The organism is Agaribacterium sp. ZY112 (assembly GCF_041346925.1).
Lineage (GTDB): Bacteria > Pseudomonadota > Gammaproteobacteria > Pseudomonadales > Cellvibrionaceae > Agaribacterium.
In genome coordinates this window covers 57,672-114,256 of record NZ_CP166840.1, presented here as the reverse complement: position 1 = coordinate 114,256, position 56,585 = coordinate 57,672, and the positions used below count along the sequence as shown (strand labels likewise).

Sequence of the window (56,585 nt, the reverse complement as noted above, 5' to 3'; positions counted from 1 at the left end):
GCCTTAGTGTATGGTGTGAGTGCTAGGTCTTTGCTGTTTATATCTGGCTGGTAAACCAAGTCTTTGCGTTTGTCGGCCTTATTTTTACTTTCATCATCGGAAAACAAATCAAACAAGCCAGCATGAGCTGGAGTACTTATGGTTCCTACTACGGCGGCCCCCGCACTGGCTCCGGCAAAGCCTAAGCTTTTTAGCAGCTCTCGGCGCTTAAGGTAAGTCGCTTCAGGCGTTACCTCACTTTCTTTTAGGTTCTTTGTCGTTTTCTTTTTGAATAACATAGCTATCTTCTACGCACACCGTTGACCTTTAGTTCAAGTGTATTGCAAATCCTTGTCTTTAGGGGGCGTTTTAAAGAATGCGGACGCTTTTGTGATAAATGAACGGTTTTTTGTTAGTACTTGTTCACAATGTTGCTTTAGTACGCTTAGTACTAAAGAAAGGCATTAAGTCTTCTTTTGGAGAAAATAGCCTCGTTGGAAGCTTAAGTCCTGCTTATAACAACTAGCACTCATCTTTTGGCTTAAGTTGGGGATTAGAAAAAGCCTAGAGAATATGAATTATTCTATTTATCTATAGAAGAGCGTTATCAAATATTTACCTTTCAGAGTCCTCAATTTACGCAGTGGCTTTAATCCGTATAAAAAGCGTTTGAAGCTTGGCAGATACAGGTGTTAAACAGCTCTAATCTGATAAGCATAAAGTATTAAAATAGTAAGTTGCTAGCTATACTGCCTCTCTTTTTCCTGTTTTATCGGAGTTTGTTACGTGAAAAGTCTTCTTAAGGCACTTGTATTGCCTTGTGCCGCATTATTGTGTGCTTATAGTAGTGCTCAGAGTTCAGAGCCGCACACGGATAAGGTGGCTCAAATCGATGTCGATTTAAATGTTGTGCATAGTGTAGAGGGGCATTCTCAGTTTGATCGTAGCAAGTACGTTGTAATGCACTCTGCCATTGCCACGCCCGACTGGGTTGGGGAGGAGGATAAATTATCCTATTTATTTGACGAGCTTGATGTCTATTTTGGTCGTGATAATGGCACCATGGTTTATCACGCAACTCAAATTACCGAAGACCCAAAGCGTCCAGGCTATGCTGATCCCAGAAGTATTGAGATGCTTGGAAGGCGTTACCGTGAATCTTTTTATGGGCGTGCGCTTAGAAAGTTGCACAAGTATGAAGACCATCTGGAGATGATGATTGGCGGCCAGTTAAATCAGCTTTGGTTGGGTAATCATACTGGTCGTGGTGGCTGGAGCTTTGCAAGCAACGATGCTATTGGTGAGTACATGGGGCTTTTTGTTAATGAGTTCTATCGCGATGCAAAACAGCCGTCTTCTAAAGGCCAAAAGCGGCCGCCTTATCTCGAGGTTGTGAATGAACCTTTATATGAGCTGGTAGATGTTCACGGTGCTGAACCTATTGATACATTTATTTTTCATAATGAGGTCGCTAAAGGCATTAGAAGGGTTAACGATACGGTTCAAATAGGTGGTTATACCACGGCCTTTCCTTGGTTTGACCTTGATAACTTTGAGCGCTGGAATGAGCGTATGAAGTTGTTTTTAGATACCAGTGGCGAGCAGATGGATTTTTTCTCTATTCATCTGTATGACTTTGGTTATTTAAAGCGTGATGGCGGTGTTGCTAACTTTAAAGGTGGTCGTATTGAAGCCACCATGGATATGATGGAGCAATACGAGTTATTAAAGTTAGGTGAAATTAAGCCTTTTATTATTTCTGAGTACGGCGGTCGGGACCATAAAACCGAAGAGCAGGCGTGGTCATCGCTTAATGATTGGCAAACAATGAAGTCCTTTAGCCCAATGATGCTGCAGTTTATGGCTAAGCCCGACCTAATCATTAAAGCGATCCCTTTTAGCTTGCCTAAGGCAGAGTGGAGCGGCAATGGTGGTCGTGATTATGCTTGGCGTTTATTAAGGCACAAGGATGAAAAAGAGGGTGAAAAAGGCAGTGATTATGTATTTACTGATATTGTTAAGTTCTACGAACTTTGGTCCGATGTAAACGGCACTCGTGCCGCATCATCTTCTGATGAAGCAGATCTCCTAGTTGATAGTTATATTGACGGGAAAAAAGTCTATGTAATTATTGCCAATGTTGAAAGGCATTCGCAAAGCATTGAACTAAATCTTAAGCATCTAGAGAAATACAGGTTTGCAAATGTGAAGATTAAGCATTTATATTTTGCGAATGGTGAGCCGACTTTAACGGAGTCTGTAGAGAAAAAAATACCTGAGTCACTCACTATTGGAGCTGAAGCCAGCTTAATACTTGAATATAAGTTTCAGCGTACTATTAAAGCCAGTGAGGTTATGTCAGAGCGTAAATATTACGCTTCTAGCTATAAGCAGCCGATTAAAGCCGGACAAGATATTGAATTTACCATTGCCGATGTTAATAAGGGGCTTCATGGCGAAGCACTTCTTCGTTTAAGTTTTGGCCGCGCTCATGATTTGTCGAAAAAGCCCAAAGTTATTATCAATGGCAGTGCCTTAGTCGTACCAGATGATTTTTCTGGCGATGATCAAGAGTTTCGACCACAGTTTTTTAATATGCTCGAAATAAAAGTACCTAACGAACTACTTAAAAAAGAAAACACGGTTGTTTTGAACTTCCCTGATGAGGGTGGTTTTGTAACTACGGCAACTATGCAGGTATTTACATTTAGCTCGGATCTAGCCAAGCCTTAGCTATAAGGATTTTACTATTGAGGTCGAGCGGTTTAGCTTGGCCGTTGTCGTTTTAATTGACGCGTTTATATCTGACTTATCTTTATGGGCACCTTATTTATATGAGGTGCCCCCTTGCTGTATTTCTTTTGGTTTCACAAAACAGAAATATATCAGACATCTATTCGTCACAATTCTTAGCCAAGATGCGGCCCATTAAAAAGAAGCAGTCTTTAGGGGGCAGTATGAATTTCAAACTTAAAAAAATCGCTTTGAGCGCGGCTATTTTGGCTGTACTGACAGCGTGCGGCGGTGATGATGGTGTAGAGGGCGCTGCAGGACTTCAGGGCTTGGCGGGTGAACAGGGTAGTAATGGCCAGAATGGCCAAGATGGCGCTAATGGTGTTGATGGAAAAAATGCCGAAAACAGCAGCATACATTTAAGTCTACTGGGGCGTTATCAGACGGGCGAATTTGATGAGTCTGCCGCTGAAATCGTTAGTTACGATGCTGCGACACAACAAGCTTTTGTTGTAAATGCCAATTCAGGCATGATTGATGTTCTTAGTCTTAGCAACCCGGCTGCACCTGGTCTTGTTGATTCCTTAGATGTCGCGGCCGATATTGCTGGTTTTATCTCCGATTTAGAGCCCGGTGACTTGGGCGCTGCCAATAGTGTCAGTGTTGCGAGTGATTTAGTTGCTGTAGCGGTAGAGGCAAATATCAAACAAGACAACGGGTATATTGCTTTATATGCTACAGATGGCAGCTTTATGAGCGCCGTTGAAGCTGGTGCATTACCAGATATGGTGACTTTTACTCCGGATGGCAACAAGATTCTAGTTGCTAACGAAGGTGAGCCAAACGGCGATTACAGTGTTGATCCTGAAGGCAGTATTACTATCATTGATGTGAGTGGTGATGTCTTATCACTGAGTGAGGCCCAGGTTACACATCTTTCTTTTTCAGATTTTAATATCGGTGCTAGCCGCGCTGCTGAGCTCGATAACGATGTTCGTATTTCTGCCAAAGCAGCTTCAGTCGCTCAGGATTTAGAGCCCGAATACATCACCGTTAATGCCGATAGCACAATTGCTTGGGTTGCTATGCAAGAAAATAACGCATTAGCTCTATTGGATCTGAGCGATAACAGCATCGATACCATAAGAGGCTTGGGTTATGTGGCCCATGAAGTTCTTGGTAATGAACTTGATGCTAGCAATAAAGACGGTGGTGTGAATATTCAGAACTGGCCTGTTCGTGGGCTATTTATGCCTGATTCAATCGATAGTTATGAATTTAATGGCATGACTTACCTTGTTACTGCTAACGAAGGTGATGCGCGTGAGTATATGACCGATGCAGAAGATGAAACGGCATGTACCGATGCTGGTGGTTTTGATTTTGATGATGGTGATTGCTTGCATTATTTAGATGAAATTCGCTTTGCCGATATTGTTGAGCAGGGGGCAAGTGTTGAGCTCGATAATTTAGAGCTATTTGCATCAGACCTAGAAACCTTAGCTGACAATAGCCTATTGGGGCGTCTTAAGATTGTTGCTGATATGGGGGTAAGTTGTGAAAACAATGTATTTTCTACAACGGGCCAGCCAGATGACAGTTGTACTTATGAAGCGCTTTATAGCTACGGTACTCGTTCATTCTCTATTTGGAATGGAGAGACAGGCGCCTTAGTGTTTAATAGCGGCAGCGACTTTGAGCGTATTAGCGCTCAGCGCCTAGGTCTTGATGGCTTTAATGCAAGTAATGATGAAAATGGCGCTGATGATCGTTCAGACGATAAAGGTCCAGAACCTGAGGCAATAGAGGTTGCTGAGTTGAACGGTAAAACCTATGCCTTTATCGGCCTTGAGCGAGTCAGTGCGCTTATGGTGTATGACATAAGTAATCCTGAAGCGGCTAAATTCGTTCAGTTTGTTTCAACTCGTCGTCATGATGTGGATATTGAAGCCCTCGTTGATGAAGGCGATTTCAGTGAAGCGGGTGACTTGGGGCCCGAGAGTATTCATTTTGTTGCTGCAAGTGAAAGCCCTAATGCAGAGCCCTTACTGTTGGTTGGCAATGAAGTGAGTGGGACAACTGCGATTTTTCAAGTGGATGAAATTGTTAGTACCTCTAATTAAATAATAAGCATATGATAACTAGGGCTGCATGACTCTTTCCGGCCTTAGTTATCAGTCAATAAGCTTAATCTGAGGCCTATAATAATTATATACGCGGTTGCTTTCTGTATTGAAAACAGACTTCGAATTCAGCGCCGGGATGTCGGTTTCTATGATCGACTTTAGCGCCCATTGCGCGCACGAGCTCTCCAACTAATGCGAGGCCGATACCCGTGCCTTGCGTTTTTCTGGTGAGTTCATTGCCTGATCGATAGAACAGATCAAAGATGTGTTTACAGTCTTCACTTGCAACACCTGGCCCGTAGTCGCGTACCCAGAAACATAAGCGAGGGCTGTCTTTTCCCTCGCTTGAAAAGCCTAGTTCAACCAGCCTTTTTCTTTGGTTTTTATCGCAGTGATCTGTGGAAAATTTAATGGCATTATCAATGAGGTTGATAGCAATTTGCGCAAATGCATCTACATCAATCAATAACTCTAGGTTTTCTAGCTCTTCTTTATCAATAAGTAATTTGAGTTCAAATTGGCTTTTTTCTATAAGTGTTCTGGTTTTAGATTTAACTAGATCTACTGCAGAAAGTACGGGAGTGTATTCTAATCTTAAGCTTGCGTCTTTTTTCCTTAGGCTGGATAAACACAGAATGTTGGATATAAGTCGTGAGAGTCTTTCCCCTTCGAAAAAAATAAAGTCGTAATAGGTCTCACGCTGCTGGTTGCTGTTGATCATGTTTGAGCGAAGCATGTCGGCGTACATGATAATGGAGGTTAAAGGCGTTTTTAATTCATGGCTCACCGAAGAAACAAAGTTGAGCCTATCTTCATTTAAGCGTATTTGGCGAATACCAAGCTGATAAATAATGAAGGCGCCTAACAATATTAAAAATACAATAACCAAGACTAAATAAATACCGGTGCTAGCACTGGCTCCAAGGGGCATAGCCTCTGTGGATATAAGGATCTTTATTGGTTTAAGTGCAGGGTGAAGCTCATCCCAAAAGATAGTGATGGGAAGTTTGTTTTGTTTGTAAGAGTTGAATTCAATGCTTGGCCCCTCACTTATTTTGGGGGTGTAACTAAGGGCCCCTAATATTTGATCCTTGTAGTAAATTTGTACAAGAGCTTTGCTTTGAAAACCTGAGTTGTTTAGGTACCGCTGAAGCGGATCATATAAAAAGTCCTGAGGATTTAAAATAAATCCTTGACTTAACTGTGCTTCACCTTTCCAAACTTGGCGAGAGAATATTAGCTCACCACTTTTTGCGATAATTAACGTTAGTGGCTGTATTTGAATAAGATATTCTTTAGGCTCTGAAGCTGGTGATGACGATGCTCCGAGCTCCGATGGCAGTTCCGGAAAAGCACCTAGATCAAAAGGTTTAGGGCCGCTTATTAAGCCGTTGTCAACAAGCAAGGCGCGAAGTTTCTTTCTAAGTTTTAGACTCTGTTTAATCTGCTCTTCATCAAAATCGGGGGTGAGCTTATGGGTGAAGTCGAGCAAGCTTTGATTATCTTCAAAGGGTAGAGCGGGGCAGCTAAATATTCCCTGATCATCGATTTGAAAGTAGCCAATAATACCTGGTGTTTTATTAGAATCGGGAACGCCAGATAAAGGCGACATGGTTAGGTATTCTTGCCTGTGTCTGGGATCATCAGATATGTTATAGAAATAATAATCGTTGTAAGCACGGTTTTCTTCGCGCTCTAAGATTGGATTAATATCATCACGTACTTGTTTGATTAGATGCTGAGCGTGCCATACATATTTATGAAACTCTTCCTTTTGGAATTGCTTGTAGCCCCGCTGAATTAAAAATATCATTGGTATCGCAATTGCGATTAAAAAGATAATTATATATAGGCGTAAGCGCCTAATAAGATGCTGGGCGCCAATCTGATTTTCTAATGTCTTTGTTGCGAACATAGTACCTTGAATTAATTGCTTTCTTTACTGCAGAGGCGATAGCCTTCACCACGTACTGTAATAATGTGTATTGGTTGTTTACAGTCGGGCTCAATTTTTCTACGCAGCTTTGCCATGTGAATATCGACAGTACGAGTATCTATATCTGCAGATTTTTTATAGCCCCATACCTCACTTAGCAGTGTTGATCGGCTTACCGCTTGGCCGCATGCCTCTTTTAAATAGAGGAGTATGGCCATTTCTCTACGGGTGAAACTGATATTTTTGCCTTCTAAGCAGCCGCTTAACGTCTTGGGTTTGAGTTTGAGCAAGGGGGATATGTCTAGCTCTTCATCGAGGTCTTTTTTAAGGGTTCGCCTTAGAATACATTCCACTCGCAATACTAATTCACGCACGGAAAATGGCTTGGCGATATAGTCATCGGCTCCTAAAGACAAGCCATTAATGATATCTTGCTCTGAGCTTTTGGCTGTCAGCATGATGATAGGTTGTTCTCGTGAGTGTTTACGTAGTTCATTGCAAACACTAAAACCATCTAAGCTAGGCAGCATGACATCAAGTAGAATGCAGTCATAGTTTCCTGCCAATGCGCGCTCAAGGCCTTGAGCACCATCCATGCATGAATCAACCTTGTAACCATGGAAAACAAAGAGATCAACGAGGCCTTGCAAGATGGCTAGTTCATCTTCTATGACTAAAACTGATGCCTTGTCGCTCATTTGAGTCCTATATTCTAGTATTTCCGTAGGTTTGTAACTGACTATCTTATTGTGTGGAGCTTAACGTTAAGCTCTAGCGCTAAAAGCGATGCTTCAATCTTACCCTTTAAATCGCCATTTTTTGTAAATTTTATGTAAAAAAACGGTAAGTAGATTTTACAGACTATGGCTATTTCACTCACTTAAGTACTCGTATGCTTGTAGTTATTAGGCTTGTTTAGATCAGGGCTATTTAGATTGGAGCGGGTAGGCTTACAGGGAATAACGTGGCGCTATGGACTATCTTGAGCAACTAGAAAAGCATAACTGGATTTTAACCGATAGAGCTGTAAGGGTAATAAGCTCCTTGAGTTTGACTTTGCTTCCAGCGATTTTGACCCTGTTATTATTAGATTGTTTTGATAGTTATCTTATATCTCGTTTTTATCCTGAGTTGTTGCTTGCACAAGGTTTTACTGTACCTGTTAGTCATTTTCTTTTTTCCTTAAATGTATGTTTGAGTATTGCTGTTGTTGCATGTGTAAGTAAGGCTGTGGGAGAGAAAGACTTTGATAAAAGCAGGTATTTGATTAGCCATTCTCTGTTGATCTCTGCTTTCTTTGCATTGTTTGTGTCTTTGTTTTTGTTTAGTGTGAATGACAGACTGTTCGATGGTTTGGGGTTGAGCTCTCTAGAGCTGAGTGCTTTAAAGCGCACTGATACACGAGAGCAAATCACAAGTTATATGTTTCTACGCTATCTTGCGTTTATCCCTTCGCTTTTAAGCTTAACTGCGATATCAGTATTTAGAGCTGTTGCTCAGGTTAAGTTAGCTTCAGTACTGTTGTGTGTATGGGCTCTGTTAAGCATGTCGCTGGACTATTTGCTTGTTTTGGGTTTTGAGCTGGGGCCTTTTAAGCAAGAAGCTATGGCTCTGGTGGGTGTTGGCTGGGGGCACCTGATAAGTAATACCTTTATATGTGTTGTGTGTTTTTACTTATTGCTAAGAAAGAAATATCTGGTTTTTTCTGTGCGAAACTTTGGTTCGAACATAAGGGCTGTTTCTTATGTCGCCCTACCATCGTTTCTAACTAATGTAAGCCTCCCCCTTGTATTATCCGTGTTGACCGCTTTAGCTGCACGTTCTGGTGCAAGCTCGGTCGCTAGCTTTGGTTTGGTTTCTCGGTTAGAGCCATTTCTTTTAATAGTACCGATGGTGTTTTCTGTAGCACTGCCTGTATTTGTTGGTCAGAACTGGGCTGCTGGTTTAAAGGCGCGCACTATCAATGTGGTACTAAGCTGCTTGCATTTTGTTTTGTGGTTGCAGCTGGGGCTTGCTTTTGTTCTATATCTTTTTTCTTATCAGCTTAGTGAGCAGTTTGGTACAGAGCTTGATGTTCAAGTTTTAGTACGTTGTTACCTTATTAGTGTGCCCGTCAGCTTGTGTGGTTTGGGGGTTGCCATCGTCTCTAGCTCTGTACTGAATGCGATGGGCCATTCATTTTCAGCTTTCTTGCTTTCTATTGTTAGAGTATTTTTCTGTGTTTTGCCTTCTTCCTTAGCCGGTTATTACTTGGCCGATATGCCGGGTTTATATGCCGGAATAGCCTTTGGTTATATGCTTTCTGGGCTTGTTTCTTATTGTTTTATGAAAAAAATAATGATCGTAACTAGGGAAGATAAAGAACTGTCGTTTTATAAGTTTGCGCTTTAGTTATTGATCGTTTCTTTGAATAAATTTTCATGAAAATCAACTCCCATATAAAAAGGAAATAACCATGAAAAAAGAGTATGTTGCTTTGGTCGGATTAAGTGCTTTGCTATCTTTTGGTAACCCTGTAGTCGCTCAAGATTGGTCTCTAAATGAGTTTCAAAAAGAAGTTCAGATGGTTATGGATATGCCTCATCGAACGGATGAGGATAGGGCGCGAGATAATAATAGAAATCCCGTTTCTGCGCTTGACTTTATAGGTTTGAAACCCGATATGAAGGTGCTTGAATTTGGCCCGGGTGATGGCTGGTATACAAAAATACTAGGTCCTCTTTTGAAGGATAAAGGAGAACTTTATATTGCGTATAGGAAAGAATGGTTGGATTTTTTAGATCCGTTACTCAAAGAAAAGCCATTGGCATCGGTAAAAAAACTTCCTGTTGATATTAATTGGAGTAATGAGTCCATGAGTTTTATCTTTGGGCGTTTTGAGTTACCGGTTAGAGATGTTGATATGCTCTTATGTATTCGGGAATACCATAACTTTTCGGGTGGGGACCGTATGGTTTTTAATAAGCAGGCTTTTAAGGCCTTAAAGCCAGGTGGTCGCTATGTTGTTATTGATCATACCCGTCGACATATGCAAAAAGATACATATGAAAACTATCGCCGTGAAGACCCAGTGGATGTCATTCTGGAAGCCCAAGCCGCAGGTTTTGTTTTAGATAAGAGCTCAGACATGTTTTACCGAGCGGATGATGAGCTTCGTTATGAAGTCGGTAGGAAAACGGTGGCAGGTAATACGGATCGTTTTACCTTGGTGTTTAAGAAACCTATCTGATCTCTGTGTTTAATTAGGTTTTTTTAAGAGCTGAAGCGTGAAGAAGTCAAGCTTTAGCTCTTATTTTTACGCTTGTTAAAAAACAGAAACGCCTATTATTTAATAGGGCTTTATTATTTTTTTAGTGATTTTTCTAAGTATTAAGGTTAAGTGTTTAAGGGCTTCCTTAAGAAAAAAGCATATGATTTTTTAGTCTTTTGATTTCATTTCTTCTTCGGTTATATTGCCCTTCGGCTAATTATGCTATCTAAGTGATCTTTTAGGCACTTTTCGTTGGCTTCCCTGCTTCACGCTTGTTTTTGTCCGAAGGTTGTCCGGCTGCGTGTCCGCCTTCCTGGTTGTTTAGCTTGTCAATTTTATATTGGCTATTTAGGCATTTTTAATGTTCAAACTAAGGCAGGGTGCACAGAAATTAATATGCTTTGGAATTAAAATTTAAATAGTAAATTATGCGTTTATCGCGCTGCTCTTCAAACTCTCATATTGTGACTTTATAAGACTGGGCTTTAAGGCTTTGATCTTTGTTGCTGATCGAAATACCAGTAATAAACTGTATTTTAGTATTACGGAAACAGAAGTATGAAACACTTATCGTTGTTAGGAATTTTAGCATTAACTATCAGTGCTTGTGGGGGGGGCAGTGGTGGTTCGTTGGCTCCTGAAGCACCTTCTTCTACTCCTAGCCCCAATCAGACTCCTGTTGTAAATCCATCGGTTATACCATCTGTAGCTCCATCAGTATTGCCGTCTGTTGCTCCAACAGTGATGCCATCATCGAGTCCCTCGCAGCTTCCGATAGCATCACCGAGTCCGTCTCCGATTATGTCGTCAACTCCGAGCCCGCTGCCATCTCCAAGTATGTCTTTAGCGCCAAGTCCGTTGCCTTTACCGAGCTTGTTGCCGTCGCCTTCGCCAAGTCCGTCGCCTTCGCCAAGTCCGTCGCCTTCGCCAAGCTTGTTGCCTTCGCCAAGCCCGTCGCCTTCGCCAAGTCCGTCACCTTCGCCAAGTCCGTCGCCTTCACCAAGTCCGTCGCCTTCACCGAGTCCGTCACCAGATAATGATGAGCCAACTACGGCTATGACAAGTGGTCCTTGGGGGCAGGCTTCAACTTGGAGTAATGGTGTTCCAAACGCGAATAAGCGCGCGATTATTCCACAGGGGAAAACGGTCACTCTCTGGGGGGGAAGCTCGGCAGCACATGGTGTTGTGGTTCAGGGTGTACTTAAAGTGGGGGAGCAAGCGAATGCTAATTTTTCACTTGATACAGATTGGATTCACGTGAACTCTAATGGCCGCTTTGAAATTGGCAGTGAAGCTAATCCGTATGATGAAGCTAACTTCACTTTAACTCTTACTGGTGCTGATCCACTGCTTGATTGGCAGATTGAAACAGCCAGCGGTAGCATGCAGGTAAATGATAATAACGGTTTTATTATGGCTGCAGGAGGTGGCCGCTTACAGTTTTATGGTAAGGACAAGCTTAGCTTTACTCGTTTGGCTGCAACCGCAGAGGCTGGTTCAAGTACGATATATGTCCGAAATATTATCGAGCGTAACTACGATGGTAATTACTCCGCGTCGTCAGACGGTAGCTTAAATTGGGAGGTCGGTGATCAAATTGTTATTGCGAGTAGTTCTACTGACTATGCAGATGAAGAGGTTCGTACGATAAGTGCGTTGAGGGATCTAGGTAATAGCAATACGGAAATAACCTTGAATGAAGCCCTAGATCATAGGCATTATGGTGAGAAAGAAACATATGGCTCAGGAGACAATAGTCGCACGATCGATATGCGTGCGGAAGTTGCTTTGCTGAGTCGTAATGTGGTTATTCAGGGGCTAGCATCACAAGATACTGATAACCGTTTTGGTGACCGCGCTCGATTTAATGCGGGCCAAAGCGAAGGTGTTGGTGGGAACATTATGGTTATGGGCTCTGCTGGCCAAGTTACGATAGACAGTGTTCGGCTTCATGGTATGGGGCAAACAGGTCGTTTGGGGCGCTACCCAATGCATTGGCATTTGGCCGGCGATCGCTTAGGTGATGTGTTGCGTGGTGTCTCTATCACTAATTCAAATAACCGTGGTGTTACTGTACACGGTACTCACAACCTGTTAATTCAAGATGTGGTTTTGCATGATATTCATGGTCATGGCTTTTTTATGGAAGACGCTGTTGAAACGGGTAACAGCTTCCTTTCAAATATTAGTTTTGGTATTCATAAAGTAGGCGGAGATACTGCAGCAGAAATTGCGGATCCTTTTTTGGTGGATACCCACGATCACGTAGGTCAGAACCCTACTCGCTTTCTTAACTCGGCAGGCTATTGGATGACTAATCCAGATAATACCTGGATTGGTAATGTTTCAGCAGGTTCAGAAGGCACAGGTTTCTGGTTTCTATTCCCTCAGCGAGCAGTGGGTGCTTCGGCAAATGACCCTCAATATAATGGCGTGCAACCCGATCGAGTTAATCTGGGGGAGTTTTCTTATAACTCTTCCCACTCTTCGCCTATCGGCCTGAACTTTGATCGCGGTAGTGATATTGCTGTGGACGTTGGTGCTACCTTAAAAGCTCGATTTGATGGTGATGCTTATCGTCCAAGTGTCGAACCGCAGGTAGATAATTACACAGCCTACAAACACACCACCGGTATTTACCATCGCGCGCGCACAGGTAATTTCAGTAATATTTTCTTTGCTGATAATTTTATTAGTACCTTTATTACCTTTACACAGCGCATTACCGATACACTTTATGTGGGGCATAGCCGAGGTAATAGTGATCCAAGCCAAATCGTTACCGGTCATAGCTTTTACGATGGTGCGAATACATTAGATGGTTCTCACTTTGCGGGTTTCTCTGCAGCTAACGCGCATATGTTCCGTACAGAATCAATTGCTATTCGGCATACTCATTTTGTGATGCGTAATACCTCCTTTGAAAATGATGGCTCGGCATCTAGTCTTAGCTTTGCTGGCCCGCAAGGTACCTTCTCGAATTACACTGCGATTGGTAAAACAATGCCTTCGGTTATTTTGGATGCAGATGGCAGCTTAACTGCGGCGGCGGGTGGTCGCGCGGGTAGTACGGTTATCGCTGATCACCCTTTCTTTTATGACAGTGATGATTTTATACCCGCTGGTTGGACTAACGCCCGTATTTCCGATGATCGCTATGCGGTGTTCCGCTTGCGTGCAGGCCAGAATCCTAATTTCCGTATTGTCACGCCTGATGGAGATCAAGCGAGTGGGAAGCCTGGTAGTGGTCAATTTGCAGGTGCGAATACCTTATTGAAATTAAACGACGGTGATTATCAGCTGAGTTTTCCCGGTGGGGTGAACACAGTATCAAATGGTTTTGATATCTTATTCTTTATTGTTAACGGTGATAGAAATGGCTCTACGGTTGTTCGATTTGATAATATGGCCGCTGCTTTCTCAATTAATAACAGACCCTATGTTAACAATTTGAGTACTTTACGTAATGCAACTCAAACCTCGTGGACACGCTCAGGTGGCCACATTTACGCTAAGTTTTTTAGTGTTAATCAGGAATGGGAGCGAGTTAATTTTGTGCCACGTTAGGCGATTGAATATTATTGGCCTCGAGACAGTCTAGTGTTTAATTAAAGATTAAAAGCGGGTGAGTCTTTCTCCCGCTTTTTTATTTTTGTTTTACAAAAATCAGTTCATTCGCGTTGTAACCCGCATCAGTTACTTTTTTAATGAATGTTTGTTTAATATCATCGCTTACTTGTGGTGTTCTGGCGAGTAACCAGAGAGTGTTTTTACTACCGGTTATAAATGAGTATTGGTAGTGTTCTTTATCTAAATCAAAGATTATATAAGAGCCATAAAAAGGCCCAAAGAACGATACTTTTAAGTGCCCGGTCTGTTTGTCTTTTGCAAATTTTGCTTTCCCTATGGCGTCTTTCCACTCTTTTTTTGCGGATGAATAACCTCTGTTTTCCACACGAACAGTGCCATCATCATTTATGGAATAGTTTGCCGAAACCTGTTCTAAGCCGCGCTCAAAGCGATGGTCTAATCGAGCTATTTCATACCATGTTCCTAGATATTTATCCAATTCAAAACCGGTAACGGGGGTGATTGTCTTAGGTACCGTAGAGCATGAGCTTAAGAGTAGGGTGCTAAGTAGTAGGTAGAAAATCTTCATTGCTTATGCCTGTTTTTACTTCCTAAAGATAATTCTACGTTATTGATTTGAATTTAGATCTTCTGCTGTCATCAGCCTCTTTTCTTTGTCGTTTAAGTCTTTAGTGTTAACTCGTTTGTATACACACTGCCACCTATGTCACATATTATTCATGCAAACGTATACATCAGTTGCTGTGCTCGTAAAGCTAGACTAGCCTAGTTTTTAGCCAAAAATATTGCCCATTAAATAAGCAGTTTTGTCGATTCTCATTGAGTTACTTACTTGCTGTTTTTAGCCCTTTTGTATATGGGCGAGAACGTGAAGCTCTGGTTTGTAGTTAGTCGAAATCTCAAGTCTTTACAAAGTGGCGTTTTCATTGGGGGTAATCCCAAGTATTGGTGCTTGCAATGCCCGTATTCCCACTCTCTTCAGTGTGGCTTCGAGGCATAAAAATAATAAATAGAATAATTGAGATAAATATGAATATTAAACATAGCTTGTGTGCGGCCGCGCTTCTATTTGTTGGTGGCTCAGTAAATGCACAAATGTATTACAGTGATGATTTCAGCTCCGCGAGCTGGAAAGATAATTACGACATGACGGCCAGCCAAAATTTCAAGCATGTAAATTCTGGCTGCTACTCAGGCAGCTGTATTCAAGTGACGGTACTAAAAGATTCTCACTACGGTGGCTCAGCCAAGTACAAACTTAAAGAAAACTTAGGTTTTGAGCCGGAAGAAATGTATGCCGAATATCGTGTTAAATACAATGACAGCATGAAGCTCTATGGTGGCAAGGCTCCAGGTTTCGATGGCACTTATGGAGAAGCTGGTTGGGGAAATCGCCCAGGCTACGGCACTAAGGGCTGGTCGGCTCGTGGAACACTAAAGGCTGAAGGCCGCTCAGATGTTCGCAACAGCTTTTATATCTATCACACAGATACGGGTAACAATGGTAAAACATGGGGTGATGCTCGTTGGTGGAATGACGATGGCAATATGGATTTTAATCGTTGGTACCATGTTAAGCAGTACGTAAAACTGAATACACCAGGACAAAGTAATGGCATATTGAGGGCGTGGGTTGATGGCGTTAAGGTTTTTGAAAAAACAAACTTTAATTTTCGCACTACTTCCGATTTAAAAATCTACGCTTATTGGATCAATTATTATAATGGTGGTTCTGATGAGGCTAAAGCAACTGGCACCTTATTGATTGATGATTTACGTCTTTATGGTGCTAATGGCCCTGGCAATAGCACGCCTAGTCCCTCACCGACACCTACCCTGCCTGTGACACCGAATCAAAGTGCTTACGTTAATCATTTTATACCTGGGCGTATTCAAGCCGAAGATTATGACATTGGCGGTCAGGGTATCGCTTACTCAGACGCTAATAATGGTAATTCGGGTGGTGCTTATCGCCCGGAAGAGTCTGTTGATGTTCAATCTAGCTCAGATGGTTCGGACGCTTACAATGTTGGCTGGACTTCTGCGGGCGAATGGTTGGAGTATAGTGTTGCTGATATCGCAGCAGGAAACTACGATGTAAAACTTCGTGTCGCGGCCAGTGGTAGTTCTTCAGGTAAGAAATTGATTGCTAAATTAGATGGGCAAACAATTGCTGAGTTTAATTTTAGTGGCACTAATGGTTGGCAAAACTGGAAAACAATTACTTTAAAGAATATCCGCCTAAATTCTGCTAGTAACAAAATATTGCGTTTAGAATTTGAAACGGGTGCATTTAATGTTAACTGGATCGAATTTGTTGCTGCTGCATCTGCACCAATCGAGACAAGCTTTACCGTGCAGGCTGAAAACTTTAGTGCCAGTGGTGGCAGTTATGGTGGTTTTGAGACTTATACAACCTCTTCGGGTGTTGGTGGTATTAATTTTAATCAGCGTGGCGATTGGGCTGATTATGAAATTAATGTGCCAGTGGCTGGTGAGTATCGTCTCGATGCTTGGCTTGCAACAACACAAACAGGTGGCGCCATTGAGCTGTTTGTCAATGGTCAATCGTTGTTAAAAGAAAGTGTTGTTAACAACGGTAACTGGGATCAATTTGTTAAGACCAGCTCATCAGGCTCCGTTTATCTACAGGCTGGAGTTCAGACTATTCGAGTACAAAGCTCAGGTAATTCCAGTACTACGTGGGAGTGGAATGCCGATAAGTTTGTATTTGAAAAGCTTAACTAGATACGCTCTTTGTTAGTGCATTATTAGTTAGAAAAAGAATAGCTAAAAGCTTGGGGGCGCATTTATTGGCCCCTTTTTTTGTTGGTGTTTATTGCGCCTTTAAATTCATAGACTTAAGTATGCGTATTGCCTCGTTTATTCTTTGCTTGGTAATTGGCCCATAGTGACTGTATATCGATACTTGAACGATATGTTTTCCTGAAAAAAGCATCCATGTATGTTGCTGTTTATCGTTAATCCACGCCCTGTTGTTTAGAGTGTCATTACCCTGAGCGACAAATCCCCAAAAACCTGCAATATTTGTTTGCTGTGAAGTACTGATAGAGGCTAGCAGCTGCTCTTTAGCGAGTGCTTCATTTACCTGGTAGACACTGAGTTCCATGCGGTCACTTGAGTTGGGAAAGTAAACAATGGCACCTTGTTGCGTGGTTCGACTCTGCATGGTTACAGGAATACTGATTTCTATGCCCTGTATGCTGATCTTACTATCGAGATTTGATGGCCATAAGAACATATGCAATATCAAGGTAATGCTTATGGTTAGGAAGGAGGCTAATAAGGTGGTTTTAGGGCTTACGCTCTTTTTTAATAATGTGTCTAGGTCTTCGTATTTATGACTTAGAGCTTTCGTTAATGCTAGTTCCATCCTGCGTTGCCTCGCCTGTGTTCATCATGCTCGGCTTTTGAGGTTCGGCCGAGTTAACGAATTAAGTCTAGAAGGCTCATAGGATCTGCGCTACTAATTCCAAGTTAGAGTGTTGGGGGCGAGCTAGGGCTAAGATGAACCGGATCGGCTAGGGCTCTAGCAGCATTCAATATGCGATCTGATGGATCAACACTGCTTGAACAGTGTGCAAGTATGGCGCTGCTTGCCAAGGCAGAGTCTAATGCGAGAGTACCATCAGTACTTTTTTCTGGCATCGCAGTACTTATTCCCTCTACAAGTTTATCAAGGTGGCTGCTATAGCTGATTTTTGTTTCTGCGCTTGATTGCATTACATCAGGGGAGAGTGCCGGTACTAAACAGCTTTGAGATAGATCATCAACATATTCTCTACCTAGGTGAAACTTGAGGGAGTGTTGTGGCCAATCGGTTTGATGCTCCTTTGTAATGCTTGTATCGAGTCGAGATAAGCCTGCATGTCTTTTTCGATCGCTTCTTTAAAAGGCTTTGTTCTTGGAGGCAAAGTGGTCGTAGAAAGCACCTGAAGTCATACTTGCTCGTTTAGCTAGACCATTGATGCCCAGGTCATTGATACCCAAGCCACTAAGGCCTTCTTCATGAAAACCCAGCTCATATGACTGCAAGATATATTTACGTGAGGCTCACATTGCCTACTTTTTTTTAAAATAGATAGTGATCACTATTTATAAATTATAGCTACTTGGTTGGTGAAGGTTTACTCTCGAGGGAGGGCTTGAAAATATGAAGTTAGGACATTGGGAAGCGGTGTTTAGATGCTCATGAACTAGGTGAAAATGACTTTATGATTCCAAGTGTTATTGGCGAAGTTCTTTTTATCAATAAAGAGCTCACATTTACGGGCTTAAAGGTTTCAGCTTTGGCGATTATAGGGCTAAGAGCTCCCTCTTTTATTTTTGGACTTGTAGCAAAAATAACGCAGATCGTACTCAAATATACTAAGGAGAGCTTACCTAAAGGGTGCATTTGGGTTAATGCAGGGCACGCAGTTGATGCGTATTTGGGAGATTACTGGTAGGCAAAACAGCTTGGTGAATTATTAATGCGAGCAAGTGAAGTATGGAGCCTCTCTCGTGTTTTTTGCGCAAGGGGGCTATAGGGTCGGGACTGCATATAAGAGAATTAATACGTTTTTTTACACGTGATACTTCGTAGAAAGAGCTTGCAGAAGTCCGTCGATTTTTACAGTAAATTCCTTGGTTTAAAGGCACTTTGCTAGGAGGATTAAATAGAGAGGAGACTGAAGGTTCGTCGATTTTGTTTGCATTTAAGAGCACCTTCTAGAGTGTCTTCTTTACATACTAGGCATGATTTTGTTTTCCATGTTAACTCCTAATTGGCTCTTACTTATTAGTGGTGTCAGTTAGTCTAACTCTACTTTCTAGTCGCAATTCAATCTTGCTACATACAAATGACCATAATTATATGTAGTACTGGGTTAATAACACTCTGTGAGACTGACATATCTAGTTGACATGAATGGGATTCTTTTGTGATTCCTGTGTGATATTTGGTGTTTACGCTATTACTACCAAACTTAATAAAGGTTTCACGGAATGAAAAATTTAAAGAGTATTTTATCGATATCGCTTGTATGTAGTGTTTTTGCCGTATCTACATGGGCCGAAGTTGTGTCCAAAGTAGAGTTGGGAATTCCTAAATCTGGAGTGGTGGTAGAGGGTATTGGTGTGCCGGGAGTTGACCTAGGTGACACGCGAGAGGAGGTGTTGACGAGTTATGGTGAGCCGACACAGTGTACGAGTGTTGCTTCAATAGGGGATATGGCTTCTTGTGTTTATCGCTTAGATATTGGAGAGCAAGTGTCTATCCGTTATCGAGGGGCTGATGGTCGTGATGCCCAAAATTCACAAAATGATATTGTGCAGTCTATTCGATGGATTGGCATGGATGAATGGATTACTAGCGCCGGAGTTAATTATAACTTAGCTCATAATCATTCCGAGGCTCTTTTAGATGCCTACCCCGATCCTACACTTCTTAGTCGAAGTCATTTTACAGGTGAGATTTCACGCTTAATCGATGTGGCTCAAGGTTTTACTGTTAGTCGCTCGTACAATCCATACTCTAATCGAACCAGTACAAGGCTTTCGATATTCCCTGCAAGGCCTGTTCAATAATAATCGTTCGTTTTTTTAAGCATAGAGTTTCAGGAACACCTGAAACTCTATTTTATTATTTTCTTAGTAAAAAACTATTTTAGTGATGGGGATATAAAGTGGGGTTGAATTATTATAAGGCCTAAATGTCTCCTCTAACTAAAGGCCTTACTTTATTTTTATAAAATTCATGTAATCTTTCATGTAGCTCCTCGCTTAAGTGAGGCAGTGAACTGGCTTTTGCGTTACGCCCAAGTTGCCCCGCTTTTGATACTCCGGCAATGACGCTGGTAACGGCATCATGGTCTAATAACCAACGCAGACAGTTTGTGGCAAGTTCTTGCTCTGTTGGCATTAGACTTTTGAGTTCATTTACTAGCTCTATACCTGTTCTAAAGGGGAGGCCGGAGAAGGTTTCACCTACGTTAAACATTTGTCCGTCGCAGTTGTAGTTGCGGTGATCCTGTTCTGTAAAGCGTGTATCTTTTGTGTATTTTCCGGCTAATAAACCGCTGGCAAGTGGAAGGCGGGCAATAATGCCTACTTGGCTGTTCTGAGCTTGCTCAAAGATCTTGCTAACAGCGTCTTGGCGGAATACGTTAATAATCATTTGTAGGCTGCTTAGCCCTTCATGCTGTAAACACAGTTGGGCTTCTTCTATGGTTTCGACACTGGCGCCGTAGGCGTGGATAAGGCCTTCTTGTTTTAATTCGTCGAGATCTTTAAATACCGTTTTATCTTTTAAATAACCTGGTGGTATGCAGTGCAGCTGAATTAAGTCTAGGCAATCTACTTGAAGACGCTTAAGGCTTTTTTCTATGCTTTGGCGCATGTCGGCCTTGCTATAGTTGTTTGGGTAGAGTTCAGCACTTCGGCCAAGCTTGGTGGCAACGACGACCTTGTTCTCCCCTTGCTTTAATTCAGGGTGAGCTTGTAGGTAGTTACCGATATAAGTCTCGCTTTGCCCGGCACCGTAGACATCGGCGGTATCCCAAAAATTAACACCGCAATTTATAGCGTCATCTAGAATGGCGCTTACTTCGCTTTCAGTGATTGGGCCAAAATCGCCACCAAATTGCCAGCAACCTAGCCCAACTTCAGAGCTGTTTAAGCCACTTTTACCTAGGACTCGTTTATGTACTTTATTATCTTTTCTGCTTGTTTCTGAGCTGGTTTGTGTCATGGCTATTCTCTCTTAGCTGCTCGTAATTTAATGCGGCGCTGCCGGTATTTAGTATGGGGCTTAAAACTTAAAACCGAAGTACATATAATCTGTTTTGTAGTTGTCAAAGTCGTAGCGGTCAAAACCTATCCGTAGAAATTTGTACTCTATGCCTAGGCCCCAATATGGATCTATGCCGCTATTAGAGAAGCTTGCTTGATTGCTTTCTTGTTCTATATTCGTACTTAGCCTGCTGGATGTTTCCCAAGCTCCTGCACCTATGCGTGTAAAGGCTCTAAAATCGCCCTTGATTTTTTTAAGTGCCACAAGCGATAGTGTTAAGGCGTCGGTATCGGCGCTCACTCGTACGTTTTCTTTGTCGCCGTTTTGGCTTGTTACGTTTTTTGATTCACTTATTGTGCTGCTTTTTCCTAAGATCATATAGCCGCTTTCAGCGCTTAGGGTATAGCTAGAGAAGTCAAAGCTGTAGCCAGCATATAAAGAATAAGCAAGGTCCTGAGTGTCGGATGACTCAAGTGTTGGCTGGCTAGGGGATGAATAACCTAGGTCTGATACGGATACGGTTTCTCGTACTTGGTTTTTTCCAAATGATCCACCAAAATAAAATGGACTACAAGAGGCGGAAAAAGGATATATTAATACAGTTGAGAGGATGAATTTGAGGCTTAAGCTTAATGAAAATCTCATGTTAATCACTTTCATTTTATTCTGCTTATTCGCTTTGACTGCTAAGGGGGGTATCAAGATGTTAAGAGCTTAACTTACCAGCCAATAATCTCTCACCCAGTGCCACATATCTTCGCAGACTTCTTCTGCCTCTTCGTTGCCTTCTTGCCAGAGATAGACTTTGTCTTCTTGGTCAATGCAATACACTTGGTGGCCATCTCGGCACATAGGGATTAAGTCGCGGGGCATGCCTTGGGCCCAAGCTTCAGCGGCTACTTCAGGCAGGTAGGTGTGGCTGTTAGCATCGTTAACTGTCACAGGCTCGAGTGTGCCGTAAATCACATCTGAGCAGTAAAGTAGGTAGTCGCGGAAGATGGGTGGGATATGAATAAGAATTTCTTCCTGCACCTCGACCACATCTTCCAGCTCGGGCAGCTCTAAACCAAAAGCGGTATCGAGCGCTTGTTCGCGTAGTTGTTCGGCGATTTCATTCACAGAGTAAGCTGCCCTATTGGTTTGTCGTATTAGTACGTTGCGTTGTGGAATACGTTTTGAACGTCGTCAAGATCGGTCAACATGTCGACCATTTTTTCTAGGGTCTCGATGTCGTCACCAGCGATATCGATGGTGGTTTGAGGTACAAATTGAATTTCGTCTACTTCAAGATCCGCACCTTCGCCAAGGAAATCGAGTAGGGCTTTACGCGCTTTACCGTATTCGGTATTAGGGCAGAATACGGTGATTTTGCCGCCTTCACATTCGATATCACCAACATCCACGTCGGCTTCCATCAATGCTTCTAGAGGACCCTCGTCATCTTCACCGGCGAAGACAAAGATCGCGCAGTGGTCAAACATGTGCATCACGGTGCCCTGCGAGCCCATTTTGGCTTTGGCTTTGTTAAAGCAGGTACGTACATCACCAATTGTACGGTTAGCGTTATCGGTTAGGCAGTCAACAATCATCATGCAGTTGCCAGGTCCATAACCTTCATAGCGTGCTGTGGCGAAGTCTTCACCGCCGCCGCCCTGAGCTTTATCAAGGGCTTTTTTGATCACGTGAGCCGGGACCTGAGACTTCTTGGCTTTGTCTAGTAGGGTGCGTAGAGCAAGGTTGCTTTCAGGTTCTACGCCGCCACTTTTGGCGCATACATAGATCTCACGGCTGAATTTGCTGTAGAGCTTGGAGTTGGCATCCGAGGTCTTGGCCATGGATTCTTTACGGTTTTGGAAGGCGCGGCCCATCGTATCTCTCTCTTATCTGGCTTGTATCTTAGTGGTACGGTTCTCTTAATGCGGGCATTTTACACTAAGTAGGTGCTTGGAATGAACAGGCGTCGATGTGTAGGCTTTGACGTGAGATAATGCCATGCATGAAACCCCATATGAGAACCCTATGAAAACCCACGAATTGGTCAAAGCCTCGGAAGCTGAGTTAACCCAAGCTTTGCAAGTTATGAAAATTAAAGAGATTGAACGTCACGCGGCTAAGCTATTTGAACGTCTGGGCCAGCCTGATTTTGCCAGTGTGCTCTCGGTCTTTATTAAGGCCATTCCTAAAATTAACCAGCAAGATGGTGATCGTTTTGCCCAGACCAAGGGTTTGATTCGTGGTTTATTACCCAGTGCGAGTAATGAGAGTGCTGAAGATGATGACCTTGTCTCACGTCTTGCTGTGATGCTGATGGTCTTGGTGAGTAAGAAATACGAAAAGGTGTTAAGAGAGCAGGGCTAGTAAGTATGATTGCCTACAAATGCTTACTTTTTAATATGATGCACTTCTACTTTGAATAGCTAATTAAGAACTGTCACTAAACGCGTTAAGTATAGATTCAGTTATGCCTTAAGGTTTTTCTTGCCATAACTATGATTGCTGCGCCAATAAGGAGTTTTATTGAAAAAGTAGGGTAGTATCGTCACGTCACGTAGTTTTTGACATATTCAAAATAAGATTACGATCAAGGAGATAGGCGGCATGTCTGGCGGTGCAAATAAATCATTTATATCTAACCCTCTTAATTTTTTGAGAAATAACGTACTCATTGTTGAGTTGCAATCTCAAGTTGTTACCCCATCTTTAGAGCAAGGCAAGCTGGACGTCTTATCTGTTAAGCATGACCAAGGCTCGATCATTACAGTCAATATTGCAAAAGACCTGCGCCACGGCGGTCAAAAAAGTAATGGTAAAGATACGGTGGTCTACAAAATAGGGGAGGCAACAGGTCAGGCATCAAAGCATTCACATCGTTTTAGCGCCTATTATTTACCTTTTATGAATAACGACTTTAGAACCATGACCTTAGGTGATAAAGCCGATTACTTCTTTACAGATACCATGAATGGTTGCTCCTTTGCTTGTGGGCCAGGTAAGTCTCCTAAAATTGGCCATTTTAATCGCGTGTCTGGTCAGAATGATGTAATTGATCAAAATGCGATTGATCGTGATATTCAGGGGCAGTTTCCTGGTGGTGTTTTGAAGTCTTTAACTAAAACCGATTATAAAGCGGGTATTGGTGACGCTGCCTCATTATTTGGTATACGAAAAAATGGCATCTGGCATTTTTATTATCAAGTCTATTCTATTGCTGGTGTCACCAAGTTAGGGCGAATCTACAAAATTGGTGATGGCATGCCCTCGGCAGTATAAGATTAATTATTTTTCTCTTAGTAAACGATGGAGCTAGTAGATGCATGATTTATTAGTTGTAATGCGCTTAGTTTGCTTGGCGTTGTCTTTTTCTATTTTTACGGCACTGTCGAGTACGAGTGTTTATGCGGATAATACGATTCAGTCCGATCATCAAGGCTTTCAATATACGGGGCGTATTGATTTTTCTAAGCCTAAAAAGCCTATCTTGAGCTGGCCAGGAAGCTCGGTTAAAGCTCTTTTTAGCGGTGATAAACTGTCTATAACGCTCGATGATAGCTCGGGTAATAATTACTTTAATGTCATTGTCGATGGTAACAGTGCTTACCCTTATGTCATCGCTACTAAAAAAGGTCAGCACAGCTATGTAATTGACGGGCTGGCTGAAGGTGAGCACAGCCTTGAGATTTACAAGCGCACAGAAGGTCATGAAGGCGCTAGTAAATTTCTTGGCATCGCTATTGCCGATAAGGGGCGCATGCTTAAAGCGCCTTCTGCTCTAAAAAGAAAAATCGCTTTTTTTGGCGATTCCATTACCAGTGGCATGGGTAATGAGGCGGCGGATAATAGTGAAGACAATAAACCTGAAGATAAAAATAACTACCTATCCTACAGCTCGATAACAGCCAGAAAGCTCAATGCGGAACACCACACTGTTTCTTTAAGTGGTATTGGTGTGATGGTCAGTTGGTTTGATTTCTCTATGCCGGATTACTTCGATCAGTTAAGTGCGGTTGGCAATAACAATAGTCAGTGGGATTTTTCTAGGTGGACACCTGACATTGTTGTGGTGAATCTTTTACAAAATGACAGCTGGTTAGTGGGCGATACTAAGCGCCTATCACCAACACCAAGCGAACAAGAGATTGTTCAAAGTTACGCGGATTTTATTCAGAGCATACGCGCTAAGTACAAAGGCAAACCGCTTATTTGTGTGCTGGGAAGTATGGATGTTACTCAAGCCAATTCCCCTTGGCCGAGCTATGTTGAAAAGGCGATTAAGCTTATTAAACAGAAAGATGGCTCTGCGGATATAGATATGCTGGAGTTTGATTTTACAGGCTATAAGGCCCATCCGCGAGTGCATCAACATCAGCGCAATGCCGATATATTAACGGATTTTATTGCGCGGAAAATGCAGTGGTAGAAAGAGAGTGGTAGGTGGGGTAAGACAGGTGGAGTCAGAGTAAATTTACTCTGACTCCAAATTCAAACCTCACAAGCTTTAGCCTCTCCGCCTTGCTCTTCAATTAACATAGATCCCGCCTGCATCAGAATATCAGTTTTTAAATAGCCCCTGCGTTTGCTTACCAATGTGCCGTCGGCGGTGAAAAACAATAAGCTCGGTGTGCCCTTTATACCACGCACTTGTTTATTGAGTTTTGAATTACTGAGTAAGGCTCTAAGCTCTGGGGAAAAGTGCTGAAGCTCTTGCTTGAGTTCTTTTTTGCTGCCGCGAGCGCCAAGTATGACAAGATTTAGTTGGTCACCGCAGCGATCCTTTAAGAGTTTTAAATCTTTACCTTGCTTCGTGCACCAAGGGCAATCAGGTTGAATGGCCAGTACAACGCTGGCTTGATTTTTTTGGGCAATATGTTGTTTGCCGTTACTGCGTAGGTCGGGTAGCTTGAGCTTAGTGGGGCTGGCAAAGGCGGAGTTGGAGATGAAAAGCAGTGAGGCCAGAGCGCTTGCTCTGACCCCCTTTTTAAAGAATTTAAAGTTTAAGTTCAAAACCGGCATAAAACTCACGACCGTGAAGTGGTCCAAAAATATAACCAACATCATAGGACTCAGAGCTGTCCCACATCAAGGGGGTGTCCTCGTCGTGAGTCTGAGTGTAGTCAAATAGGTTAGATACACCTGCGTAAATACCTAGGTTTGAAGAGAGCTGGCGTCTTAGCTTTAAGTCACTAACAAAGAAGGCTGGCGCATCGGTTTGTTTTTTACTGCTCAAGTCGCCCTTAATGTTATAACCCTCGTAGCCATAATCATTAAGATCACGATCACCAAACCATACGGTGGAGAAATACACGTCAACTACGCTATTTTTCCAGTTAATATCGATGGTGGCTCGTTCTTCGATGGGGGCAATGGCGTAAGATGAGCGGAAAATCTCATCGTAAATAAATTGCTCAACACTGGCGCTGATATGTACGTTATCGGTTAGGTTGTAACCAGCAACCAGGTCGATGGTGGATACAGAGGCGTCGTCCGTTAATTGGGTGAGTATGGGTACACCCTCATCGTTTTCTTCAAGGCTGGCAAGATTACTCACTACTGAATGAGCTGCTGAGAAGGTTGAGCTAAATTTATCGCTTTCAAAGCTCAGGGCATAGTTGGCAGAGAGGCTTTCTTCTAAGCTATCTACATCAATTAAAAAGCCTTTTTCTGCATCTAAGATACCGTGATCGGTTTCAAAAAAGCTAAGTGGCGCACGATAACCTTTACCCATCGATAGGCGGGATGTCCATGCGCTGTTGTGCATTAAACGTGCGTCGATGCGTGGAGCGACAACGGTCTCATCAATTTCAGTGCCGGGTTTTTTCGGGTCTACAAAGTCGGCTTTAACATGGTCTACTCGTAGAGCAAGCGCCATTTCAAAGTTATCTGTTGGGGTCCAAGTATCCTGAGCAAATAAACCCTGAACACTGTAGTCAAAGGAGTCACTTACGTAGCTGTCGACGTGTTTAAGTGCCTCGGTATCGGAGCGCATTTTTTCGTCGCGTGCGTCGGCGCCAAAGCTCACTACGTGTTTATCCGTTGCGACCCAGTCGAATTTTGCACGCAGGTAATTCATGGTGTCGTCGGCGACGTAGTCTATGCCTTCATAAAAACTATCTTGTTCGTGCTTGGCGTAGCTATAGGCAAATTCGGCGCTGAGTGAGTCGCTAAATTCACTAAGCCATTTTATATAAGCTTCGTCGCGTGAGGTTTTAATCCATTCAGCGGTTTCCCATGGTTTACCGATGTAGTTGTTTCTTACATCGTCGCCTTCAAATAATTGTTCGGAAGCTTCGCCGTCGTAACCGGCAATGGTTTGACCTATCGAATTTGTGTTTTTACCAATAACAGGGCCACCAAAGACTTCGGCTTGAACAAGTGAAAGTCGAATGTTGACGCTGTTGCTGTTATTCACTTCATGCGTGATCAGTGAGGTTAATGAGCGGTTTTCATGAAAAGGCGCTTCACTGACTAAGTTGTCATCGTGATCTTCTTGATCTTGAGTATCGTATTGGGCTGAAAGGGCTAGGCCTGTGCGATTGTCATCACTAACGGCACTGGCAAAGGCTTTGATTGCTCGATAATTATGTGAACCGGCGGCGACATCAAGGACCGCTTCGTTGTCTGCTGCTTCTTTACTAACAATGTTAACCGTACCGCCAATGGCTTCCGGGGCAATTAACGAAGCCCCTGCGCCGCGAGCGACTTCGATACGTTCTATACCCGTTGTAGCAATTGCATCGACAGCGTAAAAGCCTGAGATCATTGTATAAGTTGGTAAACCATCAACTAAAATGGTGGTGTGCTCGCCTTTCATGCCGTTTAGCATCACACGCTTAACCCCACACATTGAACACTCATTGCTTACATTTACGCCAGGCTCGTTATTAATGGCATCGGTTAGGCTTAATGCGTTTTTCTGTTCAATCTGAATTTGGTCAAGCACTTCGGTTTTTTGAATAACGTCTTTTAAGCGGCCAGCTTCACTTAAGCGTTGGCGCAAGCCCATGACCATGACTTCTTCAAGGGCCTGAGCTTCTTCAGGTTCAGTGTAAGTCTCTTGAGCTAAGCTAAGGCAACTAAAGCTTGAGCCAGAAATAAAAGCGCTAATATAAAAAGCTAAACGAGAGCGGCGTGCTAGGTTCATAACATATCTACTGCTGGTGAAAATAAAGGTCGTAGTGAGAATTACTACTATTGGCGCATCATAAGCTTGTCACCTTAAAGCTCCTTGCGCAGGATCAAATAAAGCAAATGAGATGGATTTGTATTTGCGTTGGTGACGCAGTCAGAAGGGCTATGCAAAGAGGCGTTACCTAAGGAGTGGTAACTAGAGAGGATCAAGAGCCTTCGAAAAGAAGGCTGGGGCAAGTAGGTATAGGAACTACAAATAGATAGAGTGCAGGTCGGTGGAGTGGGGCAAATATCTATGAGCAAAGTGCAGAAAGCGCAGTGAACCCGTATTCTCTTTATACCTTTTCTCGACGTAGAATTTCGCTATTTCGCTATTTCGCTATTTCGCTATTTCGCTATTTCGCTATTTCGCTATTTCGCTATTTCGCGCTAATCAGTTTTTAAATCTTCAAGTGCTTGGTTGTACTTTTCGGCAGCTAATCGATTGGCTTCATTAAGAGCTTGCTTGGCTTGATCAACTGCATTGCTAGTACTCTTTTTGGCGCTGGCAAAGTCTTCGGCTGCTTCTTCTAGAGCCTCTTGGTATTCATCTTTAGCTATTTCTTTGAGCTCACTGGCGCTTTGCTTAAGCGCGGCGGCACTCTCATTGATAGCATCTTGGGCTTTTTCGCTGTTACTTTTTTCTTCACAGGCTGTGAGAGCAAGGCTACTGATTAGTAGAGTTAAGCTTATTAAAGGCTTTACGCGTTTGAGCATGGTCTTACGTTTCATGTATGAGTCTCTGCTTAGCTGGTGTTTAACAAAGGCTTATGGTACTTGGGCTTTGTTGTTAAGGCCATCATAGCGTCCGTGTATTTGCTTTGTAACACATAGGGTTTAGGCTTGCATCAGCACCATGAGCCTCTTAGCATAAGCGCCAACAAGGTATGACCCTTTATAGTTACATCTATATTTGATCTTTACCTCATTCCTACCTTACTTATAGCGCGTGGAACAAGAGATGGCTCTAACCGAAAGTACGATGATGGATCTGCACAGCGCAGCCCCGAATTTTTCCCTTCCTTCAACCGATGGCTCAGTTGTCTGTCTTGACGATTTTAATGGCGCTAAGGCATTGGTTGTATTGTTTATCTGCAATCATTGCCCCTATGTGATCCATATTGCTCCAGCGCTGAAAACTCTCAGTGACGAGTATCTAGATAAAGGTGTCGCGTTTGTAGCGATTAGCAGTAATGATGCTGAGAGTTATCCTGCTGATAGTTTTGAGTTGATGAAAAAAGAAAAAGCAGATCGTGCTTATAGATTTCCCTATTTATACGATGCGGATCAAAGTGTGGCTAAAGCCTATAGTGCAGCTTGCACACCTGATTTATATGTGTTTAATCAAGACAAAAAGCTTGCTTATCGCGGTGAATTTGATGCGACTAGACCAACCCGTATTAGTTCAGGAAATTACAGTAGTGATACCAAAGCAACTGGGGCGAGCTTGGCTTCAGCGTTGGATTCGATTTTGAAAGGGAAAGAAATAGAAGGAACTCAGTACCCGTCTATGGGATGTAATATAAAGTGGCGGTGATTTCTTGTTGTTAGTGCATGCGCAAAGGCGGGCTGATGCTCGCCTTTTTTGTGCCTGTCATTAATGCTTTTTGTTCGCTGTTGTCATTTTTATTTAAGTTGTTGTTTTTCTATCCGAAATAATTGTAGTTATGTCTTGTTGGGTCTTGTCCCTAGTCAAAAAGCATGGTTAAAAATGTTTTTGGTTTTTTTATTTGAAATTGATCGTGTATTTGTTTTTATTATGCTTTTGCTTGCTTAATAGCCATATGGGATGAAAATGAATCGACTAATTATTATCGTGCCACTAATTTGTGTTTATTGTTTTCCTTGTATTTTATATTGAATAAATTGCCTCTAATATTGTCGCTGCAAGTTGTCTGATGGCTTGTATATAATAATTAATCGTCAATACGTTCTGGTTGGCGACATAATAATTCCAATTTAAAAGCGTAAGTTGCTCATTAATGAGCAGCCGTACTTGTGCGCGCTTCACGGACAGATGTCAAAGATCTATGGTCTTTGGAAAGTAAAGCAGGAAGCTTTGTTCATAACCCTCCCCATAGAGCGGGCAAAGCTTCCATTACAGGAGTTAACTATGAACACCTTTTTTAAAAAAGGACTTAGTGTTGTTTCGTTAGGGCTATTCTCTACGTTGGCATTCGCCAACAATTATCAAACTATTGAAGCTGAAAATTTTATTAATACAGGTGGCGGCTATGGAGGTTTTCATAGCTACACGACCCCATCTGGTATTGGTGCGGTTAATCATGTGCAAACCAGTGACTGGGGGGAATACCAAGTTACGATTAATGAAGCTGGACTTTATAGTATTTCGGCCTTTGTAGGCACCCCTATGCAAGGCGCTGCGATTCAATTCTCGGTACCAGGTGATGATACCGTTATTCCAGTACCAACAAATGGTAGTTGGGATACTTTTTCTGAGCTGGAAATATGGGATGAAGTTTATTTACCTTCTGGAATAAACATTATTCGTATTACAGCAGCGGGGGCATCGAGTTGGGAATGGAACATGGACCGCTTTGTCATCAGTCCAGTAAGTCAAGCTTTAGACGCTGTGGATGACAATGCCAGCGTTGAATCAGGCCAAAGTGTAATCATTGATGTGTTGGAAAATGATATTCAGCCAAACGAAGCTGCTGTTATTTCTCAATATAATAATCTGATCAGAGCCAAACATGGTTCAGTCAGTCAGGTTTCTGACAGTGAGCTTAGCTATCGGGCCGATGAAGGCTTTGTTGGGGTAGATAGATTTACTTATACCATTGAGGCTGACTACACCTTAAAAACAGCGTGGGTGTCGGTAACTGTTACTGCTCAAGCTAAAGCTTATAACGATGCTGCAACAACTATTTCTGGGCATGAGGTTCTTATTGATGTATTGGCTAATGATCATAGTAGAAATGACAACGAACTCGAATTGGTCGACGTAGCTAATACTGTAAGAGCGAAACATGGCAAGGTCAGTATTGAGGAGGATAAGGTTCTTTATCGTCCTGACTATGGTTTTAGTGGCGAAGACATATTTAGTTATACAACAGATAACGGCAGTAATTTAGATGGTGCTTTGGTCACGGTTACTGTTAATCCATCTTCTATTGCAAGCCCTAATGTTCCTGTTGCAGATGAAGACGGCAGCTTTGTTATAAGCTGGAATAATAATAATGAGAGTATGTTTTTGCAGCGCCGTCGTGTAGGCGGTAATTGGCTGGATGTTGACGATAGCGCTCCAAACGAGATTGCGCACACAAGTCAAATGAGTGGGTTGAGTGACGGTAATTATGAGTTTCGCTTGTATAACCCTGCGCCTATCGACGCTAAAGATAATTACAGTGCCGTGGTTGGGGTAAGCGTGAGCGGGTTGCCTGCTGTTAAGGTTAAATCAAAAACTGCAAGTGGTTTCTTTAATCTTACTTGGGAAACATCATATGCGAATACTGTTCTTCAGCGTCGAAGTAACGGTGAGAATTGGCAGATGGTCAGCCATGTCAGTATCGGTAGCAATGAATATAAACGCTCTGAATACGGTTTAGGTAATGGTCTATATGAATATCGCCTGCTTAGTATGGTGAATGGAGAAGCATTAACAAGTAGCACTCGTAGTATTAGTGTGGGCGCAAATAAATTACGCTTGTTAATGGTGTATCCAAATAAACTGCTTACTCTCTTTGGTGATGAGTCCGCCGTTGAAGGTCGTCTTAAGACGATGTTGAATTACGGTCAGGTTGCTTTAGATAATAGCTTAGTCGGTTTTGATATTGAGATTATAGGAATGAAATCTGCGGAGCTACTTGGCTCACAAGGTGATTATAGCGCTAAGCATAGTAATTTATATTTATTGCGCGATAGTGAGTATGTTAAAAGTCTAAAAGAAGAATACCGCCCAGATCTAGTGGCTTATATTGGCACATCACATCCCGATTATTGTGGTATTGCATACTATCCTAATGATCCTAAAAAATACGCTGTTTCCTATACAAGTCATTCGTGTACATCGACCCTTATTCACGAAATGGGACATAATCTTGGGGCTGGTCACGGCCAAACAGCGGAAGAGTTGAGTCAAGGGCGAATCTACCCCTGGTCTATGGGATATGGTGTTGTAGGGCGATTCCGTTCAATTATGGCTTATTCCAGCTATTATCAAGCCCCTCGGATTCAATACTTTTCGACACCTCTGGTAGAGCAATGTGCAGGTGATTTAGCTTGTGGTGTTGCTAGCGAAGCGGATGCCGCATTAGGGATTGAACGCGTATTTAACGAAACTGTAAGTTCTTATTCGAGTATTTGGTAAAGCTTATAGGCGGCGTAACGGCCGCCTTTTTTTAGGTTTATAATATGAAAAAAGTATTTGGATTTGTAGGCGTTTTATGTGTTCTTGCTGTGTTTTTTATTTACTTAAAGCCTTCTCTTGGTGAGAGTAAAAAAGAGCCGTCAGTGCTTTCAAGTACAAGTGCTGATATTGTTTTTGATGAATCCTTAGATAAAAAAGAAGGGCATAATAAGTCAGTCGATTCTGCGCATATGTCTAAGAAGCAATCTCATTTTTCTTCTCTTGATAATAGAGCGCGCGCTTTTAGCCTAGTTGTTGATGCTGATCCTGAAGTGAGTCACCAAGTAGCCATGATATTTGATGTCGATCCTGATGATGTTTATCTGCTTGAGTTTCATCCTGATTATTTTAGCCAAGATAAAATAAGTCAGCGGATTCAATTAGATTTACCCGGCCTTAGCGATCAGGTTTCAGTTGAAATACTAGAGATTAAAGATCACCCGAATGGTAAAGAAGTTCGAGGGCGCCTAGCAGATTTACCTGTAGGGTTTGGTGTCAGTTTTATGCAATCTAATAATAATCTTAATGGCTATATTGTTACCCCTGAGTGGCGCTACGATATCACCACAGTCAAAAAGCGTAGCTATATGATAAAGAAAAGCCATCAAGAACCACCGGGTATAGGGCTCTCTATTAATAGTATGTAAATCGGTTTAGCCATATGAGGTTTGTTGCATGATCATTGCAGGATATGATAGCTCGGCTCAAGTTGTTAACTGCAATTTGTTCTTGGACACTCTTTTACATGTAAAGAAAAGAGTGAGTAATCGTTTCGATTTATAATAAATTATAAGGACATGTCATGAACATTCGTGAACTTAAATCAAGTGAAATAGATGTCGTGTCAGGTGGCACGACGAGTTCTAATTATATTAGTTATTCAACATTCCCCTTCGAAGGGGAAAGTGGTAAGTCTGGTTTATATGCTGCTTATCTTGCTAGTATAGCGGAAAATGGAGGGCATATTTATGCCCCTTACTCTGGTGAGTGAGAACCTTATTGGTTTGAACTAGTAAATAAAGCCACGTTGATAATGTGGCTTTATTTGTCTTTTTGACTGACAAGCATTTATGTGAATTTACTGAAGCTTATAGGGCTGTAGTCCCACAAACTGTAAGCGCCTGCCTAAAAATACCACTTCTCCGCGATAGCGTGTATCGCCAATACTTGAAAATTCAAAGTGATATTTCCGTTCAACGGCGAATAAACTGAACTTACTTTTCTTTAAGCTAATACTGTTCAGGATGACACTTTGATCAAGTAAAACGAGATCGCTTTCTTTGCAGCGTTTAGTCGCAGCCGCACGGGCTAAATTACTCACTTCTAAATGCAGCCACACAAGATAAGCAAGCATCGCTATTATAAAAATGATAATAAGATCATGGATGGTCATTATCTGTCCTTTATGATCCGAGCCGGATTGCCCGCGATCACTTTTTTAGCTTCAAAACTCTGTGTCACTACGCTGCGCATACCCACTACACAGCCATCGCCTAGTGTAACGCCGTCGGTAATGCCTGTGTGTGCGCCGAGCCACACGTCTTGGCCTAGGTTTATGCCTTCACTGTAAATACCCTGCTCGCTGATGGGCATATCCATATCGTAACGATGATTAAAGGCGATAATGGAGCTGTGTGCAGCAATACGACAGTTGTCGCCAATATGGATGCCTTTCTTACCGCCATCGAGGTGGGCGTGGTGATTAATGCCGACGTTTTTTCCAATTTCAATGGGGCCATGCAATACGCAGTTGGCTGCAATAAAGCTGCCTTCGGCAATGCGAATGGCTCGGCCAGGTTCAGCAAAGAGTTTGGCCTCGGGGGAAATAAAGCACTGGCCTTCTATATGCACGGTTTCCATGGCTTTTAAATAATCTTGCCATTGTTGTTGCCAAGTGTCGGCCCATTTGCGTTGGGCAGGTTTTAAACGCCAATACAGCCAAGGCATATAGTTAAGGCGTTGTTTGTGCTGTTCTCTATATTTAAGAGCGGCGTCGCTCATGTGTTTGTGCTCTTACTGGCGTAAATAAGCCGCGTATTAGAGCATGGCAGCTCAAAGAGTGCATACAAAATGCGAGCAGGAGCCTTAAATAGCGGCGTTCACTATTTAAGGCTCCAAATAATTTGCGGCCGAAGAGTCAAAGCTCTTCAGGCTCAGGGGCAAGCCTTCCAAAACCGGCTCTGAACCTAGGGGCTACCTAGCCGCAAAAACTTTAGCCTGTCTGGGTCCACTGTAGGCTGATACTGCTTTGTTTCTGTGTTAAGCCTTGTTCTGTTGTGCTTTTGTATTCTGGGCAGGGCCCTAAGACCTGTTCGTGCTTTTTATGAAAGTGGCTTAGCCACTGCTGCGCTTTTTGTTGTTCAGGGCTTTGTATAAGCAATAAAAAGCGTCGCACAGAAACCAACATGCTTCTTATCTCTTGGTACTGTTCTTCAACTAACATGAGCTCGAATAAAAACTCTAAAGGGCGTAATAAATGTGAAGCTTGAAACTGCGTGTTTTTCTTATGGTACAAGCGCAGTAGGGCGATCTCTTGCGCGGCTGAAAAGTACATACTGGCCGCTGAGGCGCGACAAGCCATATAAGATTGCATGCCGCGGTTGATTAGTTCATTCCATGAGCTTAGGGCATTGTCTTCATCGTGGCGTATACGCTCAGCATGAGCTGGGCAAAAGTGTCGCATTTTCATGATGCTCCTTTCCTTTCGGTAGCTTTTAGTTAGCGCCTAAAGCCCTTTTAATGAGGGCTTCGAGCTAAGCCTTTGGCTGTATGTTGTCGTCTTTTTCTACTTGAAAATGATTCTCAGTAATATTTATATCGTTAAAGACTTGATAATGCAAATGAGAATCGATATTATTTGATCCGCATTGCTTTCCACGAGGTGATGCTCCACTCAAAAGAAGTGCCAAAGTCAGCACGCTCTTGCTGTTTTGTTGTATTACTTCTTCTGAGCCCATGTTTGTCTCTTTGTGGCCCGCTTACCCAGCGGGCTTTTTTTCTTTTTATTTGCAGCAAAAGGTGCTTGAACAAAACTGCATAGGAGGGTGGTGATGGATCTAATGGAGCCTTTGTATGAGCGGGCACTTGCAAGGCAGGTTTTGCCAAGCATGGGGTTTGTCGACCAAGCTGCCGAGCTTTTAATGCAGGCAAAGGGCATTCGCAAACATGTTAAACAACGTTTAATAAAACGGTTATGTAATGAGCCTCAGCGTGTTTTGAGCTGGCAGTGGGTAGACTCAGAATTACAGTATTTTTTTGATGAGCATCCTATTGCTCAGGTCATCGAAGTGGGTGCAGGCTTTAGCACGCGTTTTCATCGCTTATCATTTGATTCCGACTGGCCGCAGTTCTCGTGGTTGCAAATAGACAGTGAGGCGGTTGTTAATACGGCTAAGGCCATGTTCCCTAAAACAGATAATTATCATTACCTCGCTCATGATTTTTGTGCCTTAACATGGGTGCCAAACTTACATTTCGACAAACCCGCTGTAGTTGTTGTTGAAGATGAAAATTTAAGTGAAGACTTAGCTTTAAGTCTTTATAGCTGTGAGCAGTTACTAGCTGCTACAGGTCACATGCACTTAATCATCAAAGTCTCTGAGGGGGTGTGTGACGCTTTGTTTAAAGCCTTTTCTGGACGTATCAAACTTATTAATCGCTTGCGTCTATGTCGCAGCCAAGAGTTTAATTTTAAGAATTTATGGTCGGGAGTCTCGGGTCGAAACATTAAAAAAACGAATTTATTGCACTTGGAATTAGAGTCTAAGGCTGGGCTTGAATAATAGAAACTGGATGAGGCTTTGCAGCAAATGCTCCCAAGGTGCGTAGCAATATAATTTAGCGCAGTGTCGAGGTTTAAATTAGGTTTAAGTATTAAGAATAGCTTGCTGCCTCGAGCATTTGTCCGGGGGTAAGGCCAAAGGTCTTTTTAAACGCGGAACAAAAATTAGAGCTGTGTTTATAGCCTGCTAAATAAGCTGCTTCGCCTATGCTGGCTTCCCCTCTTATTAATGCGTCTCTGGCAATCTGCAGGCGCCGCTCTCGCAAATAACAAATAGGGCTTTTCCCGACATTTAATTTAAAGCGTCTATGTAGGCCTGAAATGCTCAAGCCTTGTTTCTTAGCGATGGTTTCTAGTTCCGGTAGTTCCGTGCCCGCCTTAGTGGCCCATGTTTCTAACTCGCGCAAGAGGGCGAGGGTTGCTGTGTCGGTCGCCTTGGGGTTATCCAGATGCTTAAGGTCGTGGCTGTTACTGCTGATATCTTCTAAGCAGTGGGCAATAAGCTGCAGGCTTAAGCCTTCTTTTTCTAAGGCCGACCCACAGCGGGGTTTTGTTAGTTTGCTGGCGAGCTTATAACACGCTTTGGAGGCTGGCCAATAGATAACGCTGCCATGCTGACTTAACAGCTGGCTAAGTGGTGGACTAATAAGGCCATCATTTTCCATCTTTTTTTCAAGCCACGCCTGCTTGATGGACAAGCTTACTTTTTTAACTTGATTGCCTTGGTAGAGCCTGCGCTGCCAGTGACAGCTTTGCATAAGATTTATCGCAAAGCACCAAGCGTCTTCTGGCTGGTTTAAAGCCGTGGGTAGTTGATGCCATTGCTTACCGATTGCAAAGTGCAGGCGACCTTGCAGAAGCACGCCGAAGGTAAGGCTTGCCTCTCTATCTATGGAAACCGTCGCGTTTTCTAGTTCAAGCGTATTGGAGCTATGCATCAGGCAGTGGCCAAATTGATGTTTAAGCTGCAACTGCCCCTGTATTAAAGCGGTATCTGCTGCTAGATGTTCTGGCTTTATCGTGCTGGGTTTTGCTTGTTTGCTGTTCTCTATAAGAGCTTGACTGTTATGGATACGAACTTTAGTGCCTGCATGAGCGCTGAGTTGCATCAACGCACTGGTGTTAATGCTTGCTGTATTACTTGGGCCATTTTTCATAACAGGGTGACCGGATCGCATAACGATTATTGGGTGACGTCATTACTATATGCTTTATAATTTGTGACTGCAAATCATTATCATTTGCGTTTTATCGCTTTAAGCCACTCCTTTGGTGGTGAGCTTGTAGGCCTATATTCACTGCTCTGGCCCTTTTGGCCGTTTATTGTTGATCTTGTTTATGCCCGCCTCGTTGATCAAGTTTTGTCGTACTGTGCATTGGATCAGTTCGGCTATTGCGCTTATTGGTGTGTTGTTCTTTGCCCTCACGGGGCTGACCTTAAATCATCCCGAGTGGTTTGCTGGCAAGCGTTCTAGCCAATATCAGGAGCTGCAGCTAGATGAGGCATGGTTAAGCCGCTTCTCGATTAGTTCAGAGGCCGAGGCCTTTCAACAGTTAACTCAGTTTGTGAATCAGCAGTGGTCTCTACCAGTACCAACAAATATTGATAGAGATGAATTTGAGTGGGTGATGGATTACCAAAGGCCAGGTGGAGTCAGTACGGTTGTATTGGATCTAGAGGTTGGTCTGCTCACTTATGAAAAAGAAAGTGATGGTGTTATTGCCTTGATTAATGACTTACATAAAGGTCGCCACAGTGGGCTTGTATGGAGTTTGTTTATTGATGTATCGGCGATTTTGGCGCTGGTATTTGCTTTAAGTGGCTTGGTATTACTTTGGGCCTATTGCAAAAAGCGGCCTTCGACGTGGCCTTTGGTGTTAGCGGGCTTAGCTGTTCCTTTAGTTATTTATGGTGTTTTTGTTCCATGAAGTTAATGAATTCCTTTTATATATTGTTGTCGTTTGGTGTTTGTCTGGCCGCTTCTGCTGATGAGCTCCGTGTTGAGCTTGAAATCCCGCAAATTAAGACGGCGGAATATCATCGGCCTTATGTTGCTGTTTGGATAGAAGACTCTCAGCGTCAGATTGATCAGTATCTTGCTCTGTGGTTAGAGCAAGAAAAATGGCATCGTGATTTACGTTATTGGTGGCGACGTGGAGGAAAAAACACTCAGCTTCCTATCGATGGCATAAGCGGTGCAACCCGTAAACCCGGTCTATATCGCTTTAATGCAAATATAGACAATGCACAAGATTACAAGCTTGTGGTTGAGGCAGTGCGTGAAGTGGGTGGTAGAGAGCTCATTAAAGTCCCCCTTGCTGAAATAGACGGGGAAAAAGTGCTTATAGGTGAGCGCGAATTAGGCCAGTTAACGATAAAGTTGGAGAAATAAAATGAAGTTTAAGTTTGTTTTGGTTTTGGTAAGTCTGCTTGTTTCTGTGCAGGCATCGGCACACAAACGCTGGTTTCTCCCGAGTGACTTTTCGTTAAGTGATGCCGAATTTATTACGGTCGATTTCACCGCAAGTAATAATGTTTTTTATGTTGATAAGGCAATGCCTCTTAGTGGGGTTAAAGTTTATTCGCCTTCCATGCAGCCGCTTGAACTTAAAAACACGTTACAGGGCGAGCGCCGTTCTAGCTTTGATGTGGAGCTAAAAGATAAAGGGACCTATCGTATCGTGTCTGAAAGCCCTGCTATTTATTTTTCCTCTTATATTGATGAAAAAGGTGAGACGGTTAGAAATCGAGGTACGCTTGAGGCTTTAAAAAAGAGCGCGCCCAAAGATGCCAAGGAGCTAAAGTTCGCTCGTGCAGTGTCAACGCTAGAAACATATGTAAGCTTGGGTTCAGGTAGTAAATCCAAGCCGTCTCAAGCAGAAGGTATACAGCTTGTTATGCATAGCCATGTTAACGAACTCTATAGTGATGAGCCTGCTCAACTGGTTTTTGTGCTTAATGGTAAGCCTGCGCAAGAGTTAAAGGTAAGTGTGGTCGCTGAGGGCACCCGCTATCGTGATGACTTAGATGAGAAACATTTTAAAACCGATGAGCAAGGCAAGGTGAGTATAGATTGGCCTCATGCAGGCCGGTTTTTAATCGAAGCACAAACCGCGATGCCTTCAGATAAAGACGGTATTGCAATGCAGTTTTACACCTACTACCTAAGTGTCGAAGTTCTAAAGCCATAACAAGTGGAGGGCTTACTCTTAGCCCTTCTAAAAACTCCAAAAATTCGCGCCTTTTTATGCCCTTGCCTTGGTAGGGGAGGCGTTTAGCTATTACTTACTACTTACCAATAAGGGAAGAGAAATGAAATTTAAAAAAACAGCCTTATCATTAGCTGTTCTTGCTTCTACACATGGCGCCTTTGCGGATACGCAGGATCAAGCAACTGCAGATGAAAACATTGAAAATGTTGAAGTCTGGGGTACTCAGGTACGCGCATCGAGCGTATTTATGAGTGAAGAAGCCATTATTAGTAAGCAGGCCGATCATTTAAGTGATTTATTACGTGAAATACCGGGTGTTGATGTGGGGGGGGCGCATAGCTTAAATCAACGGATTACTATCCGCTCTATGGATGACAAAGACATCAATATCACTATTGATGGCGCTAGCCAAAATAACTATATGTATCACCATATGGGAAACTTGCAAATTCACGCTGATATTCTTCAGGCTGTTGATATTGAAGTGGGTTCTAACTCCGTTTTAAATGGTGGCCTTGGTGGCTCAGTACGTTTTGAAACGAAAAGTGCGAACCAATTATTAAGTGCAGATGAGCGTGTTGGTGGACGTGTGAAGGGTACGGCTTCTGATAATGGCTCCGATGATGTATCGGCCTCTATTTGGGCTGATGTTGGGGCAGATTTTGATGTGCTGGCTTATTACAATTACATTGAAAAAAATAATTTTGAAGTTGGTGGCGGCGAAATTAAAGATGCCGATGGCAACAAGGTGCCTGGTACCGATGGTAAAGTTCGTGGTTTAGAGGGAACAGTCAATAGCGGTTTGTTTAAACTGGGTTGGGACCTGGCTTCTAATCAGCGTTTGGTTCTTGGTTATGAAGCCTACCGTGATGAAGGCGATTATTCGTATCGTCCAGACATGGGCTTGGCAACGGATAGTGCTATTTCTTCAGGTACAGGTACGCCTTTGCTTTGGCCTACAGAATATACTCGTGATACGTTTACGCTCAATTACGATGCCGACTTTTCTGATCATACAACTGTAAAAGCAACGTTATCTGATAACTCTAGTTCTTTATGGCGTGATGAAACGGGGTACGCCCAAAGTACGATTCCGCGTTTCCAGAGTTTTGCTGCAGTGGTTGAAGGTGATGCTGATAACTACGGTTTAAATGTATTGGCCAGTACAAGCTTGGGTGTTAACGAATTTAGTTATGGCTTGGATTACGTTAAGTACTCAACCAATTACCAAGCAAGTTATACATCAGGCATACAAGATAGCAGTGAAGAATCTTCATCAAATAGCGCTTTCTTTATTCAAGATCGGATTGCCTTAGGTTCTCAGTTTACCCTAGTTCCGGGTGTTCGTTATGACTCAGTTGATGTCGATTCGGTGGTTGTGAATAAGACATTTAGTGATAGCTCTTTGGCTTTGGCTTTAGAGTTTCAGCCGATGGATAGTTTGTTATTGCGATTGAGTAGTACTGAAATATTCCAAGCACCAGAGCTTGCAGAGGTTTTTGTTGGCGCAGGTCTTTACGATACACCGAATCAAGATATTAACGCTGAGAGTGGGGTAAACAGTGAATTTTCTGTGGCCTATGGTGATGATGTTTTTGGTGCGGATCAGTTTACGGCAGGTATTACCTTTTTCCAGACCCAAATTAATGAGTATATATACGATTATGCTGTAGCCGATCCTGAAAATGCCCCTCGTGATACTTGGAAAGATAATATAGGTGATATGAGCATTACCGGTGCTGAAGCTTATCTTGGTTATCAAGTTGGAGCGCTTAATGCGTTGTTAACTTATGCTACTGCTGATTCAGATTTAGATGCCTATGCTCAGTACCCTCAGTATCAGGGGTCACGCTTAGATCGTTCACAAGGTGATAGCTGGAGTTTTAATTTGGGGTATGACTTAAGCGCAGCTAATTTGGCTTTGAGCTGGAACTTCCTTATTGTTGATGATTTAGCTTCGGTAGATACGAATAGTCAACTTGATGGTGCAGGTACTGATAACAGTAAGGCTGGCTATCAAGTACATAATGTCTCTGCTAATTGGCAAGCGACGGAATCTTTAAATGTGATTCTTGGCATTGATAACCTGTTTGATGAATACTATGTAAGTCAGTCTTCTCGTACGGGCTCGAGTTTCCACCCGGTATTTGGTGACTTGTACCTAAATGATTATGAGCCGGGTCGCAATATTAAAGCGACAGTAGCTTATCAGTTCTAATCGAATTAAAAGCCAAGTAAAGCCTAAGTTAATCCATGTGTTTAGCTTAGGCTTATTTTCTAGGGTTTAGCTTGTCTACTTACATTTCTAAGCTTTATGGCCTACTAATTGTTTTAAAATATTATTTCTTGCCGACACATTATCTAAACCAAATTTTTCTACTTTTTCATCTTTACTCGCTAACCAGCTACCAAATAATTTGTCCCATATAGCTAGGCATGAGCCAAAATTTTTGTCGTAATGTCTTTGCTGTAGGCTGTGGTGAATCTGATGTTGGGCAGGGCTAATAAATAATTTTTCAGCTTTACCAAAGCCAATATAAAAAGGGCTGTGACGTAGGTTGGCCCCCGCCATGTTAAAGGCAAATAAGAAGACATTTACGCCGAGTACATCGATCAAGCTTAGCTGCCCAGAAAAAGCATAGAGAAATAAACCACTTATCGCCCCGCCGATCACAATACTACGCAAGCTGTTAATGCATAGTTCAATAGGGTGAATGCGGTAAAGTGTAAGTGGTGTTAGTGTGCTTGCACTGTGATGGATGGCATGAAAGCGCCAAAGCCAAGGTAGTTTGTGTTGGGCCCAATGCACTAAAAAACGGCTGAAATCCTCACTAATAAATAAGCAGCAGCTAAACAATAGAGCGGTTATGGTGTGATTCAGCCGCCAGAAATTCCCTTCTCCGAAACTCATATATAGCCAACGGTTAATAGTAAAAGCAAATGCGAGCTGAGTGCCAAAAAGCGGTACTAAGACAGCGAGTTTTAGTATGCGGTTTATGAGGTACCACTGTAGGTCGATCGCACTGGAATAGTTCCACCACATAGCCGGTTTTATGGCCGCTTTAATTTTTTTGCGTTTTGTTGGCTGCATCAGGGCTGTTAGGCCAACGACCAAGATGGCACAAGCAAGATAGAGCCAGAAGATGCGCATATGCGCATTGGCAAAAAAGCCAAGCTCGCTGCTTAGCTGCTGCAGTAGTTGTTTGCTGGGTAGGTTCATAGCTTGCGCACTTTACAATCTGCAACAGTAAAATCAAGAATAATTGGTATTGCACCTGATAATGAGAGTGTTTATCATTCCGGGCTTTGTGATATATATCAAATTTGGGGTAACGATAGTGAGCTACATTAACCGAGCATTAGTCAGCGCAGCGCTGGCCTTAGGTCTTGCTGCTTGTGTGGGCGACGACGATGGCGTCAGTGAACATGACGTAAAAAGTAACTACAGCGCTATGGCTTATGCGGCCTACAGCGACTCTTTAGACAGCGCCTTGGTACTGAAAAGTGCGGTTGATACCTTTATTGCCTCGCCAAGCGAAGCCAATTTAGATACGGCTAAGGCGGCTTATAAAGAGGCTCGTAAGCCTTATCAGCAAAGTGAAATTATGCGTTGGGATACCCCAATCACCTTAGGCAAAGCGCTTGATAGTGATGGTGGCCCTGCGAGTGTCGATGATTGGGAGGGGCAGGTAAATGCTTGGCCTTTGGATGAGAATCATATTGTTGCTTTGATCGAAGGTGACGAAGAGATCAATATTGATTTATTGCTGGCTCAGAATGGCGCTAACGATAACGAGGCGAATGTCACCACTGGCGTACATGCGGTTGAGTTTATGCTTTGGGGAGAGGATACACACGGAACCGAAGCGGGTTCTGGTGAGCGCCCAGCTAGTGACTACGATGTGGCTAACTGTGCGGATGACTTCTGTGAGCGTCGTGCTTTGTATCTAGATGCAGCTATGGATTTGCTTGTTCAAGATCTAACAGAGATGAAAGCTGAGTGGAGCCCAGAAGCCGAAGCAACGGCAGGTACTTTGGCAAATAATTTCTTAAACAGTGATGATGCCCTTGATTACATTATGGGTGCGATTCGCAACATGGCTAGCGATGAGCTTGCTTCTGCGCGCATGAGTGCAGGCCTTGAGTTGGGTGATCCAGAAGAAGAGCATGATTGTTTTAGTGACTTCAGCCATATCGCGATTTTTTACAATTTTCAGGCCGTGCGTAATGCTTGGTATGGACATTATTACAAGACCGACGGTGGCAGTGTACGTGGTGCTGGTTTAGCCGATATCGTATTTGAGCGCGACATCGCGACCTATGTTTATATCGAAGATGCTCTAAATAGTATTGAAAGCAAAATGAAGGCGATTAAAGACGCTGGTGAGCGTACTGAAAATACAGTGCGTTACGACCAAATCATCGGCCAAGATGCGAATGGTACAGAGCGTAAAATTGCTGAAAACGCGGTTGATGAGCTAGTTGCTATCGATGAGTTATTTGCTATGGCAACAGACATTCTATCTCTGGATGTGGAAGGTCCTGATGGCAGTGGTGACTAAATTGCCTAGGTGAAAATGAAAAAGCTTTGATGAGCGCTTTTTCATAAAAGAACAAAAGAGTGCTCTTAAGAGCACCGTAAGTTCGTAGAAAAGCAGGAGGCTAAATGCCCCTGCTTTTTGCGTTTTTAAAACTGGATAATGAGACAAACGATGAACAGCAGTTATTTATATGCCGCGCTATTAGGCTTAAGCCTAAGTGCTTGTGGCGGCGCTAGTGGCTCAAGTACGGATTCAGGCAGTGGTGGTAATTCCGGCCCCTCGCCTAGCCCTAGTCCATCGGCAGATCAAATTGAGCACTTAGCTGCGGGTGATGCAACGGTAGCAGTGAAAAATTCCAATGCATTTTCTGAGCACAGTAATAACCTAAAAGGCAGCGACAAAATAGTTAGCTTTAATTTAGGTAATGATTTTTTTGAAAACCCCTGGGTTGCAGGTAGTGCAAGTACGTCTTCACGAGATGGTCTAGGAGGTTTATTTAATAATAATGCGTGCCAAGACTGTCACGTACGCGATGGCCGTGGGCACGCACCGATGGTAAGTGCTACAGAAGATGGCACTGATTTCTCGACTATTTTATTGCGTGCTGCAAAAAGTGAAATAAGCGCAGACACCGTAACAGCAATGCATAATGGCATCATGGCTAATGTTGGTGATAGCACGGTTGGCGGCCAGCTACAGCAAGATTCAGTCTCTGATGTACAGCCTGAAGTTGAATTGAGTGTTAGCTACAGTGATGTCACTGTTAGTTTTGCCGATGGTCATGACGTGGTATTGCGAAAGCCTGAGTGGCATATGATCAGTACCTATGCCGCAGAGGGCTATGACTTTGATGACGACACGATTTTTTCAGCGCGCGTTGCCCCCCAAATGATTGGGCTTGGCCTAATTGCGTTGATCCCCGAGTTGGATATTGTTGCCTTGGCTGATGAAAATGACAGCAATGGTGATGGCATTAGTGGTAAGGCCAATTACGTATGGAGTGTTAAAGATGACGCTGTTCGTTTGGGGCGTTTTGGTTGGAAATCAGGCCAGCCTTCGTTAATTGAACAAGCTGCGGGTGCTTTCTTAAATGATATGGGCTTGACCAGTCGTTTCCATCAAAATGAAAGTTGCATGGCACACCAAGAGGATTGTCAGCTAACAGCGAATGGTAATGGCGATGCAAATGAAGATTACAACTATGAAGTAAGCGACAAAATTCTTGATGCGGTTGGTTTTTATTCTGCCCATCTAGCGGTACCAGAGCGTCGTGATGCTTATAGTGACGATGTGCAAGCGGGTAAAACTCTATTTAATGAAGCCGGTTGTGTTGATTGTCATGTTGCTTCTTATGTGACAGAGACCGATCCTGAATTCCCTGAGCTAAGCGGACAAACTATTTTCCCTTATACGGATATGTTGCTTCATGACATGGGAGAAGAGTTAGCCGATTTCGACAAAGATAATCGTCCTGCTAGTGCGTCAGTCGCTTATGAATTTCAAGCTAACGCACGCGAGTGGCGAACCTCTCCTTTATGGGGTATCGGTTTAGCAAAAGCGGTTGACCCTGAAGCTACATTTTTACACGATGGGCGTGCTCGCACTATACTTGAAGCGGTATTGTGGCATGGCGGCGAAGCGCAAGCGGCTAAAGAAAAGGTATTACAATTTACTGCTAAAGAGCGTGAGCAGTTTATGGCGTTTTTAAACGATTTGTAAAAAAACGATGTATAGCTTTGGCAATAAAAAAAGGGCTGGTGTGCAAGACGTCAGCCCTTTTTGTTTTAGTATGTTTTAAACGTTCTAGCGGATGTAGGTAGTGATTACTTACATTTGGCTCTGTAGGTAATTTTCTAAACCGACACGTTTTATTAAGCCCAGTTGCTGTTCTAACCACCAAGCGTGGTCGACCTCGGTATCTTCCAATAAAACACTCAGCATATCGCGAGTTACATAATCTTTTTCGCTTTCACATAGTGCGATGACTTCTTTCAGTGCCGCATCAACAGCGTATTCAACATCTAAATCACTTTGCAGCATAGCCGGTACATCTTCGCCAATATTGATGTCGTGGCGCGTGACCATGTCGGGTTTGCCTTCTAAGAACAATATACGCGCAATTAACTTCTGCGCATGGCCTTTTTCATCATCAAATTCATGGCCAATGCGTGCAGCTAATTTACTGAAACCCCAATCGGCGTACATTTCTGAGTGAAGGAAGTACTGATCCATCGCAGCTAGTTCGTAGCTTAAGAGACGATTTAATTCCGCGATAATTTTGTCATTGCCTTTCATCTTATTCCTCCTCGATTTGAGCTTGTAGATAATTTGCCAAGCCCATGTTTTCAATTTGATACTCTTGAGTTTCAAGCCAGTCGACGATGTCTTCTTCGTATTCCAAAATCTCAGAAAGTAAATCGCGACTAACGTAATCTTGTACCTGTTCACATAGGGCGATAGCGTCTTTTAGCTCGGCAACTTGAGCAAGCTGAAACTTTAGATCGCACGCGAGCATCTCTTTGGTATCTTCACCAATCAACAAAGGATTAAGCTTTTGTAAATTGGGCAGGCCTTCTAAAAACAAAATACGCTCAATAAGTTTGTCGCTTTGCTTCATGTCTTTAATAGACTTTTTATAAGCGGCTTCGTTTAAGCGCTCAAAGCCCCAGTTTTTATACATGCGCGCATGTAAGAAAAAGCGGTTAATCGAGGTGAGTTCGGTGCACAGCACTTGGTTAAGGCGTGCAACAACATCGGCATTGGCTTTCATTTTAGAGCCTCCTTATCTTGTCTCGTATTTAAGCCTTTCGATTTGTAGGGCGGCTTAAATGGCAGAGTTTGCATCATTGAATTCCCCAGTAGTGTAGCGTTTTTTTGTTCTGGATCAATAAAAAAATGAGCTAAAACAAGGGGTTACGAATGTTAATGATTTGTATTTGGCCTTGCTTTTACGGCACTTATGCCATTGCTAATTAGTCTAACACCGCTAAGTACTTGAAAAGGCGAAAGAAAAACAGCTGTTTTTGATTTATCCATATTTACTGCACTTTTGAACGACATACTTAAGTATCTTTTAGTCAAAGTACTGGATTACTAATGAGTATTAAAACTAACTATCTTTTGGCATTACATATACTGATTTTGAGCCTGTTAGCTGCGTGTGGTGGTTCATCGGGCTCTTCTTCAGGGGCCGGTGCACAGCTTGATGATGACTCAAGTGAATCGATAACGGATCAGGTGAGTACCGAAGTTGGCGATCAAAGCAGTGATGGCAATGAAGTCGACTCTACAGACGTATCCGATGCTGCTGATGATTTGGATACGGTGAATTATAAGGATGCCATTCTTATTGAGCGTAATGTTGATTGTGAATCAAGGCTCGCAGATTACGAAGCCTCGGTGCGAGATCTGCAAAACAATCTCGATTTTAATAGTGAAGTCTCTATAAGTTTGGATGCAGATGAGTGTGTACTGACAGCTAATGGTATCCCCAATCATGATTTTAATGATGAGAGTGCTCGTTTTGCCACCGATGTGAGTGCGATAAACCGCAGTTTTCGTTTTCCTCAAACACCGAGCTTTGCCGCATCGGCAAGCCCTCTAAGTCAGCAAAGCTATGATGCGGTTATGCTCAATGGCGTGGTATTGGATATTTTGTCTGCAGGTTGTTACAAACCTAATGATGCCATGGCCGATACTGATGGTAATGTACCTGTTGGCTGTCGGCTTGAAGATGGTTGGTTATTGGACCCTTTGAGCCCCTTGAATCGTTTTGGTACAGATCTTCACAATGCGCATACCCAGCCAGATGGCACGTATCACTATCACGGTAATCCTATGGCCCTGTTTGATGATTTGCCTGGTTCGTTTGGCTCCCCTGTGATTGGTTATGCAGCAGACGGTTTTCCTATTTATGGCAGTTATTTCTACGATGAAAGTGAAGGCCGTGTGCGTAAAGCGCTGTCGGGCTACGAGCTAAAAACCGGTGAACGCCCAAGTGGTGAGGCGAATCCGTCGGGAAACTACGATGGTCAATATATCGATGACTATGAATTTACAGGTGCTGGCGATCTAGATGAATGTAACGGCATGCTGGTAAATGGCCAATATGCTTATTACGTGAGTGACAATTACCCCTGGGTTATTGCGTGTTTTAAAGGAGAGGTAAATGCCTCTTTTCAGAAATAATAGGGAACATAAAGACGAATCATGTGTCAGACTGTCTGGCCCGTTTACGCCTTAAGTAAGTTTGCGATTTGTTATCGCTAGCTGCTCTTGTAGAAAAACAAATAGATAAAAGAGAAAAGAACAATGAATTTTATATCCCGGTGTTCTGCTGTGGCTTTGGCCCTAGCGTTCAGTCTAACTAGTCACGCAACCATTGTTGAGGTCGAGACATCTCGCGGTGATTTTAAAATTAACCTGTATGATGATGAAACGCCTCTAACGGTTCAGAACTTTTTAAGCTATGTAGAAAGTGGCGCCTATGATGGATCGGTATTTCATCGACTGGTACACGGCTTTGTACTTCAGGGAGGGGGATTTACTTACGAAGGGCAAGATTCGGTGGGCAGGCAAGTTTTCCCAAGTATCGAGGTTTCAGACCCTGTCAGTAATGAGCCTGTTTTTTCTAATGTTAAAGCAACGGTTGCGATGGCTAAAATTGGCGGTGACCCTGATAGTGCAACTAGTGGCTGGTTTATTAATTTAGCGGATAACTCTTCAAATCTGGATAGACAGAACGGCGGTTTTACTGCATTTGGTGAGGTTGTTGAGGGCGATTACGAAGTTGTTGAAGCTTTAGCTCAAACCCCAGTTACTAGCAATGCCTTACCGTTGGCCGATATGGAACCGGGCACGAGTGTGAATGACTACGATGAAAGTAATTTACTGGTTATTGAGCGCATCACTATTATTGACTCGGCCACCAATACCGCCGCGTCATTAAGCCCTGTACCTAATACTTTGATCCATGATTTAGATGACGACGGAGTGCTGAATGACGATGACAGCTGCGCCAATACCAATGCCGATGAAGTTGTCGATGAAAATGGCTGTGCTTTGTATCAAGTGGATACAGATGATGACGGTGTCAACGATGCATTAGATCAATGCCCAGATACAGTAACGGGGACTCGAGTTGGTATTGATGGTTGTGAGTCGACTGGTTCTGATGGCGGAGGTAGCGGCAGCCTTTGGTTGTTTGCATTACTCGGTTTAGGCTTGCTGGTTCGTAAACAGCGTTAGTTATTTGTCTCTCCTAGCTAGGCTCAAACAGAGCTTTGGGCCTGGCAATTAAAACGATTGCACAGGCCTTTTACTTTCTCTTTCCCTTGTATTACTCATCTCTTTTCTGCATTAATAAAGCTTTCTTTAGTCTGAGCTTAATCTCACTCATGTGAGCCAATTGTGATTGATTACTTACGCGCCATCATCTAGCGCTATTGGTTTTAAGTGGCTAGAATGCATTTTTAGATTGCGATTATAGCCAAATGAAAACAGCCATTCTTGTCGACTCAGCTTGCAGTTTGCCTGCAACTTTTTGTGAAAAATACAATATTAGCTTTGTGCCTCTGGCTTATGGCATTGATGGTGATGTTTTTATTGATAGCTCGAATGAGGACGATGCACTTGCTTTGTTTGAGTCCGGGTCATTGGCTCGCAAACATAAAGTGACCACCTCGGCACCTTCTGCCAAGTTGTTTGAAAAAGCGATTTTAAAAAAAGCGGCTGAGGGCTTTGAGCGCATTATTGTGCAAACGGTTAATCGCACTCAAGGTGAAACCTACGCCAATGCAAATGAGGGTGCTACCGCAGCAGAAGCGGCTTTAGTCGGTCAAGATGTAATTGTTCGAGTAATGGATAGCCGAACCGTATTTGCAGGCCAGGCTTTAATGGCGGCAGAGACCATCAGGCGAATGCTTAAAAGCGATGATGAAACTTTGGTTCGTCGTTCTATGGATAAACTCAGTGAGAAAATCCATACCTATATCTTACCTAAAGAGCCTTTAGTGGCTTTGGAGCGTGCTCGTGAGCGCAATGAAAAGAGCGTAAGTTGGACGCAAGCAATGTTGGCCACCAAGCTGGGTATCCACCCGGTTATCTGTAATGTAAATGATGCGTCAAGCTCTGTTGCCAATGTATGGGGCTTTAAAAAGGCCGCCCGTCAGTTGTTTGAATATGTGGGCTCTTGTATTGAGCAGGGCACGCGTTGTCCGATTGTTGTTGTCAATTATTGTGGCCCCCTAGATGAGCTTAAAAAGCTGCCTGGCTTTTCAGAGTTAGCTCAAAAGGCAAAACAACATAAGATGACTCTTATCTTCAGTGTTGCTAGTGTCGCAAGTGGTATTTATGCCAGTGTGGGTTCCTTGTCGGTAGCGGTTGCCACCGATGCCCAGTCTTGGGTTTAATGTCTTAGTCGCTTCACGGTGAATGAAGGCGAGGCTGTGCTTCACCGCTCTTAATTTTAAAGCTTGTTGCTGCCTTTACTTCTGGGGCTTTGTGATTTTATTGTGTGATTAGTAGTCATTTTTGGCGTCAAAGGCTTTTTATTGTCGTTCCCCTGTGTATTATTGCTGTTCAAATAATAATCTTTATACGTGGTGTGCTGGAGGCGCAATGAGTGAGACTGTTGATGTACACCTTCGTATCTGTAATCTTGCGGAGCATCCTGAGCATATATCGACGATCGCTAGTTGGCATCACCACGAATGGCTCAAGGGCTTGCAGCCCGGTGTTAAAGCGGACATGGGCTTAGCTGAAGGAATTGAAAAAAGGGCCGAAGTATTACGCTCTCACTTTGTTTCGGATAGCTTGCCTCGCAGTTTTGTCGCGCTGTATAAAGCTCAACCTATCGCCACGGTTTCTTTGGCCTATTTTGGCTTTACGCCTAAAACTCACGAGCGCAGCTTGTGGTTAACCAACCTTTTTGTGGTGCCAGAGCTTAGGGGCATGGGCTTAGGAGCTTTATTGCTCGACTATGCTTTTGACTATGCCTGTGAGCACGAGTTGCAGCAGCAGCGAATTATGCTCTATACCCGTGATAAAAATGAATACTACCAAAAACGAGGTTGGCTGCCTGCAGGTACTGGGCGTGTGCAGCGCCAAGAGGTGTTTATTCTTAGCAAGGCTTTAACAACAGATCTCGACTCTTAGTATTGATGCCCTGTCCGCTTACCTTACACAAGCTAAGCTGGCCGATATGAGTTTGCCTTTTTCACCGTTTTTCTGGCTTGAGCGCTTTAATCCTGTGTTGCATCTGATGGCGGGAGCACTAACTTCTTTTGATCGTGCCTCTATGGTTTAGCTTTCGGGCCGTTTGCTGATTGCATCTTTAAATCCCCCTTCTTTGCGACTTCTGCTTCTTAAGAGTTCCCCCCGCTATATCGCTTAATTGCTGAGTTCAAAACGTAGTCGCTGTGCTCAGTGTTTTTCATTTGGCACTGGCTTCATCATTTATGTGTGCGTATAATAGAAATCATTCTCATAATCATTTGCATCTGTTTCTCTTGGGGGGAAATAAAATGACGCTAAATAAGAAGGCGATACTGCCATTTTTGGTGACTGTCTTTTCAAGCCCGTTGTGGGCTCAAACACAGGCTCACGTTGACGACAAAGCGCAGGCTGAGAAGGCTCAGCCTATAACGGGTGCTGGCGAGTCTATGTTAGAAGAGACCCTTGTTATGGGGGAGTTGGGCCGATATTCAGCATTAAAAGATGATGTGCCTATTGTTGATATCGCTCGTTCGGTGAGTATTGTTGATGAGCTTGATATGAAGCTTAAAGGGGTGACTCATATTGATCAGGCCTTTAACTACAGTGCAGGCATAACGGGTCAAACCTTTGGTTTTGCTACACGCGGAGATTGGTTGAGAGTACGTGGTTTTGAAGTACCTCAATATCAAGATTCTTTGCAGTCTCTCTTTGGTAATTACAACAACACCCGCCCAGATGTTTATACCTTGGAGCAGACTGAAGTGTTAAAAGGGCCTGCTTCTGTTCTTTATGGAAAAGGCTCTCCAGGCGGTTTATTAAATGTGGTGAGTAAGCGTCCAAAAGCTGAGCGCCGTACGGAAATTGTTGCCGAGCTTGGTAATTTTAACCACAAGCAAATAGCGCTAGATAGCACTGGTGCAATAGATAGTGATGATGAGTTTTTATATCGTGTTGTTGCTGTTGGTAGAGATAGTGACACCCAAGTAGATTATGTCAGTGATAAAACAAAGGTGTTTGCGCCTTCGTTTACTTGGAGTCCAAGTGAAAAAAGTAATATTACTTTATTACTAAATTACACCGACACAGAAAGTGATACCGGTGCACAATTCTTACCCATTAGTGGCACCTTAAATCCTGCAGTTAATGGCAAGTATATTGAAAACAGTAGGTATATGGGGGAGCCGGGTTTTAATCACTATAACGCGACCACCACTGCACTTACCTTATTGGCTGATCATGCTTTTAATGAAGTATGGAGTTGGGAGTTAACTTCTCGTTACACAGACGCCTCTGCTGATTATCAACAGGCTTGGCAAGCGTTTAGTACAACTGCCGATCGCTTTATTTATAATGCTGACGGCAGTTTGTATAAAGATGGAATGGTCCCTAGAAGTTTTTATCGAAACGATGCCACTTCTGAACAAGCCGCCATTGATACTCGCTTACGTGCCGATTTAACGACCGGTGAGATAAGTCACAATGTATTAATGGGCTTGCAATATCAAGACGTTACCACAACGAGTGCTGGCTATTCTGCTTGGGCCGTTGGTTATGATTATACGACTCAGGGGCCTGATCAAAGCTTTTCTGATCTTATGTGGTTAAACGTCTTTAGCCCTAATTACGGCCAAATTCCCGATGCGGCGTATCAGCAGTTAGAGAGTATGTATGCGAAAAACCCTGAGTCCAATAATGTCGACTTAGGTGTTTATGTCAGTGACCAAATTACCTGGGGCAAGCTTAATGTAACTTTGGGTTTGCGCTACGATGATAGCGAAACGACGGTTAGTGATCCGGCTTCTGCAACAAGCACCTCGCAAAAAGACGATGCATTGAGTAGCAGTTTAGGTATTTTGTATAAAACCTCGGTGGGTATTTCTCCGTATATTAATTATGCCGAATCTTTTGAGCCAGTTATTGGTACAAGTGGCATCGGACCCGAGGCGAAAGCGCTCAAACCACAAGAAGGTCAGCAAGTGGAAGTCGGCCTGAAGTATCAGCCTGAACAGCTTCCCGCTCTATTCACTCTTGCAGCTTTTGAGATTGAACAAAGCAACCTTACAGACCCGAACGGATCACCTGGTGGCTACGATCAGCAAAGTGGCGTTGCTAAAGTGAAAGGTGTTGAGTTTGAAGGGCTGGTTAATCTTGGCGCTTTTGATTGGCAATTTGCTTTGACGCAACTCGATACGGAAACCTCTGAAGGCAAGCATTTTGCGAGTGTTCCAGAGCAGCAGGCTTCAACGTGGTTAGGCTATGGCGCCGCCAATGGTTTTAAAGCGGGCGCAGGCTTACGTTATGTGGGCACCAGTTGGGGCGGGCAAGACATTATTGAGACTCCTTCACACAGTCTTGCTGATTTAATGTTGGGCTATGCCTTCTCAAGCTGGGATGTATCAGTCAATGTCAGCAATCTTACTGATAAAGATTACCAGGCAACGTGTTTATCGCGTGGGGATTGCTTCCCAGGTAATGCTCGTACTGTTATTGGCCGAGTTCGCTACGAGTTTTAATTATGGGCTTTAGCTTAATGGCTTTACTGCCAGTTCTATTTGTTAGTGCAGGCTTATTCTCTTTATTAATAATACAGAGATCTAGTAAATGGTCAGGGCGGCTTCTGTCGCCACTGGCCTGGCTTGTTATTCTTAGTGGTATAGGTTTGAGTGTGAATCACTTTGGTCCTGAGTTTGGTATTGCTATTGCTTTGTTACAAGTGAGTCTATTTGCGGTATTACTGCTGTTGTGTCGAGCTAGCTTTAAAGTGGTTAGTCATAAGGTTGTAGCAAGTGAATATCTGCCTTTTTCATCGTCATGGCATGGAAAATTGGCTCTGTTTATTCTTGCTGGACCTTATTGTATTGCTACTACTTGCGCGATTAGCTTGGCTGTGTCGTTAGCACTGCCGGTAGATAATATTAGTCAGATGGCTTTTGTTTCCATCTTTTATCCTGTGCTGCTTGGTTCAACAAGCTTTTTAATTTGTTTTAGAAAAAAACTGTTACTTGATGCTAGCTATCTTACTGCGGCTGCAGTTCTTTCTTTAATTACGATTTATTTTTAATTATGAACTTTCCTTTCTCTGCGGCCTCGATTAAGAAATCGATGTCAGCTCATTCCTCTATTGGTTTGATTGTTGGCGCTTTGATGTATGTTATTTGCTTAACGGGGACGCTACTCGTTTTTAGTGAATCCTGGGAGCGTTGGCAGCAACCAGAAGTGCCTGAATTTTATTCTGTAGATGGTGTGTCTGCGGATAAGGCTTTAGATGAATATTTAAGCCGTGTTACTGATATACCGGAGTCTATTTATGTTGTTTTACCTACCGAGCAGCTACCGAGAATACATGTAGCTGATAGAGATCATTCTTGGTGGACAGATGCTGACGGTAATATAGACAGTCCGACAGAGGATGGTATTGCGCATTTTTTAGAACAGCTACATGTGCATTTACACATGCCTTCTTCGTTAGGTTTGATTGTCGTTAGTATAGTCGGCGCGATGTTGGTCTCGTTGATTATTTCTGGTTTGGTAGGGCATCCGGGAATAATTAAGCAGGCTTTTCAATTGCGTCTTGGGGGACGCAGCCGTATTGAGCAAACTGATATTCATAATCGTTTATCTGTATGGGGCTTACCCTTTCATATTATGATTGCGCTTACAGGGGCCTTTTATGGCTTGGTCGGTTTTTTAGTTTTACTGGCAGCTTCGGCTTTATACGACGGGGATCGTAACGCCTTGTTTGACGATGTTTATGGTAAAGACCCTGTAATTAAAGAATTAGTACAAAAACCAAATATTAATCAGGTTTTAATTAATTTGGCTGAGCTGGAACCTGAAGCAGAGCCTATTTATGCAGTCGTGCAAAACTTTGGTAACGAGACCCAGTTTATTGAGCTTGCAGCGGTCTTGCCGGGGCGTTTTACCTACTCTGAAATCTACCGATTTTACTCTGATGGCCGTTATATGAACACTCAAGGTTTAGCCTCGGGCCATTCTGGGCGTCAGTTTTTGTATTCACTTTACAGGGTTCACTTTGGTTGGTTTGGTGGTTGGGGTGTTCGTTGGTTGTATTTTGCTCTTGGATGTATGCTAACTGTTATTTCAGTTACTGGTATTAATATCTGGTTGTGTAAACGTGCAAAAGCTGATTATTTAGATCGTACGTGGTCGGCCATAGTCTGGGGTGTGCCTCTAGCTCTTGTCGGTAGCGCGGTCGCATTTCTGATGTTTTCTACAGCTTTGTCGTTGGCTTTTTTTAGTACATTATTAGCCGCGATAGCAATAGCTAATGGAGTAAAAATCAGTCTCTTGCGTTTGCGCTCTTATCTAATTTTAGTTTTGGCTCTATCGCTTATCGCTCTCGTGTTTGTGCATTGTTTTGTATTTTCTTTTTTAGGTTCTTTAGCTGCTTCTTGGGCTGTTAATGCCAGCTTATTGCTAGCTGCACTGGGATTGTTGGTTTATCGTTTTGTTCGAAATGCTGCTGATCGCTCAGGTTAGGCTTAATCACCTTTGTAAAGGGTTTATTATCTTAGCTTGTTAAAACGCTTTTCATAAAAACTTAAAAAGGCCTGCATTTTTTGTGTCATGCCGCGGCGACTTTCGTACATTGCGTAATAAGAGAACCCGGGGCTCTGCCACTCACTAAGTACTGGAACCAGCTGTTTTTGTTTAAGTGCCTCACGGCATAAATAATCTGGAATGAAAGCAATACCGGCACCGTTGATGGCGGCTTGTTGCAAACAATAAAAATCATTAATGCTGAGCATAGAGGGAATGCTGATTTCCATGGCCCCCTCTATGCTTTCGAGCAGCCAGCGTTTGTTTTTAACCGCATCACTCATAATCAGACAGCGCTGTTTGTGTAAGTCTTGAACCGAATGAATCGCTGGCGCTGAATCAAGGTAGCTTGGGCTTGCAAATAAGCGGGCTTTACCTTGGCCGAGCTTTCTTGCAATCAAACTGCTGTCTTCGAGTTTGCCAACACGCAAAGCCAAATCAAAGCCTTCATTGGTAAGGTCGACCCTACGATTATTAAGTTGTAGGTCTATTTCAACTTCGGGATAAGCCTGCATAAACTCCCCCAGCACAGGTGCGATAAGCTCCTGCCCCATAGAGATAGACGTGCTGACTCTCAATATGCCTCTTGGTACATCCAATAACTCTTGAATGCTGTGCTCGGCATTATCGGCTTCTTCAACGATACGTTTGCAATGCTGATAAAACAACTTACCGGCTTCGGTGAGTTTTATGGCACGGGTTGTGCGCTCCAATAAGCCAGCATTTAAGCTTTGCTCTAGAGCACTGATACGTCGGCTGACCTTGCTTTTAGGTAGCTCAAGAGCTCTAGCTGCGGCACTGATACCACCGCATTCTGCGACCTTGGCAAACAACCGAGTATCATTGAGGTCCATTTTGTTGCTTTTCATATGAGCCCATTTAGCTATTGGTCGATAGTTGAATCGATTCAGGTGTTCCATATATGGAACGGTGAGTCCCAGTTTGACTATCTTATCATTCACAGTGGAACAGTTACTATGGTCTTCAGCAGGTGAGAGTTGAGTTAGAAGTTGCGTTGAGCGACTCGACTCGAGCTAAGAAAATAAAGTGGGTTAGGTGAAAGAGATGCAGGCAATAACACGAGTTAACCATATTGGCTTACGTATTAGTGAATTAGAGAGAAGCCGAGTTTTTTACAGTAAGTTGGGCTTTGATTTTGTTGCGGGGCCTTTGGGGCCGGAACCTGTTGCGATCATGGAAAATGAGCATGGTATTAATATCAACTTCATTTTGAATGCAAAGCAAGATGAACCATTGAACCACTTGATGGATGTAGCTGAGAAGTACACAGGTTATACCCATGTGGCCTTAGAGGTTGACAGTGTGGCGCAGAT

General features: G+C 43.1%; 54 protein-coding genes (2 of these 54 cut by a window edge). 31 read left to right on the top strand and 23 right to left on the bottom strand.

Features of this window, described 5'->3' with window-relative positions:
- A protein-coding gene (msrP, locus tag AB1S55_RS00540; protein WP_370979820.1) for a protein-methionine-sulfoxide reductase catalytic subunit MsrP crosses the window boundary here: on the bottom strand, positions 1-278 show its 5' portion. The gene continues 754 nt to the left of window position 1, outside the view; only the first 278 of its 1,032 coding nucleotides appear in the window; it begins with the start codon at positions 276-278; its stop codon lies off the left edge, out of view.
- A 487-nt stretch (positions 279-765) separates the two neighbouring features.
- Between msrP and AB1S55_RS00535 the strand changes: the two genes are divergently transcribed.
- Both AB1S55_RS00535 and AB1S55_RS00530 read left to right on the top strand, forming a co-directional pair.
- Complete coding sequence (locus AB1S55_RS00535; protein ID WP_370979819.1) at positions 766-2,712, top strand: agarase; 1,947 nt, start codon at positions 766-768, stop codon at positions 2,710-2,712.
- A 224-nt stretch (positions 2,713-2,936) separates the two neighbouring features.
- The gene (locus AB1S55_RS00530; protein ID WP_370979818.1) at positions 2,937-4,835 is read left to right on the top strand and encodes a choice-of-anchor I family protein; all 1,899 of its coding nucleotides are present in this window, start codon (positions 2,937-2,939) and stop codon (positions 4,833-4,835) included.
- 85 nt (positions 4,836-4,920) lie between these two features.
- Here AB1S55_RS00530 and AB1S55_RS00525 read toward each other — a convergent pair whose 3' ends face one another.
- Together AB1S55_RS00525 and AB1S55_RS00520 are read right to left on the bottom strand one after the other, a co-directional pair.
- Positions 4,921-6,651 (bottom strand): sensor histidine kinase, encoded by a 1,731-nt coding sequence (locus AB1S55_RS00525; protein ID WP_370979817.1) that lies wholly within the window; start codon positions 6,649-6,651, stop codon positions 4,921-4,923.
- A gap of 113 nt (positions 6,652-6,764) precedes the next feature.
- Positions 6,765-7,472 carry a response regulator transcription factor gene (locus tag AB1S55_RS00520; protein ID WP_370979816.1) on the bottom strand — a complete coding sequence of 236 codons (708 nt, stop codon included), beginning with the start codon at positions 7,470-7,472 and terminating at the stop codon, positions 6,765-6,767.
- A gap of 274 nt (positions 7,473-7,746) precedes the next feature.
- On the opposite strand from AB1S55_RS00520, the gene AB1S55_RS00515 reads away from it, so the two are divergent.
- The 3 genes from AB1S55_RS00515 to AB1S55_RS00505 all read left to right on the top strand — a co-directional run bounded on the left by AB1S55_RS00515 (position 7,747) and on the right by AB1S55_RS00505 (position 13,591).
- On the top strand, positions 7,747-9,165 hold the full coding sequence (locus tag AB1S55_RS00515) for an MATE family efflux transporter (RefSeq protein ID WP_370979815.1): 1,419 nt from the start codon (positions 7,747-7,749) through the stop codon (positions 9,163-9,165).
- Positions 9,166-9,229: 64 nt separating this feature from the next.
- Positions 9,230-10,003 carry a class I SAM-dependent methyltransferase gene (locus AB1S55_RS00510; protein ID WP_370979814.1) on the top strand — a complete coding sequence of 258 codons (774 nt, stop codon included), beginning with the start codon at positions 9,230-9,232 and terminating at the stop codon, positions 10,001-10,003.
- Between the two features lie 579 nt (positions 10,004-10,582).
- Positions 10,583-13,591, top strand: coding sequence for a G8 domain-containing protein (locus tag AB1S55_RS00505; RefSeq protein ID WP_370979813.1), 3,009 nt, complete (start codon positions 10,583-10,585; stop codon positions 13,589-13,591).
- A gap of 79 nt (positions 13,592-13,670) precedes the next feature.
- Here AB1S55_RS00505 and AB1S55_RS00500 read toward each other — a convergent pair whose 3' ends face one another.
- Positions 13,671-14,183 (bottom strand): lipocalin family protein, encoded by a 513-nt coding sequence (locus tag AB1S55_RS00500; protein WP_370979812.1) that lies wholly within the window; start codon positions 14,181-14,183, stop codon positions 13,671-13,673.
- 461 nt (positions 14,184-14,644) lie between these two features.
- Here AB1S55_RS00500 and AB1S55_RS00495 point away from each other — a divergent pair, with 461 nt between their 5' ends.
- Positions 14,645-16,363 carry a carbohydrate-binding protein gene (locus AB1S55_RS00495; RefSeq protein WP_370979811.1) on the top strand — a complete coding sequence of 573 codons (1,719 nt, stop codon included), beginning with the start codon at positions 14,645-14,647 and terminating at the stop codon, positions 16,361-16,363.
- 88 nt (positions 16,364-16,451) lie between these two features.
- Here the strand turns inward: AB1S55_RS00495 and AB1S55_RS00490 are convergent, their stop codons facing one another.
- The 3 genes from AB1S55_RS00490 to AB1S55_RS00480 form a co-directional block, all read right to left on the bottom strand.
- Entirely contained in the window at positions 16,452-17,009 is a 558-nt protein-coding gene (locus tag AB1S55_RS00490) for a hypothetical protein (RefSeq protein ID WP_370979810.1), read from the bottom strand.
- 104 nt (positions 17,010-17,113) lie between these two features.
- Positions 17,114-17,359, bottom strand: coding sequence for a hypothetical protein (locus AB1S55_RS00485; protein WP_370979809.1), 246 nt, complete (start codon positions 17,357-17,359; stop codon positions 17,114-17,116).
- Positions 17,360-17,524: 165 nt separating this feature from the next.
- Entirely contained in the window at positions 17,525-17,626 is a 102-nt protein-coding gene (locus AB1S55_RS00480) for a TetR family transcriptional regulator (RefSeq protein WP_370981617.1), read from the bottom strand.
- Positions 17,627-17,850: 224 nt separating this feature from the next.
- Between AB1S55_RS00480 and AB1S55_RS00475 the strand changes: the two genes are divergently transcribed.
- The 3 genes from AB1S55_RS00475 (at position 17,851) to AB1S55_RS00465 (ending at position 19,204) form a co-directional block, all read left to right on the top strand.
- On the top strand, positions 17,851-18,084 hold the full coding sequence (locus AB1S55_RS00475) for a hypothetical protein (protein WP_370979808.1): 234 nt from the start codon (positions 17,851-17,853) through the stop codon (positions 18,082-18,084).
- Positions 18,085-18,207: 123 nt separating this feature from the next.
- Positions 18,208-18,285, top strand: a complete 78-nt coding sequence (locus AB1S55_RS00470) for a hypothetical protein (RefSeq protein WP_370981616.1) — start codon at positions 18,208-18,210, stop codon at positions 18,283-18,285.
- 337 nt (positions 18,286-18,622) lie between these two features.
- Positions 18,623-19,204, top strand: a complete 582-nt coding sequence (locus AB1S55_RS00465) for a hypothetical protein (RefSeq protein WP_370979807.1) — start codon at positions 18,623-18,625, stop codon at positions 19,202-19,204.
- A 121-nt stretch (positions 19,205-19,325) separates the two neighbouring features.
- Here AB1S55_RS00465 and AB1S55_RS00460 read toward each other — a convergent pair whose 3' ends face one another.
- From AB1S55_RS00460 to AB1S55_RS00445, 4 genes are all read right to left on the bottom strand, one after another.
- Positions 19,326-20,366, bottom strand: coding sequence for an aldo/keto reductase (locus AB1S55_RS00460; RefSeq protein ID WP_370979806.1), 1,041 nt, complete (start codon positions 20,364-20,366; stop codon positions 19,326-19,328).
- Between the two features lie 60 nt (positions 20,367-20,426).
- Complete coding sequence (locus tag AB1S55_RS00455; RefSeq protein ID WP_370979805.1) at positions 20,427-21,053, bottom strand: hypothetical protein; 627 nt, start codon at positions 21,051-21,053, stop codon at positions 20,427-20,429.
- A 69-nt stretch (positions 21,054-21,122) separates the two neighbouring features.
- Positions 21,123-21,527: an SMI1/KNR4 family protein gene (locus AB1S55_RS00450; protein ID WP_370979804.1), complete on the bottom strand. Its 405-nt coding sequence runs from the start codon at positions 21,525-21,527 to the stop codon at positions 21,123-21,125.
- Positions 21,528-21,556: 29 nt separating this feature from the next.
- Complete coding sequence (locus tag AB1S55_RS00445) at positions 21,557-22,276, bottom strand: YebC/PmpR family DNA-binding transcriptional regulator (protein WP_370979803.1); 720 nt, start codon at positions 22,274-22,276, stop codon at positions 21,557-21,559.
- Positions 22,277-22,427: 151 nt separating this feature from the next.
- Here AB1S55_RS00445 and AB1S55_RS00440 point away from each other — a divergent pair, with 151 nt between their 5' ends.
- The 3 genes from AB1S55_RS00440 (at position 22,428) to AB1S55_RS00430 (ending at position 24,825) form a co-directional block, all read left to right on the top strand.
- Positions 22,428-22,766, top strand: a complete 339-nt coding sequence (locus AB1S55_RS00440) for a hypothetical protein (protein ID WP_370979802.1) — start codon at positions 22,428-22,430, stop codon at positions 22,764-22,766.
- A 240-nt stretch (positions 22,767-23,006) separates the two neighbouring features.
- The gene (locus tag AB1S55_RS00435) at positions 23,007-23,678 is read left to right on the top strand and encodes a hypothetical protein (protein WP_370979801.1); all 672 of its coding nucleotides are present in this window, start codon (positions 23,007-23,009) and stop codon (positions 23,676-23,678) included.
- Positions 23,679-23,718: 40 nt separating this feature from the next.
- Complete coding sequence (locus AB1S55_RS00430; RefSeq protein WP_370979800.1) at positions 23,719-24,825, top strand: GDSL-type esterase/lipase family protein; 1,107 nt, start codon at positions 23,719-23,721, stop codon at positions 24,823-24,825.
- Positions 24,826-24,887: 62 nt separating this feature from the next.
- Here the strand turns inward: AB1S55_RS00430 and AB1S55_RS00425 are convergent, their stop codons facing one another.
- The 3 genes from AB1S55_RS00425 to AB1S55_RS00415 all read right to left on the bottom strand — a co-directional run bounded on the left by AB1S55_RS00425 (position 24,888) and on the right by AB1S55_RS00415 (position 28,304).
- On the bottom strand, positions 24,888-25,418 hold the full coding sequence (locus AB1S55_RS00425) for a thioredoxin fold domain-containing protein (protein ID WP_370979799.1): 531 nt from the start codon (positions 25,416-25,418) through the stop codon (positions 24,888-24,890).
- A complete protein-coding gene (locus AB1S55_RS00420; protein WP_370979798.1) occupies positions 25,393-27,546 on the bottom strand; it encodes a TonB-dependent receptor plug domain-containing protein in 2,154 nt (717 codons plus the stop codon). Before AB1S55_RS00420 ends, AB1S55_RS00425 begins: the two co-directional genes overlap by 26 nt.
- A 416-nt stretch (positions 27,547-27,962) precedes the next feature.
- On the bottom strand, positions 27,963-28,304 hold the full coding sequence (locus tag AB1S55_RS00415) for a hypothetical protein (protein WP_370979797.1): 342 nt from the start codon (positions 28,302-28,304) through the stop codon (positions 27,963-27,965).
- A 229-nt stretch (positions 28,305-28,533) separates the two neighbouring features.
- Here AB1S55_RS00415 and AB1S55_RS00410 point away from each other — a divergent pair, with 229 nt between their 5' ends.
- The 4 genes from AB1S55_RS00410 (at position 28,534) to AB1S55_RS00395 (ending at position 32,932) form a co-directional block, all read left to right on the top strand.
- Complete coding sequence (locus AB1S55_RS00410; RefSeq protein WP_370979796.1) at positions 28,534-29,109, top strand: thioredoxin family protein; 576 nt, start codon at positions 28,534-28,536, stop codon at positions 29,107-29,109.
- 576 nt (positions 29,110-29,685) lie between these two features.
- Positions 29,686-31,902 (top strand): Ig-like domain-containing protein, encoded by a 2,217-nt coding sequence (locus AB1S55_RS00405; protein WP_370979795.1) that lies wholly within the window; start codon positions 29,686-29,688, stop codon positions 31,900-31,902.
- Between the two features lie 44 nt (positions 31,903-31,946).
- Positions 31,947-32,588 (top strand): hypothetical protein, encoded by a 642-nt coding sequence (locus tag AB1S55_RS00400; protein ID WP_370979794.1) that lies wholly within the window; start codon positions 31,947-31,949, stop codon positions 32,586-32,588.
- Positions 32,589-32,743: 155 nt separating this feature from the next.
- Positions 32,744-32,932: a hypothetical protein gene (locus tag AB1S55_RS00395; protein WP_370979793.1), complete on the top strand. Its 189-nt coding sequence runs from the start codon at positions 32,744-32,746 to the stop codon at positions 32,930-32,932.
- Between the two features lie 87 nt (positions 32,933-33,019).
- Here the strand turns inward: AB1S55_RS00395 and AB1S55_RS00390 are convergent, their stop codons facing one another.
- From AB1S55_RS00390 to AB1S55_RS00375, 4 genes are all read right to left on the bottom strand, one after another.
- Entirely contained in the window at positions 33,020-33,334 is a 315-nt protein-coding gene (locus tag AB1S55_RS00390; protein WP_370979792.1) for a DUF3301 domain-containing protein, read from the bottom strand.
- Positions 33,334-33,942 (bottom strand): DapH/DapD/GlmU-related protein, encoded by a 609-nt coding sequence (locus AB1S55_RS00385; protein ID WP_370979791.1) that lies wholly within the window; start codon positions 33,940-33,942, stop codon positions 33,334-33,336. The genes AB1S55_RS00390 and AB1S55_RS00385 overlap by 1 nt, the downstream gene beginning before the upstream one ends.
- A 211-nt stretch (positions 33,943-34,153) precedes the next feature.
- Positions 34,154-34,630 carry a hypothetical protein gene (locus tag AB1S55_RS00380; protein ID WP_370979790.1) on the bottom strand — a complete coding sequence of 159 codons (477 nt, stop codon included), beginning with the start codon at positions 34,628-34,630 and terminating at the stop codon, positions 34,154-34,156.
- 64 nt (positions 34,631-34,694) lie between these two features.
- Entirely contained in the window at positions 34,695-34,898 is a 204-nt protein-coding gene (locus AB1S55_RS00375; RefSeq protein WP_370979789.1) for a hypothetical protein, read from the bottom strand.
- Between the two features lie 93 nt (positions 34,899-34,991).
- On the opposite strand from AB1S55_RS00375, the gene AB1S55_RS00370 reads away from it, so the two are divergent.
- Positions 34,992-35,723: a hypothetical protein gene (locus tag AB1S55_RS00370; RefSeq protein WP_370979788.1), complete on the top strand. Its 732-nt coding sequence runs from the start codon at positions 34,992-34,994 to the stop codon at positions 35,721-35,723.
- A 91-nt stretch (positions 35,724-35,814) separates the two neighbouring features.
- Here AB1S55_RS00370 and AB1S55_RS00365 read toward each other — a convergent pair whose 3' ends face one another.
- Positions 35,815-36,900: a helix-turn-helix transcriptional regulator gene (locus AB1S55_RS00365; RefSeq protein WP_370979787.1), complete on the bottom strand. Its 1,086-nt coding sequence runs from the start codon at positions 36,898-36,900 to the stop codon at positions 35,815-35,817.
- Between the two features lie 160 nt (positions 36,901-37,060).
- Here AB1S55_RS00365 and AB1S55_RS00360 point away from each other — a divergent pair, with 160 nt between their 5' ends.
- The 4 genes from AB1S55_RS00360 to AB1S55_RS00345 all read left to right on the top strand — a co-directional run bounded on the left by AB1S55_RS00360 (position 37,061) and on the right by AB1S55_RS00345 (position 41,153).
- Complete coding sequence (locus tag AB1S55_RS00360; RefSeq protein ID WP_370979786.1) at positions 37,061-37,651, top strand: PepSY-associated TM helix domain-containing protein; 591 nt, start codon at positions 37,061-37,063, stop codon at positions 37,649-37,651.
- On the top strand, positions 37,648-38,115 hold the full coding sequence (locus AB1S55_RS00355) for a DUF2271 domain-containing protein (protein WP_370979785.1): 468 nt from the start codon (positions 37,648-37,650) through the stop codon (positions 38,113-38,115). The genes AB1S55_RS00360 and AB1S55_RS00355 overlap by 4 nt, the downstream gene beginning before the upstream one ends.
- A gap of 1 nt (position 38,116) precedes the next feature.
- The gene (locus AB1S55_RS00350) at positions 38,117-38,914 is read left to right on the top strand and encodes a DUF4198 domain-containing protein (protein ID WP_370979784.1); all 798 of its coding nucleotides are present in this window, start codon (positions 38,117-38,119) and stop codon (positions 38,912-38,914) included.
- A 121-nt stretch (positions 38,915-39,035) separates the two neighbouring features.
- Positions 39,036-41,153: a TonB-dependent receptor domain-containing protein gene (locus AB1S55_RS00345; protein WP_370979783.1), complete on the top strand. Its 2,118-nt coding sequence runs from the start codon at positions 39,036-39,038 to the stop codon at positions 41,151-41,153.
- 87 nt (positions 41,154-41,240) lie between these two features.
- Here the strand turns inward: AB1S55_RS00345 and AB1S55_RS00340 are convergent, their stop codons facing one another.
- Entirely contained in the window at positions 41,241-42,155 is a 915-nt protein-coding gene (locus AB1S55_RS00340; RefSeq protein ID WP_370979782.1) for a sterol desaturase family protein, read from the bottom strand.
- Positions 42,156-42,273: 118 nt separating this feature from the next.
- Between AB1S55_RS00340 and AB1S55_RS00335 the strand changes: the two genes are divergently transcribed.
- Positions 42,274-43,497, top strand: a complete 1,224-nt coding sequence (locus AB1S55_RS00335) for an imelysin family protein (protein ID WP_370979781.1) — start codon at positions 42,274-42,276, stop codon at positions 43,495-43,497.
- 150 nt (positions 43,498-43,647) lie between these two features.
- Positions 43,648-45,195 (top strand): di-heme oxidoredictase family protein, encoded by a 1,548-nt coding sequence (locus AB1S55_RS00330; protein ID WP_370979780.1) that lies wholly within the window; start codon positions 43,648-43,650, stop codon positions 45,193-45,195.
- 108 nt (positions 45,196-45,303) lie between these two features.
- Here the strand turns inward: AB1S55_RS00330 and bfr (AB1S55_RS00325) are convergent, their stop codons facing one another.
- Both bfr (AB1S55_RS00325) and bfr (AB1S55_RS00320) read right to left on the bottom strand, forming a co-directional pair.
- Positions 45,304-45,771, bottom strand: coding sequence for a bacterioferritin (gene bfr / locus AB1S55_RS00325; protein ID WP_370979779.1), 468 nt, complete (start codon positions 45,769-45,771; stop codon positions 45,304-45,306).
- A gap of 1 nt (position 45,772) precedes the next feature.
- Positions 45,773-46,246: a bacterioferritin gene (gene bfr / locus AB1S55_RS00320; RefSeq protein WP_370979778.1), complete on the bottom strand. Its 474-nt coding sequence runs from the start codon at positions 46,244-46,246 to the stop codon at positions 45,773-45,775.
- Positions 46,247-46,572: 326 nt separating this feature from the next.
- Between bfr (AB1S55_RS00320) and AB1S55_RS00315 the strand changes: the two genes are divergently transcribed.
- The 7 genes from AB1S55_RS00315 (at position 46,573) to AB1S55_RS00285 (ending at position 55,191) form a co-directional block, all read left to right on the top strand.
- Positions 46,573-47,664, top strand: a complete 1,092-nt coding sequence (locus AB1S55_RS00315; RefSeq protein ID WP_370979777.1) for a YHYH protein — start codon at positions 46,573-46,575, stop codon at positions 47,662-47,664.
- 123 nt (positions 47,665-47,787) lie between these two features.
- Entirely contained in the window at positions 47,788-48,723 is a 936-nt protein-coding gene (locus AB1S55_RS00310) for a peptidylprolyl isomerase (RefSeq protein WP_370979776.1), read from the top strand.
- A 245-nt stretch (positions 48,724-48,968) separates the two neighbouring features.
- Positions 48,969-49,886, top strand: coding sequence for a DegV family protein (locus AB1S55_RS00305; protein ID WP_370979775.1), 918 nt, complete (start codon positions 48,969-48,971; stop codon positions 49,884-49,886).
- 208 nt (positions 49,887-50,094) lie between these two features.
- The gene (locus tag AB1S55_RS00300) at positions 50,095-50,631 is read left to right on the top strand and encodes a GNAT family N-acetyltransferase (protein WP_370979774.1); all 537 of its coding nucleotides are present in this window, start codon (positions 50,095-50,097) and stop codon (positions 50,629-50,631) included.
- A 368-nt stretch (positions 50,632-50,999) separates the two neighbouring features.
- The gene (locus tag AB1S55_RS00295) at positions 51,000-53,204 is read left to right on the top strand and encodes a TonB-dependent siderophore receptor (RefSeq protein WP_370979773.1); all 2,205 of its coding nucleotides are present in this window, start codon (positions 51,000-51,002) and stop codon (positions 53,202-53,204) included.
- Positions 53,205-53,206: 2 nt separating this feature from the next.
- Complete coding sequence (locus AB1S55_RS00290) at positions 53,207-53,752, top strand: hypothetical protein (protein ID WP_370979772.1); 546 nt, start codon at positions 53,207-53,209, stop codon at positions 53,750-53,752.
- A 41-nt stretch (positions 53,753-53,793) separates the two neighbouring features.
- On the top strand, positions 53,794-55,191 hold the full coding sequence (locus tag AB1S55_RS00285; RefSeq protein WP_370979771.1) for a PepSY-associated TM helix domain-containing protein: 1,398 nt from the start codon (positions 53,794-53,796) through the stop codon (positions 55,189-55,191).
- A 26-nt stretch (positions 55,192-55,217) separates the two neighbouring features.
- On the opposite strand, the gene AB1S55_RS00280 is transcribed toward AB1S55_RS00285, so the two are convergent.
- Positions 55,218-56,120, bottom strand: coding sequence for a LysR family transcriptional regulator (locus AB1S55_RS00280; RefSeq protein ID WP_370979770.1), 903 nt, complete (start codon positions 56,118-56,120; stop codon positions 55,218-55,220).
- Between the two features lie 196 nt (positions 56,121-56,316).
- Here AB1S55_RS00280 and AB1S55_RS00275 point away from each other — a divergent pair, with 196 nt between their 5' ends.
- Positions 56,317-56,585, top strand: partial view of a VOC family protein gene (locus AB1S55_RS00275; RefSeq protein WP_370979769.1) — the 5' portion only. The gene runs 151 nt beyond the window's last position; the window shows 269 of its 420 coding nt (coding positions 1-269); its start codon is at positions 56,317-56,319; its stop codon lies beyond the right edge, outside the window.

What these genes read in the sequence shown, in the direction of transcription:
- AB1S55_RS00530 (WP_370979818.1), top strand. Translation starts at nt 2,937, where the DNA reads ATGAATTTCAAACTTAAAAAAATCGCTTTGAGCGCGGCTATTTTGGCT.
- AB1S55_RS00525 (WP_370979817.1), bottom strand. Translation starts at nt 6,651, where the DNA reads ATGATATTTTTAATTCAGCGGGGCTACAAGCAATTCCAAAAGGAAGAG.
- AB1S55_RS00520 (WP_370979816.1), bottom strand. Translation starts at nt 7,472, where the DNA reads ATGAGCGACAAGGCATCAGTTTTAGTCATAGAAGATGAACTAGCCATC.
- AB1S55_RS00515 (WP_370979815.1), top strand. Translation starts at nt 7,747, where the DNA reads ATGGACTATCTTGAGCAACTAGAAAAGCATAACTGGATTTTAACCGAT.
- AB1S55_RS00510 (WP_370979814.1), top strand. Translation starts at nt 9,230, where the DNA reads ATGAAAAAAGAGTATGTTGCTTTGGTCGGATTAAGTGCTTTGCTATCT.
- AB1S55_RS00505 (WP_370979813.1), top strand. Translation starts at nt 10,583, where the DNA reads ATGAAACACTTATCGTTGTTAGGAATTTTAGCATTAACTATCAGTGCT.
- AB1S55_RS00500 (WP_370979812.1), bottom strand. Translation starts at nt 14,183, where the DNA reads ATGAAGATTTTCTACCTACTACTTAGCACCCTACTCTTAAGCTCATGC.
- AB1S55_RS00495 (WP_370979811.1), top strand. Translation starts at nt 14,645, where the DNA reads ATGAATATTAAACATAGCTTGTGTGCGGCCGCGCTTCTATTTGTTGGT.
- AB1S55_RS00490 (WP_370979810.1), bottom strand. Translation starts at nt 17,009, where the DNA reads ATGGAACTAGCATTAACGAAAGCTCTAAGTCATAAATACGAAGACCTA.
- AB1S55_RS00485 (WP_370979809.1), bottom strand. Translation starts at nt 17,359, where the DNA reads ATGCAATCAAGCGCAGAAACAAAAATCAGCTATAGCAGCCACCTTGAT.
- AB1S55_RS00475 (WP_370979808.1), top strand. Translation starts at nt 17,851, where the DNA reads ATGATTCCAAGTGTTATTGGCGAAGTTCTTTTTATCAATAAAGAGCTC.
- AB1S55_RS00465 (WP_370979807.1), top strand. Translation starts at nt 18,623, where the DNA reads ATGAAAAATTTAAAGAGTATTTTATCGATATCGCTTGTATGTAGTGTT.
- AB1S55_RS00460 (WP_370979806.1), bottom strand. Translation starts at nt 20,366, where the DNA reads ATGACACAAACCAGCTCAGAAACAAGCAGAAAAGATAATAAAGTACAT.
- AB1S55_RS00455 (WP_370979805.1), bottom strand. Translation starts at nt 21,053, where the DNA reads ATGAGATTTTCATTAAGCTTAAGCCTCAAATTCATCCTCTCAACTGTA.
- AB1S55_RS00445 (WP_370979803.1), bottom strand. Translation starts at nt 22,276, where the DNA reads ATGGGCCGCGCCTTCCAAAACCGTAAAGAATCCATGGCCAAGACCTCG.
- AB1S55_RS00440 (WP_370979802.1), top strand. Translation starts at nt 22,428, where the DNA reads ATGAAAACCCACGAATTGGTCAAAGCCTCGGAAGCTGAGTTAACCCAA.
- AB1S55_RS00435 (WP_370979801.1), top strand. Translation starts at nt 23,007, where the DNA reads ATGTCTGGCGGTGCAAATAAATCATTTATATCTAACCCTCTTAATTTT.
- AB1S55_RS00430 (WP_370979800.1), top strand. Translation starts at nt 23,719, where the DNA reads ATGCATGATTTATTAGTTGTAATGCGCTTAGTTTGCTTGGCGTTGTCT.
- AB1S55_RS00425 (WP_370979799.1), bottom strand. Translation starts at nt 25,418, where the DNA reads ATGCCGGTTTTGAACTTAAACTTTAAATTCTTTAAAAAGGGGGTCAGA.
- AB1S55_RS00420 (WP_370979798.1), bottom strand. Translation starts at nt 27,546, where the DNA reads ATGAACCTAGCACGCCGCTCTCGTTTAGCTTTTTATATTAGCGCTTTT.
- AB1S55_RS00415 (WP_370979797.1), bottom strand. Translation starts at nt 28,304, where the DNA reads ATGAAACGTAAGACCATGCTCAAACGCGTAAAGCCTTTAATAAGCTTA.
- AB1S55_RS00410 (WP_370979796.1), top strand. Translation starts at nt 28,534, where the DNA reads ATGGCTCTAACCGAAAGTACGATGATGGATCTGCACAGCGCAGCCCCG.
- AB1S55_RS00405 (WP_370979795.1), top strand. Translation starts at nt 29,686, where the DNA reads ATGAACACCTTTTTTAAAAAAGGACTTAGTGTTGTTTCGTTAGGGCTA.
- AB1S55_RS00400 (WP_370979794.1), top strand. Translation starts at nt 31,947, where the DNA reads ATGAAAAAAGTATTTGGATTTGTAGGCGTTTTATGTGTTCTTGCTGTG.
- AB1S55_RS00395 (WP_370979793.1), top strand. Translation starts at nt 32,744, where the DNA reads ATGAACATTCGTGAACTTAAATCAAGTGAAATAGATGTCGTGTCAGGT.
- AB1S55_RS00390 (WP_370979792.1), bottom strand. Translation starts at nt 33,334, where the DNA reads ATGACCATCCATGATCTTATTATCATTTTTATAATAGCGATGCTTGCT.
- AB1S55_RS00385 (WP_370979791.1), bottom strand. Translation starts at nt 33,942, where the DNA reads ATGAGCGACGCCGCTCTTAAATATAGAGAACAGCACAAACAACGCCTT.
- AB1S55_RS00380 (WP_370979790.1), bottom strand. Translation starts at nt 34,630, where the DNA reads ATGAAAATGCGACACTTTTGCCCAGCTCATGCTGAGCGTATACGCCAC.
- AB1S55_RS00375 (WP_370979789.1), bottom strand. Translation starts at nt 34,898, where the DNA reads ATGGGCTCAGAAGAAGTAATACAACAAAACAGCAAGAGCGTGCTGACT.
- AB1S55_RS00370 (WP_370979788.1), top strand. Translation starts at nt 34,992, where the DNA reads ATGGATCTAATGGAGCCTTTGTATGAGCGGGCACTTGCAAGGCAGGTT.
- AB1S55_RS00365 (WP_370979787.1), bottom strand. Translation starts at nt 36,900, where the DNA reads ATGCGATCCGGTCACCCTGTTATGAAAAATGGCCCAAGTAATACAGCA.
- AB1S55_RS00360 (WP_370979786.1), top strand. Translation starts at nt 37,061, where the DNA reads ATGCCCGCCTCGTTGATCAAGTTTTGTCGTACTGTGCATTGGATCAGT.
- AB1S55_RS00355 (WP_370979785.1), top strand. Translation starts at nt 37,648, where the DNA reads ATGAAGTTAATGAATTCCTTTTATATATTGTTGTCGTTTGGTGTTTGT.
- AB1S55_RS00350 (WP_370979784.1), top strand. Translation starts at nt 38,117, where the DNA reads ATGAAGTTTAAGTTTGTTTTGGTTTTGGTAAGTCTGCTTGTTTCTGTG.
- AB1S55_RS00345 (WP_370979783.1), top strand. Translation starts at nt 39,036, where the DNA reads ATGAAATTTAAAAAAACAGCCTTATCATTAGCTGTTCTTGCTTCTACA.
- AB1S55_RS00340 (WP_370979782.1), bottom strand. Translation starts at nt 42,155, where the DNA reads ATGAACCTACCCAGCAAACAACTACTGCAGCAGCTAAGCAGCGAGCTT.
- AB1S55_RS00330 (WP_370979780.1), top strand. Translation starts at nt 43,648, where the DNA reads ATGAACAGCAGTTATTTATATGCCGCGCTATTAGGCTTAAGCCTAAGT.
- bfr (WP_370979779.1), bottom strand. Translation starts at nt 45,771, where the DNA reads ATGAAAGGCAATGACAAAATTATCGCGGAATTAAATCGTCTCTTAAGC.
- bfr (WP_370979778.1), bottom strand. Translation starts at nt 46,246, where the DNA reads ATGAAAGCCAATGCCGATGTTGTTGCACGCCTTAACCAAGTGCTGTGC.
- AB1S55_RS00315 (WP_370979777.1), top strand. Translation starts at nt 46,573, where the DNA reads ATGAGTATTAAAACTAACTATCTTTTGGCATTACATATACTGATTTTG.
- AB1S55_RS00310 (WP_370979776.1), top strand. Translation starts at nt 47,788, where the DNA reads ATGAATTTTATATCCCGGTGTTCTGCTGTGGCTTTGGCCCTAGCGTTC.
- AB1S55_RS00305 (WP_370979775.1), top strand. Translation starts at nt 48,969, where the DNA reads ATGAAAACAGCCATTCTTGTCGACTCAGCTTGCAGTTTGCCTGCAACT.
- AB1S55_RS00300 (WP_370979774.1), top strand. Translation starts at nt 50,095, where the DNA reads ATGAGTGAGACTGTTGATGTACACCTTCGTATCTGTAATCTTGCGGAG.
- AB1S55_RS00295 (WP_370979773.1), top strand. Translation starts at nt 51,000, where the DNA reads ATGACGCTAAATAAGAAGGCGATACTGCCATTTTTGGTGACTGTCTTT.
- AB1S55_RS00290 (WP_370979772.1), top strand. Translation starts at nt 53,207, where the DNA reads ATGGGCTTTAGCTTAATGGCTTTACTGCCAGTTCTATTTGTTAGTGCA.
- AB1S55_RS00285 (WP_370979771.1), top strand. Translation starts at nt 53,794, where the DNA reads ATGTCAGCTCATTCCTCTATTGGTTTGATTGTTGGCGCTTTGATGTAT.
- AB1S55_RS00280 (WP_370979770.1), bottom strand. Translation starts at nt 56,120, where the DNA reads ATGAAAAGCAACAAAATGGACCTCAATGATACTCGGTTGTTTGCCAAG.